The 57671-nt window shown below is 34.8% G+C and carries 60 protein-coding genes and 2 pseudogenes (1 of these 62 running past the window's edge); 40 read left to right on the forward strand and 22 right to left on the reverse strand.

From position 1 onward, the window contains the following. The 15 genes from BN358_RS08360 to rpmH all read right to left on the reverse strand — a co-directional run. The coding region (locus BN358_RS08360) for a 2Fe-2S iron-sulfur cluster-binding protein (RefSeq protein ID WP_040582239.1) at nt 1-248 on the reverse strand (248 nt) is incomplete at its 3' end. Between the two features lie 18 nt (nt 249-266). Next, nucleotides 267-2057, reverse strand: a complete 1791-nt coding sequence (gene nuoF / locus BN358_RS08365) for an NADH-quinone oxidoreductase subunit NuoF (RefSeq protein WP_019228784.1) — start codon at nt 2055-2057, stop codon at nt 267-269. A 16-nt stretch (nt 2058-2073) separates the two neighbouring features. Next, nucleotides 2074-2445 carry a ferredoxin gene (locus BN358_RS08370; RefSeq protein WP_019228785.1) on the reverse strand — a complete coding sequence of 124 codons (372 nt, stop codon included), beginning with the start codon at nt 2443-2445 and terminating at the stop codon, nt 2074-2076. Nucleotides 2446-2456: 11 nt separating this feature from the next. Then, entirely contained in the window at nt 2457-2945 is a 489-nt protein-coding gene (gene nuoE / locus BN358_RS08375) for an NADH-quinone oxidoreductase subunit NuoE (RefSeq protein WP_019228786.1), read from the reverse strand. A gap of 298 nt (nt 2946-3243) precedes the next feature. After that, nucleotides 3244-4089, reverse strand: coding sequence for a ParB/RepB/Spo0J family partition protein (locus BN358_RS08380; RefSeq protein ID WP_019228787.1), 846 nt, complete (start codon nt 4087-4089; stop codon nt 3244-3246). Nucleotides 4090-4098: 9 nt separating this feature from the next. Further along, complete coding sequence (locus BN358_RS08385) at nt 4099-4860, reverse strand: ParA family protein (RefSeq protein WP_019228788.1); 762 nt, start codon at nt 4858-4860, stop codon at nt 4099-4101. An 11-nt stretch (nt 4861-4871) separates the two neighbouring features. Further along, on the reverse strand, nt 4872-5660 hold the full coding sequence (gene noc, locus BN358_RS08390; protein ID WP_019228789.1) for a nucleoid occlusion protein: 789 nt from the start codon (nt 5658-5660) through the stop codon (nt 4872-4874). A 13-nt stretch (nt 5661-5673) separates the two neighbouring features. After that, nucleotides 5674-6387, reverse strand: coding sequence for a 16S rRNA (guanine(527)-N(7))-methyltransferase RsmG (gene rsmG / locus BN358_RS08395; protein ID WP_019228790.1), 714 nt, complete (start codon nt 6385-6387; stop codon nt 5674-5676). Next, a complete protein-coding gene (gene mnmG / locus BN358_RS08400) occupies nt 6380-8296 on the reverse strand; it encodes a tRNA uridine-5-carboxymethylaminomethyl(34) synthesis enzyme MnmG (protein ID WP_019228791.1) in 1917 nt (638 codons plus the stop codon). Before mnmG ends, rsmG begins: the two co-directional genes overlap by 8 nt. A 14-nt stretch (nt 8297-8310) precedes the next feature. Next, entirely contained in the window at nt 8311-9690 is a 1380-nt protein-coding gene (gene mnmE / locus BN358_RS08405) for a tRNA uridine-5-carboxymethylaminomethyl(34) synthesis GTPase MnmE (protein WP_019228792.1), read from the reverse strand. A 147-nt stretch (nt 9691-9837) separates the two neighbouring features. Continuing rightward, complete coding sequence (gene jag, locus BN358_RS08410) at nt 9838-10464, reverse strand: RNA-binding cell elongation regulator Jag/EloR (RefSeq protein ID WP_019228793.1); 627 nt, start codon at nt 10462-10464, stop codon at nt 9838-9840. Beyond that, a complete protein-coding gene (locus tag BN358_RS08415) occupies nt 10465-11247 on the reverse strand; it encodes a YidC/Oxa1 family membrane protein insertase (protein ID WP_019228794.1) in 783 nt (260 codons plus the stop codon). A 14-nt stretch (nt 11248-11261) separates the two neighbouring features. Beyond that, a complete protein-coding gene (gene yidD, locus BN358_RS22825; RefSeq protein ID WP_083851547.1) occupies nt 11262-11471 on the reverse strand; it encodes a membrane protein insertion efficiency factor YidD in 210 nt (69 codons plus the stop codon). Beyond that, on the reverse strand, nt 11464-11805 hold the full coding sequence (rnpA, locus tag BN358_RS08420) for a ribonuclease P protein component (RefSeq protein ID WP_019228795.1): 342 nt from the start codon (nt 11803-11805) through the stop codon (nt 11464-11466). The genes yidD and rnpA overlap by 8 nt, the downstream gene beginning before the upstream one ends. A 48-nt stretch (nt 11806-11853) precedes the next feature. Further along, nucleotides 11854-11988: a 50S ribosomal protein L34 gene (rpmH, locus tag BN358_RS08425; protein ID WP_019228796.1), complete on the reverse strand. Its 135-nt coding sequence runs from the start codon at nt 11986-11988 to the stop codon at nt 11854-11856. A 403-nt stretch (nt 11989-12391) separates the two neighbouring features. On the opposite strand from rpmH, the gene dnaA reads away from it, so the two are divergent. From dnaA to BN358_RS08480, 12 genes and pseudogenes are all read left to right on the forward strand, one after another. After that, nucleotides 12392-13729: a chromosomal replication initiator protein DnaA gene (dnaA, locus tag BN358_RS08430; RefSeq protein ID WP_019228797.1), complete on the forward strand. Its 1338-nt coding sequence runs from the start codon at nt 12392-12394 to the stop codon at nt 13727-13729. A 240-nt stretch (nt 13730-13969) separates the two neighbouring features. Further along, on the forward strand, nt 13970-15070 hold the full coding sequence (gene dnaN / locus BN358_RS08435) for a DNA polymerase III subunit beta (RefSeq protein ID WP_019228798.1): 1101 nt from the start codon (nt 13970-13972) through the stop codon (nt 15068-15070). Between the two features lie 89 nt (nt 15071-15159). Beyond that, nucleotides 15160-15378 carry an RNA-binding S4 domain-containing protein gene (locus BN358_RS08440; protein WP_019228799.1) on the forward strand — a complete coding sequence of 73 codons (219 nt, stop codon included), beginning with the start codon at nt 15160-15162 and terminating at the stop codon, nt 15376-15378. Beyond that, nucleotides 15375-16139 (forward strand): DNA replication/repair protein RecF, encoded by a 765-nt coding sequence (locus BN358_RS08445; protein ID WP_019228800.1) that lies wholly within the window; start codon nt 15375-15377, stop codon nt 16137-16139. The genes BN358_RS08440 and BN358_RS08445 overlap by 4 nt, the downstream gene beginning before the upstream one ends. 19 nt (nt 16140-16158) lie before the next feature. Continuing rightward, nucleotides 16159-16497 (forward strand): hypothetical protein, encoded by a 339-nt coding sequence (locus BN358_RS22300; RefSeq protein WP_019228801.1) that lies wholly within the window; start codon nt 16159-16161, stop codon nt 16495-16497. Between the two features lie 14 nt (nt 16498-16511). Beyond that, a pseudogene (gyrB, locus tag BN358_RS08450) lies at nt 16512-18421 on the forward strand (DNA topoisomerase (ATP-hydrolyzing) subunit B). A gap of 17 nt (nt 18422-18438) precedes the next feature. Further along, nucleotides 18439-20903 (forward strand): annotated as a pseudogene (gyrA, locus tag BN358_RS08455) (DNA gyrase subunit A). A 15-nt stretch (nt 20904-20918) separates the two neighbouring features. Next, nucleotides 20919-21233: an STAS domain-containing protein gene (locus BN358_RS08460; RefSeq protein ID WP_019228804.1), complete on the forward strand. Its 315-nt coding sequence runs from the start codon at nt 20919-20921 to the stop codon at nt 21231-21233. 3 nt (nt 21234-21236) lie between these two features. Further along, the gene (locus tag BN358_RS22305; RefSeq protein WP_019228805.1) at nt 21237-21599 is read left to right on the forward strand and encodes an ATP-binding protein; all 363 of its coding nucleotides are present in this window, start codon (nt 21237-21239) and stop codon (nt 21597-21599) included. 22 nt (nt 21600-21621) lie between these two features. Beyond that, nucleotides 21622-22383 carry a SigB/SigF/SigG family RNA polymerase sigma factor gene (locus BN358_RS08470; protein ID WP_019228806.1) on the forward strand — a complete coding sequence of 254 codons (762 nt, stop codon included), beginning with the start codon at nt 21622-21624 and terminating at the stop codon, nt 22381-22383. A 48-nt stretch (nt 22384-22431) separates the two neighbouring features. After that, nucleotides 22432-25302: a UPF0182 family protein gene (locus BN358_RS08475; RefSeq protein WP_019228807.1), complete on the forward strand. Its 2871-nt coding sequence runs from the start codon at nt 22432-22434 to the stop codon at nt 25300-25302. 20 nt (nt 25303-25322) lie between these two features. Continuing rightward, entirely contained in the window at nt 25323-25691 is a 369-nt protein-coding gene (locus tag BN358_RS08480; protein ID WP_019228808.1) for a VOC family protein, read from the forward strand. Nucleotides 25692-25878: 187 nt separating this feature from the next. On the opposite strand, the gene BN358_RS08485 is transcribed toward BN358_RS08480, so the two are convergent. Next, nucleotides 25879-27201 (reverse strand): APC family permease, encoded by a 1323-nt coding sequence (locus BN358_RS08485; protein ID WP_019228809.1) that lies wholly within the window; start codon nt 27199-27201, stop codon nt 25879-25881. Nucleotides 27202-27356: 155 nt separating this feature from the next. Between BN358_RS08485 and BN358_RS08490 the strand changes: the two genes are divergently transcribed. The 3 genes from BN358_RS08490 to BN358_RS08500 are packed head-to-tail and all read left to right on the forward strand — an operon-like array spanning nt 27357 to nt 28954. Then, nucleotides 27357-27740, forward strand: a complete 384-nt coding sequence (locus BN358_RS08490; protein ID WP_019228810.1) for a CidA/LrgA family protein — start codon at nt 27357-27359, stop codon at nt 27738-27740. Then, nucleotides 27733-28413 (forward strand): LrgB family protein, encoded by a 681-nt coding sequence (locus BN358_RS08495; protein WP_019228811.1) that lies wholly within the window; start codon nt 27733-27735, stop codon nt 28411-28413. Before BN358_RS08490 ends, BN358_RS08495 begins: the two co-directional genes overlap by 8 nt. Nucleotides 28414-28423: 10 nt before the next feature. Beyond that, nucleotides 28424-28954: a GNAT family N-acetyltransferase gene (locus tag BN358_RS08500; RefSeq protein ID WP_040582242.1), complete on the forward strand. Its 531-nt coding sequence runs from the start codon at nt 28424-28426 to the stop codon at nt 28952-28954. A gap of 89 nt (nt 28955-29043) precedes the next feature. On the opposite strand, the gene trxA is transcribed toward BN358_RS08500, so the two are convergent. The 4 genes from trxA to BN358_RS08520 form a co-directional block, all read right to left on the reverse strand. After that, the gene (gene trxA, locus BN358_RS08505) at nt 29044-29373 is read right to left on the reverse strand and encodes a thioredoxin (protein WP_019228813.1); all 330 of its coding nucleotides are present in this window, start codon (nt 29371-29373) and stop codon (nt 29044-29046) included. A gap of 1 nt (nt 29374) precedes the next feature. Further along, complete coding sequence (locus BN358_RS08510) at nt 29375-30226, reverse strand: NAD(P)/FAD-dependent oxidoreductase (RefSeq protein WP_019228814.1); 852 nt, start codon at nt 30224-30226, stop codon at nt 29375-29377. After that, nucleotides 30219-30674 carry a helix-turn-helix domain-containing protein gene (locus BN358_RS08515; RefSeq protein WP_019228815.1) on the reverse strand — a complete coding sequence of 152 codons (456 nt, stop codon included), beginning with the start codon at nt 30672-30674 and terminating at the stop codon, nt 30219-30221. The genes BN358_RS08510 and BN358_RS08515 overlap by 8 nt, the downstream gene beginning before the upstream one ends. Before the next feature lie 66 nt (nt 30675-30740). After that, on the reverse strand, nt 30741-31466 hold the full coding sequence (locus BN358_RS08520; RefSeq protein ID WP_019228816.1) for a cytochrome c biogenesis CcdA family protein: 726 nt from the start codon (nt 31464-31466) through the stop codon (nt 30741-30743). A 162-nt stretch (nt 31467-31628) separates the two neighbouring features. Here BN358_RS08520 and BN358_RS08525 point away from each other — a divergent pair, with 162 nt between their 5' ends. Next, nucleotides 31629-32543, forward strand: a complete 915-nt coding sequence (locus tag BN358_RS08525; protein WP_019228817.1) for a DUF2156 domain-containing protein — start codon at nt 31629-31631, stop codon at nt 32541-32543. Nucleotides 32544-32582: 39 nt separating this feature from the next. On the opposite strand, the gene BN358_RS08530 is transcribed toward BN358_RS08525, so the two are convergent. Further along, nucleotides 32583-33392 (reverse strand): ZIP family metal transporter, encoded by an 810-nt coding sequence (locus tag BN358_RS08530; RefSeq protein WP_019228818.1) that lies wholly within the window; start codon nt 33390-33392, stop codon nt 32583-32585. Between the two features lie 299 nt (nt 33393-33691). Between BN358_RS08530 and BN358_RS08535 the strand changes: the two genes are divergently transcribed. The 24 genes from BN358_RS08535 to BN358_RS08650 all read left to right on the forward strand — a co-directional run bounded on the left by BN358_RS08535 (nt 33692) and on the right by BN358_RS08650 (nt 57520). Continuing rightward, nucleotides 33692-34459 (forward strand): IclR family transcriptional regulator, encoded by a 768-nt coding sequence (locus BN358_RS08535; RefSeq protein ID WP_019228819.1) that lies wholly within the window; start codon nt 33692-33694, stop codon nt 34457-34459. A gap of 112 nt (nt 34460-34571) precedes the next feature. Continuing rightward, nucleotides 34572-35633, forward strand: a complete 1062-nt coding sequence (buk, locus tag BN358_RS08540; RefSeq protein WP_019228820.1) for a butyrate kinase — start codon at nt 34572-34574, stop codon at nt 35631-35633. Between the two features lie 10 nt (nt 35634-35643). Beyond that, complete coding sequence (locus BN358_RS08545; protein WP_019228821.1) at nt 35644-36540, forward strand: bifunctional enoyl-CoA hydratase/phosphate acetyltransferase; 897 nt, start codon at nt 35644-35646, stop codon at nt 36538-36540. Between the two features lie 22 nt (nt 36541-36562). Next, nucleotides 36563-37837, forward strand: a complete 1275-nt coding sequence (locus tag BN358_RS08550) for an MFS transporter (RefSeq protein WP_019228822.1) — start codon at nt 36563-36565, stop codon at nt 37835-37837. Between the two features lie 32 nt (nt 37838-37869). After that, nucleotides 37870-39291 carry a Na+/H+ antiporter NhaC gene (nhaC, locus tag BN358_RS08555; protein WP_019228823.1) on the forward strand — a complete coding sequence of 474 codons (1422 nt, stop codon included), beginning with the start codon at nt 37870-37872 and terminating at the stop codon, nt 39289-39291. Between the two features lie 28 nt (nt 39292-39319). Then, nucleotides 39320-40498 carry a PLP-dependent aminotransferase family protein gene (locus BN358_RS08560; RefSeq protein WP_019228824.1) on the forward strand — a complete coding sequence of 393 codons (1179 nt, stop codon included), beginning with the start codon at nt 39320-39322 and terminating at the stop codon, nt 40496-40498. A gap of 17 nt (nt 40499-40515) precedes the next feature. Beyond that, nucleotides 40516-41664: a M20 family metallopeptidase gene (locus tag BN358_RS08565; RefSeq protein WP_019228825.1), complete on the forward strand. Its 1149-nt coding sequence runs from the start codon at nt 40516-40518 to the stop codon at nt 41662-41664. A 39-nt stretch (nt 41665-41703) separates the two neighbouring features. Further along, nucleotides 41704-41910: a 4Fe-4S binding protein gene (locus BN358_RS08570; RefSeq protein ID WP_019228826.1), complete on the forward strand. Its 207-nt coding sequence runs from the start codon at nt 41704-41706 to the stop codon at nt 41908-41910. Nucleotides 41911-41930: 20 nt separating this feature from the next. Beyond that, complete coding sequence (locus BN358_RS08575) at nt 41931-42989, forward strand: ferredoxin/flavodoxin oxidoreductase subunit alpha (RefSeq protein ID WP_019228827.1); 1059 nt, start codon at nt 41931-41933, stop codon at nt 42987-42989. A gap of 1 nt (nt 42990) precedes the next feature. Then, nucleotides 42991-43734, forward strand: a complete 744-nt coding sequence (locus tag BN358_RS08580; RefSeq protein ID WP_019228828.1) for a thiamine pyrophosphate-dependent enzyme — start codon at nt 42991-42993, stop codon at nt 43732-43734. Between the two features lies 1 nt (nt 43735). After that, nucleotides 43736-44269, forward strand: a complete 534-nt coding sequence (locus tag BN358_RS08585; RefSeq protein WP_019228829.1) for a 2-oxoacid:acceptor oxidoreductase family protein — start codon at nt 43736-43738, stop codon at nt 44267-44269. Nucleotides 44270-44873: 604 nt separating this feature from the next. After that, complete coding sequence (locus tag BN358_RS08590; RefSeq protein WP_019228830.1) at nt 44874-45092, forward strand: hypothetical protein; 219 nt, start codon at nt 44874-44876, stop codon at nt 45090-45092. A gap of 747 nt (nt 45093-45839) precedes the next feature. Continuing rightward, nucleotides 45840-46787 carry an ATP phosphoribosyltransferase regulatory subunit gene (locus BN358_RS08595; RefSeq protein ID WP_019228831.1) on the forward strand — a complete coding sequence of 316 codons (948 nt, stop codon included), beginning with the start codon at nt 45840-45842 and terminating at the stop codon, nt 46785-46787. After that, a complete protein-coding gene (hisG, locus tag BN358_RS08600; RefSeq protein WP_019228832.1) occupies nt 46787-47428 on the forward strand; it encodes an ATP phosphoribosyltransferase in 642 nt (213 codons plus the stop codon). Before BN358_RS08595 ends, hisG begins: the two co-directional genes overlap by 1 nt. Then, the gene (gene hisD / locus BN358_RS08605; protein ID WP_019228833.1) at nt 47412-48695 is read left to right on the forward strand and encodes a histidinol dehydrogenase; all 1284 of its coding nucleotides are present in this window, start codon (nt 47412-47414) and stop codon (nt 48693-48695) included. The genes hisG and hisD overlap by 17 nt, the downstream gene beginning before the upstream one ends. 65 nt (nt 48696-48760) lie before the next feature. Next, on the forward strand, nt 48761-49798 hold the full coding sequence (hisC, locus tag BN358_RS08610; protein ID WP_019228834.1) for a histidinol-phosphate transaminase: 1038 nt from the start codon (nt 48761-48763) through the stop codon (nt 49796-49798). Next, on the forward strand, nt 49795-50373 hold the full coding sequence (hisB, locus tag BN358_RS08615; protein ID WP_019228835.1) for an imidazoleglycerol-phosphate dehydratase HisB: 579 nt from the start codon (nt 49795-49797) through the stop codon (nt 50371-50373). Before hisC ends, hisB begins: the two co-directional genes overlap by 4 nt. Continuing rightward, on the forward strand, nt 50373-50978 hold the full coding sequence (gene hisH, locus BN358_RS08620) for an imidazole glycerol phosphate synthase subunit HisH (RefSeq protein ID WP_019228836.1): 606 nt from the start codon (nt 50373-50375) through the stop codon (nt 50976-50978). Before hisB ends, hisH begins: the two co-directional genes overlap by 1 nt. 32 nt (nt 50979-51010) lie before the next feature. After that, entirely contained in the window at nt 51011-51727 is a 717-nt protein-coding gene (gene hisA, locus BN358_RS08625) for a 1-(5-phosphoribosyl)-5-[(5-phosphoribosylamino)methylideneamino]imidazole-4-carboxamide isomerase (RefSeq protein ID WP_019228837.1), read from the forward strand. A gap of 190 nt (nt 51728-51917) precedes the next feature. Continuing rightward, nucleotides 51918-52676 carry an imidazole glycerol phosphate synthase subunit HisF gene (gene hisF / locus BN358_RS08630; protein ID WP_019228838.1) on the forward strand — a complete coding sequence of 253 codons (759 nt, stop codon included), beginning with the start codon at nt 51918-51920 and terminating at the stop codon, nt 52674-52676. Nucleotides 52677-53068: 392 nt separating this feature from the next. Next, nucleotides 53069-53686 carry a bifunctional phosphoribosyl-AMP cyclohydrolase/phosphoribosyl-ATP diphosphatase HisIE gene (gene hisIE / locus BN358_RS08635; protein WP_019228839.1) on the forward strand — a complete coding sequence of 206 codons (618 nt, stop codon included), beginning with the start codon at nt 53069-53071 and terminating at the stop codon, nt 53684-53686. A 230-nt stretch (nt 53687-53916) separates the two neighbouring features. Beyond that, nucleotides 53917-55182 carry a S1C family serine protease gene (locus BN358_RS08640; RefSeq protein WP_019228840.1) on the forward strand — a complete coding sequence of 422 codons (1266 nt, stop codon included), beginning with the start codon at nt 53917-53919 and terminating at the stop codon, nt 55180-55182. 171 nt (nt 55183-55353) lie between these two features. Then, a complete protein-coding gene (locus tag BN358_RS08645) occupies nt 55354-56844 on the forward strand; it encodes a HAMP domain-containing sensor histidine kinase (protein ID WP_019228841.1) in 1491 nt (496 codons plus the stop codon). A gap of 1 nt (nt 56845) precedes the next feature. Continuing rightward, on the forward strand, nt 56846-57520 hold the full coding sequence (locus tag BN358_RS08650) for a response regulator transcription factor (protein ID WP_019228842.1): 675 nt from the start codon (nt 56846-56848) through the stop codon (nt 57518-57520). A 36-nt stretch (nt 57521-57556) separates the two neighbouring features. Here BN358_RS08650 and BN358_RS08655 read toward each other — a convergent pair whose 3' ends face one another. Further along, on the reverse strand, nt 57557-57671 hold the 3' portion of the coding sequence (locus tag BN358_RS08655; RefSeq protein WP_019228843.1) for a 3-oxoacid CoA-transferase subunit B. It continues 539 nt past the right edge of the window; 115 of the gene's 654 nt are visible here — the last part of the coding sequence; its start codon lies off the right edge, out of view; the stop codon is at nt 57557-57559.

The following is a 57671-nucleotide window of genomic DNA, read 5'->3' on the forward strand; positions in this document are numbered from 1 at the left end:
GGAGTGTTTGTTCTTACATTCATTCCATCCTGAACCTGAAGTACACAGGATGCAGGAAGATTACGCATTGGTACACCCTTAATGTCAACTTCTACAACGCATACCCTGCAGGCAGCTATTTCATTGATATCCTTTAAAAAACAAAGTGTTGGTATATCAATTCCCGCTTCTCTTGCAGCCATCAATACCGTATAATCTTTTGGGACATTTACCGTTATTCCATTTATAGTTACATTTACTTTATCCAATTATAACACCTGCCTTCCTTACTTTTTAATGATAGCATGGAATGTACAAGCATCCATACAAGCGCCGCATTTAATACACTTATCCTGATTGATAACATGAATTTCCTTCACTTTTCCTTCAATTGCACCAACAGGGCATATTCTCGCACACTTTGTACATCCCTTGCAATCCATAGTGATAATATATCTTAAGAGTGATTGGCAAACTCCAGCAGGACATCTTTTCTCCAAAACGTGAGCTTCATATTCATCTCTAAAATATCTCAACGTTGACAAAACAGGGTTAGGAGCTGTTTGTCCCAAACCGCACAATGATGTTTCCTTTATATTTACAGCTAGCTTTTCAAGCTTATCCAGGTCCTCCATAGTGCCTTTGCCTTCTGTTATCTTATCTAGAATTTCTAGCATTCTCTTTGTTCCCTCACGGTATGGTGTACATTTTCCGCAGGATTCATCAACTGTAAAATCAAGGAAAAATCTTGCTATGTCAACCATGCAGTTGTCTTCATCCATAACAATCATTCCGCCTGAGCCCATCATTGAGCCTACAGCTGTAAGATTGTCATAGTCTATAGGAATATCCAGGTGATCTTTAGTCAAACATCCTCCTGATGGTCCTCCTGTCTGAACAGCCTTGAACTCTTTGTTGTTCGGACATCCGCCGCCTATATCGTAAATAACCTCTCTCAAAGATGTTCCCATAGGAACTTCAACGAGACCTGTGTTATTAATTTTTCCGCCAAGTGCAAATACTTTTGTTCCGGGGGATTTTGCAGTACCGAAGCTCTTGAACCAGTCCGGACCGTTTAATATAATTTGAGGAACATTGGCCAATGTTTCAACGTTGTTTATGATTGTAGGCTTACCCCATAATCCCTTGTTTGCCGGGAATGGAGGCTTGTTCCTTGACATTCCTCTCTTGCCTTCTATTGACTGCATAAGGGCTGTTTCTTCACCGCATACGAATGCTCCTGCGCCAAGTCTTATTTCAACATCAAAATCAAAACCCGTGTTAAAAAGATTCTTTCCTATAAGGCCTACTTCTTTGGCTTGTTTTATTGCAATTTCCAATCTGTGAACAGCTATTGGGTATTCTGCTCTAACATAAATAAAACCCTTTGTAGCTCCAATTGCATATCCTGCAATAGCCATTGCTTCCAAAACAGCATGTGGGTCTCCTTCAAGAACGCTTCTGTCCATGAATGCACCCGGATCTCCTTCGTCAGCATTACAGATTACATACTTCTGGTCAGCTTGGTTTGGAGCAGCAAAACTCCATTTCATTCCTGTAGAGAAACCAGCTCCCCCTCTACCTTTTAAACCGGAATCCTTTACAAGCTGTATTACCTCTGTGGGAGTCATTTCTGTCAAAACTTTTCCTAATGCCATGTAGCCGTCTCTTGCAATATACTCACTTATATCTTCAGGATTTATAACTCCGCAGTTTCTTAAAGCAACTCTTTTTTGTTTTTTATAAAATTCTACTTCACTGAGAGGCTTGATTTTTTCTTCTCTTGCACTTTCATCAAACAGATATTTTCTAACAATTCTTCCCTTCAACAGATGTTCTTCGCAAATTTCGTCAACTCTTTCTACAGTCATTCTTGCATAGAACGATCCTTCAGGATATATTATAACTACAGGTCCTTCTTCGCACAGACCGAAACATCCGGTAGCAACAACCTGTACTTCTTCATCCAACTTTAATTCTTTAATTTTTTCTTCAAATCTTTGCTTAATCAAAGCAGAATTTGAAGAACTGCACCCAGTTCCGCCACATACCAAAACATGAGATCTGAAAATCTTCATCGCTTCTCCTCCACTTCTACTGTTTTTCAGCTGAACCTATTGTATACTCAACAACAACATTGTTGTTTGCCAAATGTTCCGACACAATTCTTTTTGCTTTTTCCGGATCAATATGAACATAGGTTACTTTTTCTTTATCAGCAGTATATACTTCTACAATAGGTTCCAAAGTGCACATTCCAATACATCCTGTCTGCACTACCTGCACATTGCCTAAATTTCTTTTAGCAACCTCTTCAACCAAAGTTGTAAGAACCGGTCTTGCACCTGCAGATATTCCACATGTTGCCATGCCCACAACAACTCTAATATCCTTATCTGTATTTCTCATTTCAATATTCTTAATTGACTCTTCTCTTAACTTTTTCAATTCTTCCAAAGATTTCATAAGCGTCCCCCTTAATCTTTATACTTGGCCAAAATTTCTGGAATTTTTTTAGGTTCCAACTTACCGTATACATCACCGTCTATCATCATAACAGGAGCAAGACCACAGCAACCTAGACATCTTGTAGCCTCAAGTGTAAACTCGTTATCTTCAGTTGTGCCGCCAACACTTATGTTTAACTCTTTAGATAACTTGTCCAAAACCAGCTGTGAACCCTTAACATAACATGCTGTTCCAAGGCATACTCCTATTTTATGTTTTCCCTTTGGCGTGATTGAAAATTGTGTGTAAAAAGTAGCAACTCCATAAACTTCAGCTAGCGGAACATCTACCTCATGAGCAATAAATTTCTGCACTTCAATTGGAAGATAGCCGAAAATTTCCTGAGCCTTGTGCAGAGTCTGCATCAATATGCCCTGTGATTGTCTGATTGAGTCAATGTACTCTTTAAGCTCAATAAACTGCCTTTCATTAGCTCTAACATCAAGTCCTTTAATCAAAATAATAACCTCCCTAGTTTATTTTGAACAGATATTTGTTCCCATTATATATTTTTGTTAATATAATGTCAATCAAATGAACCAATTAAATATTTTAGAAAATTTAATACTGGTTGTATTTACTTTTATTAATTCTGTAAACGTTTTTTACATTATTATATTTATCCATTTTTTTTATAGTTGTCAAAAAGTAAAGATTTTTTATTGTTTAGTATATTGAAGTTTGTTCAAATATTAATAATCGCCAAAATTGTAAACGTTTGTCAATAAATGAAAAGAAAAATCACCTTTTAGCTGATTAATCTTCTATTTTCAACAAATCTAATATTCTGTTCAAATCTTCATTGTTAATATATTCTATTTCAATTTTGCCCTTATTCTTGTTTCTTTTAATATTTACTCTTGAAGAAAATCTATCTGTAAGCATTTCCTCAACATATGCCAGGTATTTGTCTTTTTCGGGCTGAACTCTTCTTTTTGGTTTCTTCGTGTCCCTTACAAGCTTTTCAACGTCCCTCACGCTTAAATTTTCTTTTATAATAAGGTTAGTCATGGCAATTTGTTTTTCAGGAGATAAGCTCAATATTGCTCTTCCATGTCCGGCAGAAATCTCATTGTTTACTATTTTTTCCTTAACATAGCTGTCAAGATTTGAAAGCCTCATTATATTTGTAACATAAACCCTCGATTTTCCTACAATATTTGAAACTTCTTCCTGTGTTATGCCGTATCTGTCCATAATAAAATCATAAGCATTGGCTTCATCTATGGGATTTAAATCTTCTCTTTGTATGTTTTCAATCAAGGCTATTTCAGAAGCATTTTTATTTTCAATGTCCCTGACAATACATGGCATTGATTTGATATTTGCATTCTTGCATGCTCTCCATCTTCTTTCGCCTGCGATAATTGTGTATATGTCATTGTCTTTTCTGACGATAATAGGCTGGATTACACCATATTTTTTTATGGACTCAGTCAGTTCCTCAAGTTTATCCTGCTCAAATACCTTACGAGGCTGATTTGGATTAGGACATATTAAATTTGTGTCTATTTCTTCGATTCTTTTTATATCTTCCTTTTCCAGTTCCTCCGGTATCAATGCTGACAAACCCTTGCCCAAGGCTTTTCTTTTAATAGCCATGTTATCCTCCTAGTTATTCTTGATGATTTCTTCGGAAAGTTTCAAATATGCTTCACTTCCCTTTGATTTTTCATCATAAAGCATGATGGGCTGCCCGAAGCTGGGTGCTTCAGCCAATCTTACGCTTCTTGGAATCACAGTCCTGTACACTTTATCTTTAAAATATTTCTTAACTTCTTCAACAACCTGCACTGAAAGATTTGTTCTTCCATCAAACATATTAAGAAGAACTCCTTCAATATCAAGTTTAGGATTTAAATTTTTTCTTACGAGCTTAACCGTATCAATGAGTTGTCCAACACCCTCCAATGAATAATATTCACACTGTATGGGTATTAGAACAGTATTTGAAGCAGTCAGCGCATTCAATGACAAAAGTCCCAATGAGGGGGGGCAGTCTATTATGATAAAATCATATTTATTGTCCAGCATACTCATCTTTTCTTTAAGAGTTTTCTCCCTGTACTTTGTGTTTGTAAGCTCTATTTCAGCTCCAGCCAGCTGTATGTTTGCAGGAACCAGCTCCAGATTTTCAATATTTGTTTTGCATATTATTTTGTTAATATCATAATCTTCAATCAATACATCATAAATTGTATACTCAAGTTCATTTTTATTAACACCGAACCCGCTGGTTGAATTGCCCTGGGGGTCTATGTCAATACTAAGAACTTTTTTGCCTTTCAGAGCCAGCGCAGCACACAGGTTAACATTTGTTGTTGTTTTTCCTACTCCGCCTTTTTGATTGAATATGCTTATGACTTTAGCCATACTTTCACCCTCTACATGCTTTTTTTAGGAATTTTCACCTTTATTTCAATGAACTCTTCCGATTCTTCCTGCTCAAATCTCGCTTCTATGCCTGTTTTAACTATTTCGTTATAAGCATTCTTTATTGTGTTGATATAAATTTTATAACTGATAAAATTTCTTACATAGCGCTTGTCCTTAATTTTCTTGAGGTTCACATCTTCTGCTATGGAACTTACAAGCTTTTCAGTTTCACTCACATTAAGGTCTTTCTTTATTATTTTTTCCACTATGCTTAAAAGCAGCTCTTCATCATCTAATTTCAAAAGAGCTCTTGCATGTCGTTCACTTAAACTTCCTTCTCTGATTTTTTGTTTTACTGATTCAGGAAGCTTTAATATACGCATTTTGTTTGCTATTGTAGATTGTGATTTACCAAGTTTTTCTGCCAGCTGTGTCTGATTTAGCTCAAAGTCTTCAATAAGTCTTTCGTAAGCCATGGCTTCTTCAATAAAGTCCAAATCTTCACGCTGCAAATTTTCAATAAGTGCCATTGCAGCTGATTCTTCTTCCTTTACTTCAATGATTACTGCAGGAATAGTTTCCCTGCCTAGAAGCTTTACGGCTTTGAATCGTCTTTCACCGGCAATAATCTCATAAATATCATCATAAATTTTTCTTACAGTTATGGGCTGTATAATGCCATAGTTTTTGATGGATTGGCTCAACTCTTCAAGAGCCCTGTCATCAAAAATTTTTCTTGGTTGATTTTTATTAGGAATTATTTTGTTAACATCTATATTTACTATACTGCTTATCAAAATTTTCTCCCCCTCATATTAATGGATCTTTACTTGGTTTTCCCGCTTTTCTCGGGTACTTGCTGTTTGTCTGTTCTATTTTTTCTATAATTACTATTTTTCTTAAAATTTCTGAACCGGGGAGATTAATTTCCTTAATTTCTTTAATTTTGCCCCCAAGCTTGTTTATAGCACTTTCAGAATCCGTTATTTCCTTGGAAATATTTTCGCTTTTATATGCTGCAAAATATCCGCCCACTTTTACAAACGGAAGGCAGTATTCGCCTAAAACATTGAGAGGCGCCACAGCTCTTGAAACACATATATCAAATTGTTCTCTGTACTTTGGATTTTGACCGAAGTCTTCTGCCCTGCCATGAATGAGTTCCACTCCGTCAAGATTCAATTCCTTCCTGACCATATCAAGAAAATCAATTCTTTTTCTCAGACTGTCCAAAAGAGTAACACTCAGTTTGTCATTGACAATTTTTAAAGGGTATCCAGGAAAGCCTCCTCCTGTACCTATGTCGATTAAACTTTTCTTTTCGCAGAAATTTCCTTCATCCAGAAGAACAATGCTGTCTAAAAAGTGCTTCACATATATTTCTTCATCATCTTCAATGGACGTAATGTTGATTTTTTGATTCCATTCTTTCAAAAGATCTCTGTACTTTGCGAACTTCTTTTCAATTTCTGAGCTGTAGGGCAATTTCAGTTGTCTGAAACCCTCTTCCATTGTTTTAATCAAGATTTTCTCCTTTGTCGTGAGATTTGGCTGCGTTTGTCATCATGTACACCAAAAGTACATTGATGTCGGATGGTGACACTCCTGATATTCTCGAAGCCTGACCTATAGAATCAGGTCTTATTCTGTTAAGTTTCTGCTTAGCTTCAAGCCTTAAATTTCCTATGCTGTCATAATCAATGCTGATTGGGATTCTTCTGTTTTCAAGCTTTTTAAACTGCTCTACCTGCTTAATCTGCTTTGAAATGTATCCATCATACTTTATGACTGTTTCAACATAATCCTTTGTTTCTTTGTTTAGCAGCGGTCTTTCTTCATCAAGAGCCGCAGTGTTGTCGTAGTCAAGCTCTGTCCTTCTCAATAAATCATATAAGCTCAAAGGCATTTTTAAAGATGCGCTTCCAAGGCTCTCCAATATTTCATTTACTTCTTTTTTCGGAGTAATTTTTATGTTTTTCAAGCGTTCAATTTCTTCTTCTATTTTTTGTTTCTTTGTTTTAAATCTCTCATATCTTTCTTCTGTAACAAGACCAACTTCATAGCCCTTTTCTGTAAGTCTTTCATCTGCATTGTCCTGTCTCAATATAAGCCTGTACTCAGCCCTTGATGTCATCATGCGGTATGGTTCATTTGTCCCCTTAGTCACAAGGTCGTCAATCAATACTCCGATGTATGCTTCTGAACGGTCAAGAACAAGGGGCTCTCTGTTTTTCAAACTCATGGCTGCATTTATTCCTGCTATCAGACCCTGAGCTGCTGCTTCTTCGTAACCTGAACTTCCATTCACCTGTCCAGCAAAAAATAAATTTTTAATGCTTATGAGTTCCAAACTTGTTTTAAGCTGAGTCGGGTCAATGCAGTCATATTCTATTGCATAAGCAGGTCTCATGATTTTAGCATTTTCTAATCCAATCATAGATTTGTACATTTGAATCTGCACTTCGTATGGAAGAGAAGATGACATTCCCTGAATGTACATTTCCTTTGTGTCGAGACCTTCAGGTTCAACAAACAGCTGGTGTCTGTCCTTATCTGAAAATTTAACAACCTTATCTTCAATGGAAGGGCAGTACCTGGGTCCAATGCTTTTTATAACTCCTTCATAAAGAGGAGATCTGTCCAGGTTTTTTCTTATTATTTCATGTGTTTCTTCTGTAGTGTATGTTATATAGCACGGTACTTGATCAATATTTATTTCATCAGTCATGAATGAAAAGGGAATTATCTCTTCATCCCCTGACTGCATTTCCATTTTTTCATAATCCAGAGAATCAGAGTGTATTCTAGCCGGTGTTCCAGTCTTGAATTTTCTAAGTTCTATTCCCAAATCCATCAATGATTCCGATAGCTCATTTGCGGGAGCCAAACCATTTGGTCCTGAAGAATAATTAAGTTCTCCTATATATACTCTTCCCTTAAGGTATGTTCCAGTTGTGATTATTACTGATTTAGCCCTGTAATATGCTCCTACTTTTGTATAGACATTGAATGTTTTGTCATCATTCACTGTGAGTCTTGTAACTTCAGCCTGAACAACTTCAAGATTTTTCTGATTTTCTATTACTCTTTTCATTTCAGAGTGATACTTGTTTTTGTCTGCCTGAGCCCTGAGGGAATGAACTGCCGGTCCCTTTGAACGGTTCAGCATCTTACATTGTATCATAGTTTTATCTATATTTAAAGCCATTTCTCCACCCAGAGCATCAATTTCCCTCACCAGGTGTCCTTTAGCAGTTCCGCCAATGTTTGGATTGCACGGCATCATGGCTATTGAATCAAGTGTCATGGTTATCATGATAGTACTTAGCCCGAGCCTTGAAGCTGCAAGCGCTGCTTCACATCCTGCATGCCCTGCTCCCACAACAGCCACATCTATTTCTTCTGCAAGAAAATCTCTTACTTTGTCTTCCATTTCGTTTCCTCTTCCTATTTTCCTATGCAAAATTCATTGAATATTTTGTCAACCAAATCGTCGCTTACGGACTTACCAACTATTAGACCTAAATTTTCCATTGTCTCCTTAAGGTCTATTTCTACAAAATCTATGGTCATGCCGTTGTTAATTGACTTTAACACTTCATCAAGGCTGTTTTTTGCATTTACCAGCAAATTCTTGTGCCTTGCGTTGTTTATAATAAGCTCGTTATCAAGATTTATTGCTCCCTCAAAAAACATGCTGCTTAATTTTTCAATTATTTCATCAAGACCCTGATTGTTCACCACAGATATGTTAATTGCATCTTTTTCTATGTCTTCATAATCAGTCAAATTAAGCTTGTTTTCCAAATCCGTTTTGTTCTTTATATAAATTGTTTTTTTATTCTGTATATACTGCAGTATTTTCTCATCTTCAGCTTCAAGTTCTCTTGAAGAATCAAAGAGCATCATAACAAGATCTGCTTCATCCACCTTGCTTAGAGCCTTTTCAACACCTATTTTTTCTACTTTGTCTTCTGTATCTCTAATGCCTGCAGTGTCTATAATTCTTAAAGGTATTCCCTTTATGTTCACATATTCTTCTATTGTATCTCTTGTGGTACCGGGGATTTCTGTAACAATAGCACGGTTTTCATTCAGGAGAAAATTCATGAGCGATGACTTGCCTACATTGGGTTTTCCCAATATAACCGTCTTGATTCCTTCTTTGAATATTTTCCCTGTATCAGCCGTAGATATTAATTTATCTATTTTATTTGAAATTTCTTCGCAAAATCTTTTTGCGTCTGAAATTGTGATTTCGTCTTCATCATATTCCGGAAAATCAATGTTTACTTCTATGTTAGCAAGTATGTCCATGACTTTTTCTATTATGTTGTTTATTTCTTTGGAAAGCCTGCCTTCAAGGTGATTCATGGATATGGCATGGCTTGAATCTGTCTTTGAATTGATAATATCTATGACGGCTTCAGCCTGGGTCAGGTCTATTCTACCGTTAAGAAATGCTCTCTTTGTGAATTCGCCTCTTTCTGCAGGACGAGATCCCATAAGAAGGACTGTCTCAAGTATTTTTTTTGCAGAAATAACTCCTCCATGGCAGTTTATCTCCACTACATCTTCTCTTGTGTAGGTATTCGGACCCTTCATGTAAGAAAGCAGTACTTCATCTATAATTTTGCCCTGATTGTCTATCACATGGCCGTAATGAAGGTATCTTGGCTTTAAATTATTGCCTTCGCCCGTTTTTCTACCTTTTTTGACAAAAATTTTTTCAGCTATACTAAGTGCATCATCACCGCTTATTCTTATTATATTGATACCAGCATTGCCTGGAAATGTTGCTATTGCAGCTATCGTATCACTGTTCATCCTATCACCGTTTCTTTCTTTATAATTCACATATATTTTACATTATTTTTTCACAAATGTACATAAATATTTAATGCTGCATGTGGTATTATCATGTAATTCCTAGTATATAAAATATAACCCGGTTGTCCGGGTTATATGATATGCTTATTTTAAGTCTATTACAACTTTTCTGAAAGGCTCATCACCTTCAGAATAAGTGATTATGTCCTTTTCGTCCTGTAAAGTAGAATGAATTATTCTTCTTTCATAAGGATTCATTGGTTCGAGTCTGACCTTGTGCTTGTAGTACCTGCACTTGTCTGCCATTTTTGCTGCAAGTTTCTTTAATGTCTCTTCTCTTTTGGCTCTGTAATCTTCAACATTGAAAATAACTCTTACATAATTTTCTCTGCCTTTATTCACTATCAAATTAAGAAGAAATTGAATTTCGTCTAAATTTTTACCTCTTTTGCCTATGATTATGCCTTTATCGTCTTCTCCGATTTTAACTATGTCAACTTTTAAAACGTTGTCGGAAAAATCCACCTGGTAATCAGCTTCTATCTCCATTTTTTTAAGCAAGACGTCAAAGAATTTTTTTGTTCTTTCTTCCGGACCATTTGTAACGGTTACTTTGACCTTTGCATCCTTGCTTCCTATCAAGCCGAAAAAACCTTTTGAAGGCTCATTGATAACTTCAATCTGCACTTCTTCTTTCTCAGCATGCAGTTCTTCCAAGGCAGCAGCAATAGCTTCTTCAACTGTAGATCTTTCAATAGTTACATTTTTCATCTATTTTAATTCCTCCTTCGGATTTTTGGACGAATTCATAATAACATATTGTTGTATCAACTGAAATACATTTGAAACAACCCAGTATAATCCTAATCCTGCAGGGAACTGTACACCAAAAACAAATATCATGACAGGCATCATCATATTCATTGATTTTTGTGTAGCCATAGCCTGTTCATTTCCTGCTGGCTGAGTTGACATTGTCATTTTACTTGTCAGATATGTTGTAAATGCTGATATTGCAGCAAATATAGGAACAGCTGCTCCAATGAACGGAAGTGTCATTCCACCCATTGACAATCCATTTACAATTCCGCCGTCAAAAATAAAATTTTCAGTGTATCTCAAGTCATTGATCCAAAAAAATGCTTTATTTATTAAATCATATGCTTCCAGATTCTTAAAAACATATACTTCAGGTGATCTGATAACATAAAAAAACGCAATTAATATAGGGAATTGAATCAACATAGGCAGACACCCTGCAAAAGGACTGTATTCAGCTTCTTTGTACAATTCCATTTGTTTTCTTTGAAGCGTCTGAGGATCTTTTCCGTACTTTTCCTGCAATTCCTGTATTTTTGGATTTAATTCCTGCATTTTTTTCATAGATTTAGTCTGCTTTAACGTCAACGGCATTACTATCAACTTAAATATTATGGTTGACAAAATTATTGAAATTGCATAAGCAGAAAGATATTGGGTATCAAAAACAGATACCATGTCGTATAACAATTTAACAAGCATACCCATTGGCTTTGCTAAAAAATCTAAATTCATGTTTATCCTCCGTATTATTTCAAAGGATCATACCCACCGGGATGAAATGGATGACATCTGAGAATTCGTTTTATTCCTAAGTATGAGCCTTTTATAAAACCGTATTTTTGTAACGCTTCAACAAAATATTGCGAACATGTGGGGTAAAATCTGCAGTGTCTTACTCCCGAGTTCGAAGAAAATTTCTGATATATTCGTATAATAAAAATTAACAGCTTACTTATTTAGATCACCCTTTAACATTTTCTTTTTCTTCATCAGTTTAAAAAATGATTTTTCCAGACTCTTGTAATCTGAATCAGCAGCATTAACCCTGGCCATTAAAACAAAATCATAGCCTTCTTTTAAATTACACTCGTTTAACCTTACTATTTCTTTCAGTCTTCTTCTTATGATGTTCCTTTTTACTGCCAATTTAATTTTTTTTGCAGCAGTAAAACCAAACCTGTTATAACCTAAATTGTTTTTTTTTACAAACAAAACAATATTGTAATCAGATATGGAATCCTTACAATTATAGACAGATTTGTATTCTTTGTTGTTTTTTATGATTATCATTGTTTTTACCTATGTTTGAAAATGGAATAAAAGGCCACATACGCGGCCTTATGCTGACAATTTCTTTCTACCTTTTGCCCTTCTTCTCTTCAAAACATTTCTTCCGGATTTTGTGCTCATTCTTTTAATAAATCCATGTTCGCTGCTTCTTTGTCTTCTTTTTGGCTGATAAGTTCTTTTCATCAGAAAAACACCTCCTTGTACTACAGATATCTATATAAATATCTTAAATTTTCATGTTTTTAAATTATAATATTTTTAAATTTCGATGTCAACAATTAAAAATATTATAGCTATTGTAATATACTACATTTTTTTAAAGAATGCAATTATTTTTTAAAATAAATAAAATTAAATTGAAATTGTGGATAAAAAATGATAGTATGATATGTATCTGTGGATAACTTTTTATTTATGTTTAATCTATGGACAAACTGTTATTAATTTTTAAAAAATGTTGAATAATCAATTTTATAAATTGTTAACATTTTTAGTTAACAATTGTTTACAACATAAAATTTAACATATATTTTCATTTATTATAAACAACATGTTAATTTTTTTTATCAACAACCGGAGGAATTATATGAACTTTGAAGAATTATGGAACGAAGTCCTGGAAATTGTAAAAGAAGATACAAATCAAGTGAGTTTTAACACTTGGTTCAAGCCTCTTAAAATAGTTGCTTATAAAAACAATACAATTTATTTGGAAACAGCAGATGATTTTTTAAAAAACACATTAAAGAAAAGACATTACAACTTTCTTAAAAATGCATTCACGTATGTATTAAAGAAGGATACGGAACTTGTTTTCACGGTTCCCGGCGAAAATATCGACAAAGAAGATTCAAAACGAACTGCTTCAAACAGCACATCCGAAGAAACTGACGCAATAAACGTAGACAGAAAATTAAATCCCAAGTACCGTTTTGACAACTTCATAATAGGAAATTCCAACAGATTTGCCCATGCCGCTTCCCTGGCTGTTGCAGAAGCTCCATCCACTGCATACAACCCTTTATTTTTATACGGCGGAGTTGGTCTTGGAAAAACTCACTTGATGCACGCCATTGGACACTACATTCTGGACAACAACCCGGACGCCTATGTTCTTTATGTAACTTCAGAAAAATTTACAAACGACCTTATTAATTCTATCAAGGACGGCAAAAATGAGGAGTTTAGAAACACATACAGAAAAGCTGATGTACTTCTGGTGGATGACATTCAGTTTATTGCCGGTAAAGAAAGTACTCAAGAAGAATTTTTCCACACTTTCAACGCTCTTCATGAAGCAAACAAACAGATCATAGTATCAAGCGATAATCCTCCAAGCGAAATTCCAACATTGGAAGACAGACTTCGCTCCCGTTTCGAGTGGGGACTAATTGCAGACATACAGCCGCCGGATTATGAAACAAGAATTGCAATATTGAGAAAAAAGGCTGAAGCTGAAAATTACAACGTTCCTGACGAGGTAATCACATACATTGCACAGCACATTCAATCAAATATAAGAAAACTTGAAGGAGCTCTCATACGTATTTATGCCTATGCTTCCCTCACTAATAAAAAGGAAGTTTCACTTGAGCTTGCCCAGGAGGCCTTGAAGCATTTGATCTCCAGCAACAAGAAAATCACTCTTGTTGATATAAAGGAAGTTGTTGCAAATTACTACAACATATCAATGGACGACCTCATTTCAAAAAAGAAAACGAAAAACATTGCATATCCAAGGCAAATTGCTATGTATATAGCCAGAAAATTAACGGATTATTCTCTGCCTAAGCTTGGAGATGAATTCGGAGGAAGAGATCACTCAACTGTGCTTCATGCATGCAACAAGGTTGAAGAAGACATGGAAAATTCTCAGGAAATTAAAAAAAATGTAGATGATTTAATTTCCATGCTGAATAATTAACTACTCTGTTGATAAACTGTTAGGGGTTGTTCATAACATTATTTTTTATTTTTACGCTTTTGGATAAAAAATTAATCTGTCAACAGCCATAAATTTTTTAAAGATTTAAAATTCAGTGCTTCAACAACTTTTCAACAAATTAACAGTGCCTACTAATATTACTAATAATTATTTTATATATTTCTATTAAATGTTTTTTCAGTTTCAATTGTTAACAAACCAATTATAAAGGAGTAAAAGATGAAAATTAGAATTAACCAAAATGAACTAAATAAATCAATTAATATTGTACAAAAAGCAGTTTCTTCCAGAACACCTCTTCCTATATTGTCAGGCATACTCATAGAAGCAAAAAACAACATGCTCATTATGACTGCCACAGACCTGGACCTTGGAATAAAAACTTACTCTCCCTGTGACATAGAGGAAGAAGGATCAATAGTTGTGCAATCAAGACTTATTGGAGATTTTGTAAGAAAACTGCCGTCTAATTCCTATGTGAACATAGAAACAATGGAAAACAACAACATGGAAATAAAATGTCTAAATTCAGAAATTAACATACTTGGAAATTCTGCAGCAGAATATCCTGACAACACATTTGACAATGAAGGAAATTCATTCTCAATAAAATCTGAATCTTTGAAAAATCTTATAAAGTACACTTATTTTGCAGCTGCACAGGAAAATATTAAACCTATTTTCACAGGTTGCCTCATTGAAATTAAAAATAATCTTTGTACATTTGTTGCTCTTGACGGATACAGAATGGCAGTAAAAAAAGAAAAAATAGATTTCAGCGGTGAAGTTTCAGTTGTTGTTCCTTCAAAAACAATGCTTGAAATTTTGAGAATAATAGAGGAAAACAAGACAAACACAGACATAGTTATTTCTGAAAGCCATATTTCTTTCAAAGTAGACAACACTATAATAATATCAAACCTGCTTGATGGTAAATTCATTGATTATGAAGGAATAATAAAAGATAATTATGTGACAACAGTTAATGTAAGCACAACTGAAATAAGAGAATCTGTTGAAAGAGCTTCACTTCTTGCTAAAGATGACAAAAACAACCTCATAATTCTTGACATAAAAGAAAACAACATGCAGATAAATTCTGCATCCGAATACGGCAATGTAGAAGAAAATGTGACTGTTGAAAAAGAAGGAGAAGACATAAAAATAGGTTTCAACTCAAAATATCTCCTTGATTTTCTCAAGGTTATAGAAAATGAAAAAATTAAATTGAATTTAATTGGGAAAAATAACCCTTGCTTTATAAATGAAGAAAACAAGGAAGATTATATTTACATGGTACTGCCTGTTAGAATATCATAATATTTTAAGGTCATTATAGAAATATAATATAAAATAAATATTATTATGGTCATTTACAAAAATAAATTATTTTAAAAATGAGGTGCAAAATGGAAAATATTTATATTAGCACAGAATATATAAAACTTGACCAGCTTTTGAAATTTGTCAATGCAGTAGAAGGCGGCGGTATGGCAAAAAATGTAATTCTTGACGGACTTGTAAAAGTTAACGGCGAAGTTGAACTTCAAAGAGGAAAGAAGTTGAGAGAAGGGGACATCGTTGAATTTAACGGTGAAGAGTATATCATTTCAACAGAGGAAAAATGATAATAAATAAGTTAAAAATAAAGAATTACAGAAATTTCAAGGATGCAGAAATTGAACTTAACAACTCTCTGAACATTTTCATAGGAGACAATGGCCAGGGAAAGACAAATCTCATGGAGTCTATTTACCTTTCTTCAATAGGAAGGACGTTCAGATTAAACAGTGAAAATGAATTGATCAATTTCAGTGAAAATAAAAGTTCTGTAGAAATTTCTCTTATAAAAAATAACTATAACATGAAAATTGACCTTCTTTTGGAGAAAAACAAAAGGAAGACAGTCCACATAAACGGAGTAAAGCTGGATAAAACTTCGGAAATGATAGGAATATTGAACAATGTTATTTTTACTCCTGACGATATGAGAATTATAAAGGGAAGTCCTGTTGAAAGAAGAAAATTCATAAATATTGACATTTCTCAAATTAAGCCTAAATATAAGTATTTGCTTAATAAATACAAAAAAGTTCTGACTGAAAGAAATATTATTTTAAAAAATTACTATACAAATCCACAAAATAAGGATATTATAAATATTTGGAATGATTACCTGGTTAATACAGGTTCAGACATAATATTTTTAAGAAATGAATATATTGAAAAGTTAAAACATTATGCAGCGGATATTTATGCAGATATCTCCGGTAAAAAAGAAAAATTTGAAATGAGCTACTGCTGCAACATAGGCAGATCTGAATACTTGGACAATGAAATCATAAAAAAGTCATTTCATGAAAAAATAAACAACAACAATAAAAAATGAAATAATGAGGGGAACAACTTTGTATGGACCTCACAAAGATGACATAATAATTAAAATTGACGGAAATGAATGCAAGTATTTTGGTTCTCAGGGTCAGCAGCGTTCAGCAATTCTTTCAATAAAGCTTGCTGAAATAGAAATTATAAAAGAAGAAACAGGAGAATATCCGATTTTGTTGTTGGATGATGTGTTGTCAGAGCTTGACAACAAAAGAAAAGGGTATCTCATGAACTACATAAAAGGGATACAGACTGTCATTACAACAACAGATGACCATGATTTAAAAGAGTTGACCAAATTTTACAACAAGAAAATTTTTTATATAAACGAAGGAAAAATTGGCAATATTACAAATTAGAGGAGTTTAAATAAATGGCAGATAAAAATTACAATCATTATGGTGCAGATCAGATTCAAGTGCTGGAAGGGTTGGAGCCTGTAAGGAAAAGACCGGGAATGTATATTGGATCTACTGGAGAAAGAGGACTTCATCAGCTGGTTTATGAAGTAGTTGACAACAGCATAGATGAAGCACTGGCTGGATTTTGCGATACAATTCATGTCACCATAAATACAGACAATTCAGTTGTTGTAGTTGACAACGGAAGAGGAATTCCAATAGAGAAAAACAAAAAAACTGGAAAATCAACATTGGAAACTGTTCTTACTGTGCTGCATGCGGGAGGTAAATTCGACAACGACGCATACAAGGTATCAGGAGGACTTCACGGTGTTGGTGTTTCATGCGTTAATGCATTGTCTGATTACCTCATAGCCGAAGTCAACTGGGACGGAAAAAGATACAGGCAAAATTTTGAAAGAGGAATTGCAAAATCAGAGGTTGAATACGTGTGTGACACTGACAGTACAGGAACAACCATAACTTTTTTGCCAGATTCCACAATTTTTGAAACTATTGAATTCAATTATACCATATTGAAGCACCGCATGCGTGAGCTTGCATTTTTGAACAAGGGAATAAAAATTTCGTTAGAAGACAAAAGAGACGGAGTCAAGGATTTTTTCCACTATGAAGGAGGAATCAAGGAATTTGTCCATTACCTGAACAATAAAAAAGAACCTCTCCATGAAGACATAATCTACACGGAAGGCAAAAAGGAAAAGGTGATGGTTGAGCTTTCACTTCAATACACAGATTCATACAATGAAAATATATTTTCTTTCGTTAACAACATAAACACTATTGAAGGAGGAAGCCACCTTGTTGGTTTCAAGACTGCCCTCACACGTGTTATAAATGATTATGCAAAAAAATACAGCTTGTTGAAAGAAAATGATGTTGCAATAACAGGGGAAGACATCAGAGAAGGCATAACTGCCATACTTTCAATAAAAATTCCAAATCCTCAGTTTGAAGGACAGACAAAGACAAAGCTTGGAAACAGCGAAGTTAGAGGAATAGTAGACAATATTTCGGGAGAGGCTTTAAGCATCTACTGTGAAGAAAATCCTAAGACTGCTAAGGCTATTGTGAAAAATCATTGAGATCTGCAAGAGCAAGAGATGCTGCAAGAAAAGCAAGAGACCTTGTAAGAAGAAAAGGAGCTCTTGAAGGAATGGCACTTCCTGGAAAACTTGCAGACTGCTCAGAAAAAGATCCTAAGCTTTGCGAAATATGCATAGTTGAGGGTAATTCAGCAGGGGGCAGCGCCAAGGAAGGAAGAGACAGAAGGATTCAGGCCATACTTCCTTTGAGAGGAAAAATTCTGAATGTTGAAAAATCAAGAATTGACAGAATATTAAGTTCTGAAGAAATTAAAAATATGATAACTGCATTTGGATGCGGAATAGGTGAAGATTTTGATATATCTAAATTAAGATATCACAAAATAATAATCATGACAGATGCCGATGTTGACGGTGCTCACATTCGTACCCTCTTGCTGACATTTTTCTACAGGTACATGAAGGAATTGATTACGCAAGGCCACGTCTATGCAGCCCAGCCTCCTTTGTACAGAGTTAAAAAAGGAAAATTTGAGCAATATGTCTACAGCGATTCAGAACTGAACAAAGTTCTTGAGGAAATAGGAAGAGACAACAAGTATGAAATACAAAGATACAAAGGTCTTGGAGAAATGGATCCTGAACAGCTTTGGGAAACAACTATGAATCCTGCCCAAAGAATTCTTTTGAGGGTAAATGAAGATGATGCCATGGAAGCTGATGAAACATTCAATATTCTCATGGGAGACAAAGTTGCCCCAAGAAGAGAATTTATAGAAGAAAATGCCAGATATGTTAAGAATTTAGATATATAGGCTGTTGGAGGATACAAATGAGTGAAATTGAAAATAACAGTAAAATTATAGAGACGAATATTACCCAGGAAATGAGAAAGTCTTATCTGGACTATGCAATGACAGTTATAGTGTCAAGAGCACTGCCGGATGTCAGAGACGGTCTCAAACCTGTTCACAGAAGAATTCTTTATTCAGCTAATGAACTTGGACTTACTCCTGACAAACCGCACAAGAAAAGTGCACGTATTGTTGGAGATGTTCTCGGTAAGTACCATCCTCACGGAGATACTGCAGTATACGATGCAATGGTAAGACTTGCACAAAGTTTTTCCATGCGTTACCCGCTCATAGACGGACATGGAAACTTTGGTTCTGTTGATGGAGATGGAGCTGCAGCAATGCGTTACACAGAAGCAAGAATGTCAAAGATGGCAATGGAGCTTTTGAGGGATTTCAACAAAGACACAGTTGACTTCAGACCTAACTTTGATGAAACATTGAAAGAACCTGTTGTATTGCCAAGCCGTTTTCCAAACCTTCTTGTAAACGGTTCATCAGGAATAGCTGTTGGTATGGCTAGTTCAATACCTCCTCATAACCTTGGGGAAGTAATAAATGGAATCATAGCATATATTGATGATCCTGAAATAGATGTACTGGGACTCATGAAGTACATCAAGGGCCCTGATTTCCCAACAGGAGCAATAATTGAAGGCAAGGAAAACATAAAAGAAGCATACCTTACAGGAAGAGGTATGGTAAAGGTTAAATCAAAGGTTGAAATAGAAGAAGCAAAAAACAACAAAAGCCGTATAATTGTATCAGAAATTCCATATGTGGTAAACAAGGCAAGATTGATAGAAAAAATTGCTGAACTTGTAAAGGATAAAAGAATTGACGGTATTTCTGACTTAAGAGATGAAAGCGACAGGACAGGAATGAGAATAGTGATTGAAATCAAAAGAGATTTCAATCCAAACATTGTTCTTAACAATTTGTATAAACATACACAGCTTCAGGATAATTTCAGCATCATAATGATTGCACTTGTAAACAATGAACCTAAGGTTTTAAACCTTAAGGAAATGATTCATTACTATGTCCTTCATCAAAGAGAAATAATTGTAAGAAGAACAAAGTACGATCTGGAAAAAGCTGAAGCAAGAGCACACATTGTTGAAGGTTTAATTAAGGCCATAGACAACATTGATGAAGTTATAAGAATAATAAGATCTTCATATGACGATGCAGAACAAAGACTTATGGCTGCGTTCACATTGTCTGATATTCAGGCAAGAGCAATTGTAGACATGAGATTAAGACGTCTGCAAGGTTTGGAAAGAGAAAAATTAAGTCAAGAATATGAAGAATTGATGCTGATGATAACAAAGTTCAAAGAAATACTTGCCAACATGCACCTGGTTGATAACATAGTAAAAGAGGAACTTCTTGAAATCAAAAACAATTACAACGATGAAAGAAGAACAGAAATCATTGCCGACGAAGGAGAAATAAATTTTGAAGATTTGATTGAAGAAGAAAATGTAGCCATTACATTGACTAACTTCGGTTATATAAAAAGACTGCCGGAAGATACGTACAAAGCACAAAACAGGGGAGGCAAGGGAGTTACAGCCTTGACAACCAGAGAAGAAGACTTCGTGAAGGATTTGTTCATAACTTCAACGCACGATTACTTGCTTTTCCTTACAAATAAAGGAAAAATGTATAGAATAAAGGCTTATGAAGTACCGGAAGCAAGGCGTCAGGCAAAGGGAACAGCTGCCATCAACCTCATTCACATAGACACAGATGAGCAGATAAGAGCAATAATTCCAATAAGAAGCTTTGATAATGAAAATGAATTTTTGATTCTTGCAAACAAAAAAAGGTAATCATCAAGAAGACAAAGCTCAAGGAATTTGATACATCAAGGAAGACGGGTCTTGTTGCAATTAAAATAGCAGATGATGATGAACTCATAAGTGTAAACAAGACTGATGGTACAAAGGACATATTTGTAGTTACTAAAAATGGAAAAGGTATAAGATTCAGTGAAAATGATGTAAGAGAAACAGGTAGAAACACAATGGGTGTTAAAGCCATAACTACATCAGAAGATGATGAGCTTGTATCAATGAGCATCATCAAAGAAAGCGATGAAAACAAATATATACTCACTGTTACCGAAAATGGATATGCTAAAATTACCCTGTCTCAGGAATTCAGATGCCAGAACAGGGGCGGTAAGGGTATGAGAGCACACAGTATCAATGAAAAAACCGGTTTAATAGTTGGTTCATTGATTGTTGAAAAAGAAGATGACTTGATGATTCTAAGCACAAACGGTTCTATAATAAGAATGCATTCATCAGGAATTTCAATAATGGGCAGAGATGCTCAAGGAGTTATTGCAATGAGACTCAACGGAGAAGATAAAGTTGCTTCAATTGCAAAAATATTCTCTGAGGATGACATTGTAGAAGAAGATGAAGAATAAATCGGAGGGTATATTATGTCTTTAGAAATACAATACAGCATAACTTCAGAAAATAATTTGGAAGTGAAACCCATAGGAGAAGTAGACATATATACTTCTCCTGACCTTAAAAATAAAGTGTTTGAGCTTATTGAAAACAAAAAGCTCAACATGGTAATTAACGGTGAGAAATTAGAGTACATTGACAGCACAGGTCTTGGTATTCTCATGAGCATTTACAAGAAAATGCAGGAAAACAGTTTAAATATAAAAATATTGAACTTGAAGCCGAATATTTACAAGCTGTTTGACATAACAGGCTTAAGCAAAGTATTCGATATTCAGGGGTGAAAAATGGACAAGATTAACTTAAATATCCCAAAAAAATCTGAATATATGAGCACTATAAGACTTACGACATCTGCATTGTCAAATTTGAACGGTTTCAACATTGACGATATTGAAGATTTGAAGGTTATTATTTCAGAAGTATGCACATTTTTCATAAGCAACATTGAAGAAAACAATAAACCTTTAAGCATTGAATACCAGGTTGATGAGGAAAGGCTGATTGTTGAAGTTTCAGACCTGAACGATGGTAAAATAGATGAAAAAAACAAGGCAAACAGTGAAATGTGCATTATGATCATTGAAAGCCTTGCTGATAATTACAATTTTGATCTAGAAAATAAAAAATTATATTTGAAAAGAATTTAATTTGCGAATAGGCGAAGATAATATGAGCGAAATTAGTCAAAATTCCAAAAGCATAAAAAATCATGATTTATTTGTTTTATACCATGAAACACACGATGTTGAAGTCAGAAATCAAATTTTTGATAAATACAGGTACATGGCAGAAATAATATCAAGAAAATACAGCAACAAGGGAATAGAACATGATGATATTTATCAAATAGCATGCATGGGCTTGATTTATGCCATTGAAAGATTTGACATTTCAAAGGGATTTGAATTTACAAGCTTTGCAACTCCCACAATTCTTGGTGAAATAAAAAAATATTTCAGGGACAAGGGATGGGCAATTAAGGTACCAAGGAAAATTCAAGAAGTATCAAAGAAAGTCAATGATTACAACAACCTTTTGGCAAGCCAGTTAAACCGTGCTCCTACAATCAAAGAAATCGCCGAATATATTAACAGCTCTGAAGAAGAGGTGCTTGAAGCATTTGAAGCCGGAAAGATGTTTAATTCACAGTCTCTGGATGAAAAATTTGATTCAAACAACGATGACAATGATATATCGCTGATGGATGTAGTGGGTTCTGATGATAAGTACTTTGTTAAAATTGAAAACGAAGATTTTATCAAGAAATCCATGGAAAAATTAAATGATCTTGAAAGAAAAATAATAATAAGAAGATTTTATTCTAACAAAACTCAAAGTGAAATTGCAAAAGAATTAAATATATCTCAAATGACTGTTTCCAGAATAGAAAAAAAATCTTTGGAAAAATTAAGAATAGAGTTCAATAAATAGTATTTATTATTGTAAAATGGAAATAAATTAATTTTTCAAGGAGGAAAAATGAAACAAAAAGGAAGATTTTTCATTATTGGAATTGGTATTATTTTATTTTTTGCAGTCAATTCCTTCGGCAGTGCCATAAAATTTTCCACAGATTTTTTGTGGTTTAATGAAGTTGGATATACAGAAACATTTTTAACAAAAATAAAAGCACAAATAACCATAGGTGTTCCAATTTTCGTATTGCTATGGTTTCTTTTGAACATATACATAAATAAGCTTAAAAAGAAATATGACCAGGAGTCTGATGTTGTGGATACACAATCCAACAAAAAGGCTAGATTGTGGATAAGATTGATTTCTGCTGTCATAAGCTTCATTATAACTGCAAACATTGTATCTACAATGTGGTTTGAAATTCTGCAGTTTATAAACGGCGGTACATTTGGATATGCTGATCCTATTTTCAACAACGACATAGGCTTTTACATATTCAAGCTGCCCCTCATAAATACACTTGTTGATTTCATAATAAACATATTGTTCATGCTCATAGTTGTAACTGTGTTGTTTTACGGTTATCTGGCTATAAAGGACAGTATAAAAAATGTTTCAGAACAGTTTGAAAACATAACTCAATTTCCAAACCAGCTTGATTTAAGTTCCATAATGAACAAAAAATTTGCAGTTAAAATAATAAATCAGCTTGCCTTAATAGGAGTGTTTGTTTTCATATTCCTTGGATTAAGATTTATTTTAAAAAGCTACGATTTGCTTTATTCACAGCTTGGAAAAGTTTTTGGAGCAGGATATACTGATGTCCACGTAACATTGAATTTGTACAGAATATTGGCTGCAGGATGCCTGGTTTCAGCAATAACATTTTTTATTGGAGCAAAAAGAAGAAATCTAAAGTTTGCTCTTGCAGCACCGGCAGCTTTAATTGCTATATCTGTTGCAGGAACAGCTCTGGCAATAGGAGTGGAAAATTTTATTGTTGAACCTGACCAGCTTTCTAAAGAGAGAGAATTTATGGAATACAGCATAGAAAGCACTCAGAAAGCATATGGCCTTGACAATGTAAAATCAATAGATTTTCCGGCAAACAATAATCTCACAATAGAAAATATACAAAACAACCAGGAAGTTATTGAAAATATAAGAATAAACGACCAGGAGCCACTTATTCAGGTTTACAACCAGCTGCAGGGTATAAGGCCATACTATGTTTTCAATGATGTGGATGTGGACAGATATGTAGTAGACGGAAAGTATACTCAAGTATTCCTTTCAGCAAGGGAGCTTGACCAGAGCAAACTTAATGAACAGGCAAAGACTTGGCTGAATCAATATTTGAAATATACACATGGATATGGGGTGACACTTTCTCCCGTAAACAAGGTAACTGCTCAGGGACAGCCTGAGATGGTTGTAAAAAACATACCTCCTACTACAAATACGGATTTTAACATAAAGAGACCTGAAATTTATTTCGGTGAAAAAACAGATGATTACATAATTGTCAATACAGATGAAAAGGAATTTGACTACCCGTCAGGTTCTGACAACATGGAAGCCATTTATGAAGGTACTGCCGGTATAAAGCTTAACTTTATGAACAGACTGTTGTTCAGTCTGAGAGAAGCAAGTTACAGACTTTTAATTTCAAACAACATAGATTCTGACAGCAGAATTATTATGTACAGAAACATAATAGAGAGAGTTTCTGAAATTGCTCCTTTTATATATTATGATCCCGATGCATATATTGTTGTGAATCAGGATGACGGAAAGCTGTATTGGATAATTGAAGGATTTACAGCAAGCAACAGGTTCCCATACTCACAGCCAACTGATTTGTTTGCTGAAGGATGGAATACCAACTACATAAGAAACTCAGTTAAAGTTGTTGTAGATGCTTATGATGGTTCAACTGATTTTTACGTAACTGATGAAAGCGACCCTATAATAAACACTTACGAAAAAATATTTACGGATTTGTTCAAGCCAATAAGCGAAATGCCGGAAGGAATAAGAAGTCACGTAAGGTATTCACAGGTATATTTTGATGTCCAATCCGACATGTACAGACTTTATCACATTGAAAATCCTACGGTATTCTTCGGAAGAGAAGATTACTGGGACATTGCAAACGAAAAATACATGGATAACGGCGAAGAAACAGTTGGTTCAAGCTATCTCATGTTCAAACTTCCTGATGAAGAAAATGTTGAGTTTTTACTTACAACACAGTACACTCCTCAAAACAAAGACAACATGATATCACTTCTTGCTGCCAGAAATGACGGAGAAAACTACGGAGAACTTGTGCTGTACGAGTTTCCCAAGACCAAGACTATTGCCGGACCTAACATGATTGAAACAAAAATAGATCAGGATACGGTAATATCTTCTCAGCTCACATTGTGGAGCCAGGTTGGTTCAACGGTTTTAAGAGGAAATACTCTTGTAGTTCCAATAGAAGATTCACTGTTTTATGTTGAACCTATTTATTTGAAATCCGACACTGAAAGCAACTTCCCTGAAATGAAGATGGTTGTTGTTTCATTTGGGGAAAAAATACTTATGGAACCAACGCTGGAAGAAGCAATTGAAAGACTGTTTGGAATTATTGAGGAAGAACCTAAAGCACCAGACAATCAATATGATGATACAAATGTAAATGATTTAATTGAACAGGCTAACAAAGTGTTTATTGAAGCCAGTGAAGCATCTAAAAACGGACAATGGGCACTGTATGGAGAGAAACTTCAAGAACTTGAAAGACTGTTGAATCAGCTTAACTTTGTAATTAATGGAACTGCAGGCAATAATACAAACAATGAAGGAACAGAAGGAACAGTTGAAATAAATTCAGAAAATTCAGATTCCGTTCAAACAGAAAACAATACAACTGAAGAAAATCAATAACAATAGATAGCGAGGAATATATGAAATTTAAATTTAACCATTTCAATTTCAATGTACTTGATTTGAACAAAAGCATTAAATTTTATGAGGAAGCATTGGGATTAAAGGAAGTCAGAAGAAAAGAAGCAAGTGATGGCAGTTTTATCCTTGTTTATATGGGAGACGGCATTTCTGATTTTACATTGGAGCTCACATGGATGAGAGACCGCGTTGAATCATATGACCTGGGAGATGAAGAATTTCACCTGGCAGTGACTGTAGATAACTATGAAGAGTCCTTCAAGAAACATGAAAAAATGGGATGCATAGAATATGTCAATGAATCAATGGGAATTTATTTCATAACAGATCCTGACGGATACTGGACAGAAATAGTTCCTGTAAGATAATATTAAACTGAAACCTAATTTGCAACAAATTGTAGGGGCGGACCTTGTGTCCGCCCGATGTTATTAATACAAAAAAAATCTACGGGAGGGCACGAGACCCTCCCCTACAGAGTTTAATAAATTTGTAATTAATAGGATAGGTATCTTGTTTTATTGCCAATTGTATGACAAGGATACCTTGTCTTTTTTATTGTATCTTATTGTAATAAAACAATGAAGCTATGATTACAGCTGAACAGAATGCTGCATAGTATATGAACAGGGGATTTTGCATTCCTCCGTATAGAATGAACAAAGAACCTGCAATTGCCAGGAGAGGAAAGAGGTAGCCTTTAACGCTGCTTTTTATTTCTCCGTTTATTTTTAATTTTATAACTGCTACATACATTAAAATAAAGCCAATATAGTTTATAACTATTGATATTTCTGAAACATCAGAGTTTGGAAGTATGTTGAACTTCTGGGTAATGTAATGTGCCAGCATCCAGAATATACAAATAAAATATGATAATATTCCCGAGTTTAATGGAATACTGTATTTTTCTGAGATCTTGACAAATTTTTCGCTGGATGGAAACATGTCTCTGATTGCCAGGGAATAAGGAAGTCTCATAATTCCAATAATCACACCATTGACTGTTCCCAGCACTGATATTACTACAAATGTCAATATCATTCTGGCTCCCAGAGAACCAAAAAGCCTTATGGCAGCTTCATTAACGTGTGAATCTCCCATTTTCATTACAGTATCTGCACCCATGAAAGCTGATATTCCAACAAAGTACAAAATGTATACACAAAGAATTATAATAGGTGAAATAATCAATGCAAGAGGAAGATTTCTTTTGCTGTTTTTTATTTCATGACCTATTGAAGTTGCAATAATCCATCCGTCGAATGAAAATGCAATGGGACCTACTGCTGCAATCCATCCAAGTCCTGCAGAGGAAGCTGAACTAAAATTGCTGCTTAGAACCGGCATCGGATCTCCTAAAAAAATACCTGCAGCTGCAATCAGTGCGAGAGGGATCAATTTTATTACAGTTGATGCATTTTGAATGTATCCTCCCAGTCTATAGGAAAATATGTTTATGAAGTACAATGATGTAATGACCAAAGTACCAATGAATACTTGAACTTCAAGGGTTGATTTATACCCAAAAAGCATTGTTATATAAATTCCGCATACCCAGGCTACAACGCATATTATGGTTGGATAATAAATAAATGTCTGAAACCATCCATAAGCGCAGGCTGTTTTTTTATTCCAGTACTTTTCTGAGTAATTAATTATGCCCCCTGCTTCATCTGTGCGTGATGCAAGCTCTGAAATGGACAGACTTCCGAAAATAATGCTGAAAGCAGCTATAATGAAGACTAAAATTCCAAGAAATATATTTCCTTGTGTGAAAATCAATACGTTGTCGCTCTTGAAAAATATTCCAGAACCTATTACTATTCCAACTATCATTGCAATGGTTGTTGTAAGACTATACTTTTGCTGATTCATGATGCCTCCCGATATATAATTAAACGAACTTAAATAGTTTATAACACGTACTTGTTAAAATCAATACATATTGTGCTTTTATTAGGTCTAATTCTAAAAAATATTTGGTTTTTCAATTAACATCAGTTATAATGTTAAAAAGATTAGGAGGCAATATGATTAAAAAAGTATTAAAAATAGCATTTCAAGTTCTCATAATATGTGCAATTTATTTTGCCGGAAATTTTATAAGCAGACTCATATCAGATTTCATTGTTATTCCGGGAAATATTATAGGCATGGTTATTTTGCTTATATTATTATCAACAAATGCAATGAAACTATCCCTTATAGAAGAAACAGGAAATTTTATGCTGAAATACATGGGATTTTTCTTTGTGCCGCTCATTGCAGGGCTAATGGAATCATACAAGCTAATTGCTGACAGCATTGTTCAAATACTGATAATATTGACGGTATCCTGTATCCTGGTAATGTTCGTTTCCAGCAAGGTAACTGATATTTTAATATCTAGTATGGAAGGAAGTACAAATGATTAAAGAAATACTGACATCTTTTTTTTACATAATTATTACTGTAATATTTTTTGCTGCCGGATTCAAAATTAACAAGAAGTATAAAATTACTGCATTAAATCCAATAATATTTGCAGCTCTTTCCATAGGAATATTTTTAAGCTTATTTAAAATACCATATGCGGAATACAGCAAGGGTGGTAAGATAATTTCAAATGCCCTGGGACCAATTGTAGTGGTTCTTGCAATACCACTTTACAAGAACAGATATGAACTTAGGAAAAACCTTATTCCCATTGCTGGTGGTGTTGTTGCTAGTATAATAACATCATTTGCTTCTGTAATAATTTTGTGCCGGTTGTTTAAAATAGAAAACACAATATTATTGTCGCTGTTGTCAAAGTCAATTACAAATCCAATGGCAGTGGAGTCTACAAAACTTCTGGGAGGCAATGAAGCAATTACAATTGCATCAGTTGTAATAACAGGAATTGTAGGGGCAGCTGTTGCTCCTGCTGTAATGAAGTTTGGAAAAATAAAAAGCAATGTGGCAAAAGGAATAGGCATTGGGTCATCTTCACATGCTCTGGGAACATCTAAAGCAGTTGAAATTAATGAGGAGACAGGTGCAGCCAGTGGACTTGCCATTGGTGTTACAGGACTTATGACAATCATTGGAATAATTATTTTTGCATGAAAAGGAGTTTATGATGGTTGAAAATTTGTTTTTATCAAAAATTGAAGAAAAAGATAAGGAATATTTATATTCATGGTTTAATGACAGTGAATTTTTAAAATTTTATGATTATTATCCTCCTGTTCCTCAGTCAAAAGATGAAGTCGACAAAAATATGAAGTATTATGAAAACAATGAAAGATCATTTATTTTTGCAATAAGGCTTAAAGAAAGCGGTCAAATAATAGGCGTTGCAGGATATGACGACATAATAAAGGAAAACAAGGTTGCAACTCTTTTCATAGGAATAGGAAGAAACGACTTAAGGGGAAAAGGGTATGGCAGGGAAGCTTTAGAGCTTCTGCTGGACTATGGCTTCAACAATGAGGGTTTTCACAGAATACAACTAAACGTTTTATCATTCAACGAAAGAGCCATAGCTTTGTATAAGAGAGCAGGCTTTGTAAAAGAAGGAATATACAGGGAATTTGTATTGAGAAATAATGAAAGATATGATTTATATCTTTACGGATTACTTAAAAATGAATGGTTAAACAGATAAAATAAAAGATTCTTCAACTTTGAAATTCAGAAATTTCAAGATGAAGAATCTTTTTATTCTTAATTATTAACTCTTAATTCTTAATTGCATTACGCTGTGTGCTTGTCGAGCATTTTCGTAAATGAAGAAAGAGGCTTAACACCTATTTCCTTTGCTTCAACTTTACCATCTTTGAAAAGTACAACAGTCGGGATGCTTTGAATTCCATAACGAATGGATAGTTCCTGGTTTTCATCAACATCAACCTTTGCTACGGTTACTTTCCCGTCATATTTGTCTGCTATTTGTTCTATTACAGGTGCAATCATTCTGCACGGTGCACACCATGTAGCCCAGAAATCCACCAGTACAAATTGTTCCTTTGCCAATAGCTCATCAAACTCGCTTGTGCTTTTTACATATGTTATTTTTTCTGTCATTTTAATTCTCCTTAATTTTATCTATTTGTAATGCTGCATGTTGTGCAGCTATTAAACCTTCGCTTACTGCCTTTGAAAGCTGCAGTGGCTTTCCTGTTATATCACCGGCAGCATAGACACCTTCAATGTTAGTTTCCATGTTTCTGTCAACAGCTATGAAGTTTCCGTCTGTTTTTAAACCGTCTATTAAAGCTGTTGGGGCAACTGCATCTCTCAGCATGAACACTGCATCTGTATCAATAACAACATCGCCTGCTTTCACGGATTTTACAACATCTTCGCCAATTACTTCTGTCAGTGTTCCGTTGATATATTTTATATTGCTGTTTAAATGCTCAGAGCGTTCTTTTTTTGAAACAAATGTTACGTTGACTCCTATGCTCTGCAGATAGTTTGCTTCTTCCAAAGCTTCTTTTGACTGATCCCACACTACTGCATTTTTATTTCTGTAAAGCATACCATCACAGGTTGCACAGTAGCTTACTCCAGATCCAAGCAGTCTTGATTCTCCTGGTATTTCTTTCATTTTTGAAATTCCCATTGACAAAATAATTTTTTTTGCTTCGGCTATATCGCCATTTATATTGACCATAAAACTTTCACCCATGGGAAGTATGTTTACTACCTTGCCATCTTCGATTTTTATGTTCATAGCTTCTGCATGTTCCTTGAATTTATCCATGAGCTCTTTACCGCTCACATTGTAAAAACCAAGGTGATTGTCAACTCTTTCTGCCTTTGACAAATAATTTTCCTTGTTTGAGAAAATACGAACTGTCTTTCCTCTAGTCATTGCATTGACTGCAGCAGAAAGTCCTGCTGGTCCTGCGCCGATTATGATAACATCAACCATTTTTAACCTCACTGTCCTTTATTGAATTTGTAACGGATAGCTCATCAGAATTAATATAATTACCGCACTCAGGGCAATAGTATCTGTGCTCAACTTTTCCGCCGCAATTTTTGTGAACCACTGTTTTATAGCATTTATTCAAATGTTTTTCTCCCCACATCATAAGGCTGTTAAAAACATCAACCAGATCAAATCCTTTATCTGTAAGTGTGTACTTGTACCTTGGAGGATGAGACTGATATAGTTCTCTTAAAATAAGCTCATCAGTTTCCATGGATTTAAGGCGTTCCGAAAGTAAATTTGTGGGTATTCCCTCAAGTCCGTCCTGAATCTCCTTATAAGTTTCACGTCCAATAAGCAGCTGATGAAGAATCAAAAGAGACCATTTGTCACCTATGATGTTCAGCGTCTGAGCTATGTTGCAGGGCAAATTGTATTGGATTTTCATTTTATCTCCTCGTTACTATAAATAATTATTAGCATTATTTATTATATAATTTATTATATAATGTATTTAAAATGCCAGGTATCTGCTGAGTGTAGAAAATGTTCCTGTAAAAGTCATTATACCAATTATTATAAGAATGATACCGCCGATTTTGATTGTATACTTAACTAATTTTCTTTTTTCCTTGAGGAAGTTCAAAGCTTCCGACGTAAACATACCAAGAATTATAAATGGTATTACAAAACCTAAGGAGTACACAAGTACAAGTATATTTCCAAAAATAGAGCTTCCTGTGCTGGATGCAAGAATTAACACTGAAGAAAGAGCAGGTCCCACACATGGTGTCCATGCAAAACTGAATGTAAATCCCATTACATATGCAACTATGGGATTCATTTTGCCTGTTTCAAGCTCCAGGTGAAATCTCTTTTCCATTTTAAGAAAATCAAGATGTATTATATCAAGCTGCACAAGTCCCATTATAATTATTATTGCTCCGCCAATGCGGCTGAACAACATTCTGTGCTGGTTGAAGAATGTGCCCAGAGCTGAAAATGAAAGACCAAGGAGAAAAAATACGCTTGATATTCCTGCTGTAAAAAATAATGTATTTACAAATACTTTTTTTCGCTGGTAATATATGATTCCATCTTCCCCTGTTATTTTTCCGTTACCTGCCAGATAACTTATGTACACCGGTATTAGCGGAAGTACGCAAGGAGAAAAAAATGACAATAAACCTTCCATAAACACAAGCAAAAAACTTACATTAGTAAAATCTAATCTTCCCAATGGAACCTCCTGGATTGTTTTACATAAACATATCATAGTAACTTCATATTGTCAAGTCACTTTAAAAAATAAACAAGCAATAGTTGAAAATTTTTTCAAATGTGGTAGTATAGTGTATGAAATAATTGAGTATTAAATGTGCATTAGCACATAGTTTAGGAGATGATTGACATTTTAAGTTTTAAATGCCTTGCATTAGATGACAAGGAAATAATCGAAAAATATGTTGATAAAAATCAGCTGGATTCGTATGAATATTTATTTTCATCGCTTTATATGTGGAGAAAGCTGAACAGTGTTAAATATGCCATAATAGACCATGCACTTGTAATAGAAAAAAATGAAGAAGGAAAAGGAACATTTTACGCTCAACCCTATGGTTATAAAAAAGAAAATTTAATCAGTATAGTTGATGAACTCCTTGAAAGAAATGCTGATTTTACAGACAGGGATTATCTGTTCGGGGATGTGGATGAAAATTTCCTGGAAGATTTAAACAAATACACTGATTTCAAAATTGAAGCAGTTGAGGATGTGGATGATTTCGAATATGTGTATAGTACTCAGGATTTAATAGAGCTTAAGGGCAAGAAGTACCATGGCAAAAAAAATCATGTTAACAGTTTTGAAAAATCATATAGTTATGAAATAAAAAAAATCGACAACCAGCAAGTTATAAATGACTGCATGAACCTTCTTCACAAGTGGCATGAGGAAGTTGCTGTTACAGTAGACAAGGAAATGCTTATGGAAATAGACGCAATAAAGGATTTGTTCAGAGAGCTTCATTTTTTTGATCTGCAGTCAATAGCAATATACGTAGATGGGGAGCTTGCCGGTTTTGCTGTTGGGGAACTAGTCAATGAAAGATTGGCTGTAATACATGTTGAAAGAGGAGAGACAACTTTCAAAGGGGTTTATGCATTTTTAAACAAGAAATTTCTGAATGAAAGTTTTTCAGACACGATTTTTGTGAACAGACAGGAAGATACCGGAAACGAAGGACTTAGAAAAGCAAAGCAGTCATACCATCCTTCACACATGGTGAAGAAATACCTGGTAAAGGTAAGCAGATAAAAAATTAAAAGATGACAATGTCATCTTTTTTTTATCCTGTTACCCCAACGCAACATCAAGTACCATCATTATTAAAAATCCAAGCATTGTTCCTATAGTTCCTGCATGAGAATGTTCAACTGCCTGTGATTCAGGTATGAGTTCTTCTACAACAACATAAATCATGGCTCCTGCAGCAAATGCAAGCATCCATGGCATAATTCCGGCCACTTTGTATACAAGCAGTGCTCCTGCAACTCCGGCAATGGGTTCAACTATTCCCGAAAGGGCTCCATAAATAAAAGATTTATTCTTTGAAAATCCCTCATTTTGCAGAGGCAATGAAATTGCTGCTCCTTCAGGGAAATTTTGAATTCCCATTCCAATAGCAAGGGCAAAGGCGCTCATAAGTGCAGGCTGTGAGTTAATCTGTCCTGCAAGTCCGAATGACAAACCAACAGCCATTCCTTCAGGAATATTGTGTAGGGTTACAGCCAAGACAAGCATAGTTGTACGTTTAAATGAACTTTTCATTCCTTCAGGCTTATCCTGGTCAATGTGAAGGTGAGGAAGGATTTTATCAAGCAGGAATAAAAAAACTCCACCTATTACAAATCCACCTGCAGCAGGAATCCAGCCTGTACTGCCTTGTTCCCCAGCCATTTCTATGGCCGGTATTAAAAGTGACCACACAGAGGCTGCAATCATAACACCTGCAGCAAATCCCAAGAATGCATGCTGCACTTTTGGATTCACATCTTTTTTCATGAGATAAACCATTGATGCTCCGGCAGCTGTAGCCAGAAATGTGAAGGTTGTTCCCAAAAGAGCCAAAGTCAAGGGGCTAAAATTTAATATTTTTTCAATCATGTCACACCTCCTTTTCCTTAATTTAACTATAACAACGGTGTAATAATAAGTCAAGCTGTGATTTATACCCGCTTCATATTTTAATCATTGTTTGCAATTTGTGATTCAAATTGACGGTTCACTAAAATTAAACCATATTGTATGTTATTACAATAGATATTATGGATTAGCATAAGCTTAAAACTACAATTAGAAATTGAAATGTTAAAATTGCGTAATACTAAAACGATTGACATTTAAATTTAAAGTGATATAATACAAGTATATTTCGGAACGTTGTTCCAATATTGGAGGAAATTATGTCTGAAACAATAGTTTCTGTTGAACGTGCTATAGATGTTATACTTGCATTATACAATAATGGAAAAGAGATGGGTATAACTGAGCTGAGTAGGGAATTAGGATTGCATAAAAGTTCTGTTCATAGAATTTTAGTAACTTTGGAAAATAAGAACTTTGTTTATAAAAACCATGAAAATGATAGATATTGGTTAGGTAACAAGCTTTTCGCAATAGGTTTATTAGTAGGCGAAAAGGTATCTATAGTTGATATGATAAGACCATATGCAAAGGAACTATTTAATGAATATAAAGAAGTTGTTAATGTTTCAATCTTGGATAAAGATATTTCTAATGGATATAAGAGTATGATTATTTTGAAGGAATTTGATGAAAAAGCAATGCTTTCAGTACATCCTAATCTTGGCTCTTCCACAGTTGCATATGCATCCTCCGTAGGAAAGTGTTTGCTTGCATATGCAAAAAATATTGATTATGCAATAATTAAAAATCAAGCTATGATAAAGTTTACAGATCATACTATTACAGGTTATGATGAATTAATTGAAGTGTTAAAAAGAGTAAAAGAACAAGGATATGCAATTGATGATGAAGAGCAAGAAATAGGACTAACATGCATAGGGGCACCAATCTTGGACAAAGATGGTTTTGCTATAGCTGCAATAAGTATTTCCGGCCCGAGCTCAAGAATGAGAATGGGCGACTTTAATGAAAAAATACTGAAGGTTAAAAATATAGCTGATAAAATAAGTTTTTATATGAAATAAAAACTTGTAATTTATGAATATTTGGAACAATTGTTCCACAAAAATAGTTCGGAACATTGTTCCAAATATTATAACAAAAAGTCGGAACAGCGTTCCACAAATAGGAGGTATAATGAGAATTTTAGCAATCAATCCCGGAGGAACTTCAACAAAGATATCAGTGTTTGAGGATGAGCAAGAAGTGCTTAAAACTAATATAACTCACACACAAGAAGATCTCAAAGATTTTAAAAACGTATTTGAACAATTTAGCTACAGAAAGGATCTAATAGTCAAAACATTAAGTGATAATCAATTTCCAATCGAATTATTTAATTGTATTGTTGGCAGAGGCGGTTTAATGAAAGCTATAGAAGGCGGTACCTACGCTGTAAACGGTAAAATGATTGATGATTTAAAAAATGCTGTAAATGGCGAACATCCATCAAACTTAGGAGCTGTAATAGCAAAGGATATTGGAGATCAAATAGGAGTTCCTTCATATGTTGTGGATCCAGTTTCAGTAGATGAATTTGAAGATATATCTAGAATAACTGGAATTTCTGATATAGAAAAAGCAAGCTGGATGCATGCTTTAAATCAAAAGGCTGTTTGTAGAAAAACGGCTGAAAAAATGGGTGGTAAATATAGGGATTTTAATTTCATAGTTGCTCATTTAGGTTCAGGAATTTCTATAGCTGCTCACAAAAAAGGCAGGATGATAGATGGAAGTGGAGGAAGAACAGATGGACCATTTTCACCAGAAAGAAGTGGAGGATTACCAACATATCAATTGATTCAACTATGCTATTCAGGCAATTATACCTACAAGGAAATGGTTAACAAAGTAAGTAATATTGGTGGAATGTATGATTACCTTGGAACTAAGGATATCATAGAAATTGAAAACAGAGCAGCTAATGGAGATGAAAAAGCAAAATTAATACTGCATGCATTTATATATAAGGTGGCAAAAGAAATTGCAATGTATGGAGCGTCACTTTGCGGTAATGTTGATAAAATTATATTAACAGGTGGGATTTCTCATTCTAAATTAATAACGGAAGAAGTTATAAAAAGAATAACATACCTTGCACCAGTGGAAATCATACCAGGTGAAATGGAAATGAAAGCGTTAGCTTTAGGAGCTTACAGAGTTCTTACAAATATAGAAAAGGCTAAAATTTATAATTAGGGAGGTATTAATGTTAAAAAATTTTGATGATCTTTTAGCTAAGGCAAGGAACTGTGGAGTATCTAAGGTTTCTGTAGCTCAAGCAGAAGATCAGGAAGTTTTAAGAGCTGTCAAGCTTGCTGAAGATATGGGGTTAATCAATCCGATATTAGTAGGTGATAAGAATAAGATTGAAGAAAACGCAAAAGTTGTTGGATTACAAAAATATGAAATAGTCCATGTTGAAAATTCAGATGATGTTGCTTTAGAGGCAGTAAAGGTTGTAAGAAGCGGTGAGGCAAAAATACTGATGAAGGGTTTAGTTAACACATCAGTATATTTAAGAGCAGTATTAAATAAGGAACATGGATTAAGAAAAGGCAGATTGTTAAGTTTGTTGGCTGTGTATGAACTTCCTGGCTATCATAAGCTATTGTATTGCACAGACAGCGGAGTTAATGTAAATCCTTCCATTGAACAGAAAAAAGACATTTTGACAAACTCATTGTTGGTATTGAAGTCCATGGGACTTGAGATGCCAAAGGTTGCAGCTCTCACATCTAATGAAACTGTAGACTCCAAAATACCAGCAACTGTAGATGCTGCATTGTTGGTAGAAATGGTAAAAAACAATGAGATACCAAATTGTATAATAGAAGGTCCAATAGCTTTTGATGTTGCATTCGATTCTAATGCTGCAAAGCATAAAGGAATTGACAGTAAAGTTTCAGGTGATGTTGACTTATTAATGTTTCCTAATATTGAAACTGGAAACGTTTTAGGCAAGTCATGGCTACATTTTAATAATGCTAAGTGGGCAGGAATAATTCTTGGGGCGTCAAGTCCAGTGATTCTTGGCTCAAGGTCAGATACTGCAGATGTAAAAATAAATTCCATTGCATTGGCATGTTTGACTTCTAATCAATAAAATTAAAAATATGGAGGACTATATGGATAATAAATCAAAATCTAAATTAATGTTTTCAGTTCTAGTACTAGGCTCGTGTTGGTCAATAGTTTATTTAATTCCTTTTATTCAATATGTATTTTACGACCCATTTCAGGAAATGCTTGGTGCAACAAATGCACAGCTTGGACTCCTAATGTCAATTTATGGCTTTGGAAATCTTTACGGTTGTCCTTTAGGGGGATGGATTGCTGACAGGTTTAATTATAAAATACTATATATGGGTTCTGTATTATTGAACGGAGTATTTGGTCTTATTTTCGTCATGAAACCAACATATAGTGTTGCAGTTATTATGTGGATAGGCTTTGCAATAACTAGTCTGGTTATGAATTACCCCGCACATATAAAGATTATTAGAAATCTGGTTAGCGATGAAGACCAAGGTAAAATATTTGGTTTTAACGAAACAGCTGTTGGTATAGGCAACATTATATTTAATGGAGCTATGATGTTATTATTTAATTATTTCTTGCAAGGAGTTGCAGGAATTAAAGCTGCTATTATAGGATTAAGCATTCTATCCATACTTTTAACAATTCCTGCATACTTTGCTATTGACAATCCAAAGAAAAAGGATGTTAAAGAAGAAAGCAAAGAACCTGAAGTTAAGCTTGGAGTAAAGGAATATGTTGCAATTTTAAAAGATCCTTCAACTTGGTTGGTTGCCCTTTCAATATTCTCTATTTATTCATTCCTGGTAACGATGTCATACTTCACACCATACTTTACAGATGTATTAGGCGCGACAGTTACTTTCTCAGGTATTGTTGCAATTATAAGAACTTATGTAATGACATTAGTAGGAGCTCCTATTGGTGGATACTTAACTGATAAGGTTAAATCTGCTTCAAAGGTCCTGATTCTTGTAGAGATATTAGGAATTATAAGCTTATTTGTCATGTTAAATTTAAGCAATGAAACTCCAGTATTTGCTTTAATTGCGTTAACATTAATTATGGCATTGGCTGTCTATATGGGCAGAGGTTCTTATTATGCAGTTATTTCTGAGCTTAACATCAGAAAGGATAGAACTGCTTCAACAATTGGCATAGCAGCAGCTTTGGGATTTTCACCGGACTTGTTCCAGTTTCTGTTATTTGGTAATTGGTTGGATGCACATGGACAAACAGGATATACTTACATGTTTATTTACCAAATAATAGTATTAACAATAGGCTTAGGCACTGCATTTGCAGTTTTAAAGGTTAGGAAAAAAAATAAAGTTTCAAATGTAAATGCTATAGAATCAGTTTAGTACAATAATTTTACAATAAAGAAGGTGTTTCCATGAACGAGCAAAAACAACCAACGTTTAGATTTGCGTTTTTAGTTATGATTTTAATTGTTATAACTCTAATGGGGGGCTTAATATTTTTAAAGGTTGATCCGCATGTATTGTTAATTACAGATATAATCATAGCTTCTTTTGCAGCTATAAGAATGGGTTATAAATGGGATTATGTTGTAGAATGTATGGCAAATGGGGTTAATAAAGCAATGCAAACATTGTTCTTCTTCTTTCTCATTGGGATGGCAATAGGTGCTTGGATTTTAAGCGGAACAGTTCCTGCATTGATAAGTTATGGTTTTAATATTCTTAATCCGACATTTTTTCTGCCTACGAGTTTGATAATCTGCAGCATAACTGCTTTGGCTACAGGAAGTTCATGGAGCACTGCCGGCACAGTAGGTATTGCATTGATGGGAATAGGGGCTGGTCTTGGAATACCGGCTCCCATTACAGCAGGCATGATTGTTTCAGGAAGTTATTTTGGAGACAAAATGTCACCGCTGTCAGATACCACCAACCTTGCACCGGCAATAGCCGGAACAAACATATATTCACATATCAGTGCTATGTTGTATACAACTGTTCCATCATATGTCATAGCTTTAATCATATATACAGTACTTGGTTTAAAATATTCAGTAGCAACTTTGGATTATCAAAACATAAATTTTATTCAAAATGCTATAGAAGGAATGTTTAATATAAATATAATTGTGTTCATTCCTTTGATTGTTGTTTTAGCAGCAAGTTTATTAAAGTTTCCTGCAATACCTGGTATGATGTCAGGCATTATAGTTAGCATTCCAATATCAATGCTTATACAGGATGCAAGCTTAGCAGATGTTATTAATGCTTTGAATTACGGTTATGCGAGTGAAAGCGGAATAGAAATGGTTGATGCTTTATTAACCAAAGGCGGAATTCAATCAATGATGTGGACATTTTCACTGGCAGTAATAGCTCTGGCTCTTGGCGGTGTATTAAGCGGTACAGGTGTTTTTAATTCGATAGTATTAAAAATAATGGAATATATTAAAGAACCAAAATATTTGCCGGCTGCAACAATTTTAACATGTATAGCTGTTAACCTGACAATGGCTGAACAGTATGTTTCAATAGTAGTAACAGGAGAGCTTTATAAAGGTGCTTATGAAAAAGCTGGATTGCAGCCAAGGATGCTTTCTCGATGTTTAGAAGAAGGAGGAACTCTTACTTCAAGCTTAATTCCTTGGAATACATGTGGAGCAGTTATGTTTGCAGCATTAGGGGTTTCGGCAACACAGTATGCACCTTATGCGATTATCAACTGGCTAAATCCATTGTTAGGAATGATTTTGCCTATATTAGGTTACAGTTTATTAAAGAAGACTGACACAAAATTAATTAATAATGACCATGAATCAAAGCAAATACTTTGATTTAAAATAAATTTTATGGAGGATAGAAATGTTATTAGCAAAACGCATGAACGATTTAAAGCCATCCGATATTCGTGAAGTTGGAAAACTGATTGCTAAAAATCCAGGAACAATTTCATTTGCTGGTGGATTGCCGGATCCGGCTTTGTTTCCAAGTGAAGAAATCGCAAAAATTACTAACAAAATATTGACTGATAATTCTGGAGTTGCTCTTCAATATGGTTTTACATTAGGAAGAACTTCTTTAAGAGAAAAAGTGGCTGAATTAATGGCAAGAGAAGGGGTTAAGGTAACAGCAGATAATATAATGATTACTACAGGTTCACAGCAAGGGTTGACACTGACAACAATGGTTTTCTTGAACCCCGGAGATGTTGTTATAACAGAAAACCCAAGCTACTTGGGCGCATTGGCAGCCTTTGATCCTTATGAAATAAAATATGTTGGTGTTAACGGTGACAAAGATGGAATGTTTATGTATGAACTTGAAGAAAAAATAAAAAATACTCCAAATGTAAAAATGATATATGTCATTCCAAATTTCCAAAACCCAACAGGAAGAACATGGTCATTAGAGAAGAGAAAACAACTTATTGATATTGCAAACAAATATGATTTAATAATCATGGAAGATAATGCATATGGTGAAGTAAGATTTGAAGGTGAAAGAGTTCCTTCAATCAAGTCAGTTGATACTGAAGGAAGAGTAATTCATTTAGGGTCATTTTCTAAAGTTCTTTCTCCAGGTCTTAGAGTAGCATGGGTTTGTGTTGATGAAAAGCTTTTACCTAAATTTGAACTTGTTAAATACGGATGCGACTTGCAGTCAGCAGAGCTTGCTCAAATGCAAGTTGAAGAGTTTTTAGAAAACTATGATCTTGATGAGCATCTTGCAAAAATAAATAAGGTTTATAAAGCAAGAAGAGACTTAATGATTGGTGTTATTAACGAAGAATTTCCAAAGGAGGCAAAATACTACTACCCAGAGGGCGGGATGTTTGTATGGGTTGAACTTCCTCCACATATGAATACTAGAGAACTATTGAAAAAGGCAGTAGAAAGGAAAGTTGCATTTGTCCCTGGAGGATCTTTTTACCCACAAAATGATTGTGAAAGTTCATTGCGTTTGAACTTCTCAACAATGGAGGATGACAAAATAATTTCAGGTATGAAAATATTAGCTGAAATTATTAAGGAAAGTCTTTAAGTATTGGGGGAATCAATTTGAGCATAAATATTGAACATATAGTTGAAGCATACAGAGATAAAATCTTAGATTTATCTCTGTATATAAGAAACAATCCAGAAATAGGATTGAAGGAATTTTTAGCTTCAGAAAAGCTTGTTGAAATGTTAAAAAAGGAAGGCTTTGAAGTTAAATTTGACTTTAAAGAAATGCCTACTGCTTTTGTAGCCAGAAAAAAGAGCGGTGAAGGGCCGGTAATAGCATTGATGGCAGAGTACGATGCATTACCTGGAATAGGAAATGCTTGTGGTCATAATCTTATAGCTGCTATGAGTTTTGGCGCTGCTGTTGCCTTATCTAAGGCATTAGAGGAGTACCCAGGCGAAGTAATACTTATGGGAACTCCTGCTGAAGAGTTAGGAGAAGGCAAACCGTTTTTAATTAAACAGGGGGAATTTGACGATGTGGATGTTGCAATGATGATACATCCAAACAGCAAAACTTATTTAGATGTTCCGGTACTGGCAATAGGTGGCATTGACTTTCACTTTTACGGAAAGGCTGCACATGCGGCTGCTAATCCTTATATGGGTGTTAATGCATTAGATGCGGTAATTTTATTTTTCAACAATATTAATGCATTACGACAGCAATTGAGAGATGATGCAAGAGTACACGGCATAATAATTGAAGCAGGAAGTGCAGCTAACAGTATTCCTGACAAAAGTAAAGTCAGATTGGAAATGAGAGCTAAAGACCAAAAATATTTCCTTGAATTAATTGAAAAGGTAAAAAAATGTGCTGAAGCAGCAGCATTAGCAACAGGTTGCAGACTTGAATGGAATCATTTTGAGCCAAATTGCGACAGCCTTAAGGCTAATCAAAGTATGTTAGATATATATAAACAACATTTAGATGCATTTAACATAAAATTAGACCCATGCAATGAAACAGGTTCAACAGATATGGGAAATGTAAGTCAGGTGGTGCCGTCTATCCATCCTTGGTTAAAGATGATTGAAGGAGATGCAGGACTGCATACACAGGAATTCTTAGATGAAACTGCATCAGAATTTGCAAAGGAAAAAACAATTATTGGAGCAAAACTTTTGGCTTTAACAGGATTAGAAATACTTAAAAACTCCAATAGATTAATAGAAATAAAAAAAGAGTTTAATGAAAATTAAATAATTTTCGGAACATTGTTTCGAAAATGGGAGGTTAGAATGGAAAAAGTATTAACAAGACCAAACAGATGTAAACAGTGCGGATTATGTGTCGCAGCGTGTCCTACAAAATCAATTTCATTTTCAGATGATATAAATGCATCTGGCTGCAACTATACAATTATAAATTATGATAATTGCATCGGATGCGCAGCGTGTTACGTAGTTTGTCCTGACGGTGTTTATGAAGTATTAGGCGATAAATAAATTAATGGAGGAAGATAAAAATGGGTGATATGATAAAAGGAAATGAGGCTATTGCTGAAGCTGCTATAAGAGCAGGTGCAAGATTTTATGCAGGATATCCTATTACTCCTTCAACTGAAATAATGGAATACCTTTCATATAGATTAGATGAAGTTGGAGGATCATTTGTTCAAGCAGAGTCAGAAATAGCAGGTATTAATATGGTAATCGGTGCCGCTTCATGTGGAGTAAGAGCATTTACAGCTTCTTCAGGACCTGGAATAAGCTTAAAGCAAGAAGGTATGACAACATTGTCTGATGAAGAATTGCCTGCAGTTGTTATAAATATGGTTAGATATGGCAATGGAATTGGAACACTATTAACAGCACAATGTGACTATTTAAGAGAAACAAGAGGCGGAGGAAATGGAGATTATAGATGTATCGTTCTTTGCCCAAGCAGTATACAAGAAGCGGTTGAATTAGTAGGATTAGCATTTGATTTAGCTGAAAAATATAGAATGGTATCTGTCTTAATGTCAGAAGGAGCACTTGGGCAAATGATGGAACCATGTGAATTACCTGAGATGAAAGAACCAAAAAGATACAGCTGGGGATTTGATGGTAAGTATACTAATAAGCTTATTGGTATATTTGATAGAGACAGTATGAAAGAATCCGTTTTGTTAAATGAAAAATATAACAAGGTAAAAGAAAATGAACAAAGGTGGGAATCAGGATACATTGAAGATGCAGATTATGTGTTTGTATCATACGGTTTACCAGGAAGATCAACAATGGGAGCTGTAGAACAATTAAGAAATGAAGGACACAAAGTAGGATTTATAAGACCTATAACTGCATGGCCTTTCCCTGATAAAGCATTCAAAGAAGTTAATCCAAATGTTAATGGATTTATATCTATAGAAGCTAATGCTACAGGTCAAATGGTGGATGATGTTGCTTTAACTGTTAAAAGAGTTATGAAATCAGATATATCCGTTTATTGTAATCCACATGTTTATGGAATTCCTTCAATGAAGTCAATTAAAGAAGATTACCATAAAGTTGTTGCAGGCGAATTAAAGGAGGTATATTAAAATGGCTAAAGCAAGAAAATTTCCAGAATCAATTGATAGAGCAGCAAACGGGTTTTGCCCAGGTTGTGGTCACGGAGTAGCAATAAGACTTATTGCAGAATGCCTTGAAGAATTAGAACAAGATAAAAATCTTATATACGGAATTGGTGTAGGATGCTCAAGTTTGTTAGGTGGTATACTTGAAACTGACAGACGTCACTGCTCACACGGCAGAGCGGGTGCAGTATGTACAGGTGTAAAGAGAGTAAATCCTGACAATTTAGTTATTGCATATCAAGGAGACGGAGACGCATACAGTATTGGTCTTGCAGAAACTACTGCAGCTGCATACAGAAATGAAAATATAACAGTATTTATTATAAATAATACAAACTATGGTATGACAGGCGGACAAATGAGCCACACAACGATGCCTGGACAGGTAACTACTACATCACCTCACGGAAGAAATTGTGATATAACAGGATACCCTATGAAGTTCCCTGAAATAGTAGCATCTCAATTTAATGCTGCTTATGTGGCAAGAGGAGCTATAAATACGGTTCCTCAAATAAATAAGACAAGGACATATATTAAAAATGCCTTAGAGGCTCAAATGAATAAAGAAGGTTACTCAGTAGTTGAAATTCTTTCAACATGTCCTACTAACTGGGGAATGTCGCCTGTAGATGCTAAGAAGAGGTTAACAGATGAATTAATACCTTATTATCCATTAGGTGAGTTAAAAGCTAGGGAGGTAAAATAACATGAAAGAAATAATATTTTCAGGTGCAGGCGGCCAAGGTGTTCTGACATCCGGGTTGTTAATATCACAAATTGCAGTTTTCAAAAAATTTCATGCTACATGGATTCCGCAGTATGGATCAGCTATGAGAGGTGGTACTGCAAACTGTACAGTAAAGTTTGGTAAAGAGTATATTTATAATCCATCACAAGAAGAACCAGATATATTGTTGGCAATGAATACACCTTCATACAATAAATTTCTTCCCCTTGTTAAACCAGGAGGAACAGTAATAGTAAACAGCGATATGGTTGTAAAGGAAAAAACACGAGATGATGTCAATTTTATTGAAGTTCCATGTCTTTCAATGGCAAAGGAATTAAATCATCCACAAGGAGCTAATATTATAATGGCAGGCATTATAGTAAAAATCTCAGGCGATTTTACAGAAGAAGAAGGACTAAACGGAATGAATGACATGTTTAAGAAAAAAGAAAAAGAAAAATATGAAGAACTAAATACTAAATCATTTAAAACAGGATATAGCTTTATATAATATTTAATAATATAGATAAAAGAGGCTGTACGATAAGATTTAACTCTATTGTTCAGCTTCTTATTTACTCAGAATACAGGTAATATATTGAGTTTATTCTAACCATATTACAAGAATATGTTTTTGGGATATATGAGTAGGATAGAAGAAGAAGCAATTGATGTAAATAAAAAATTTTATAAATAGAGAAATATATACAATAATCCTGAAGTTGGTTTGCATGAATTCAATAGTTCTAAGAAGATAGTTGAAATGATAAAAGAAGATGGCTTTGAAGTAAAATAAGAAATGCCAACTGCATTTGTTAGTAAAAAAAGAATGGGAATGGTCCTAGAATTTCATTTTTGGCTTTGGACAAATATAAAGGGAAAATAATATTAGTAGGAACACAAGCAGAAGAACTGGGAGAATGGAAACCATAGCTAATTAGTAAGGGAATTTTTAATAATATTGATGTTGCAATGATGATACATCCTGATAGTACGATATACCTTAATCATGAGGTTCTTGCTATAGGAGGAGTTGATTTTACTTTTCATGGAAAGGAAGCACATGCTTCATAACAAAACTATTTAGGTATAAATCTTTAGATGCTACTGTTCTCATGAAAACAAATATTGGTGCTTTAAGACAACAATTAATAGATGATGTAAGAATTCATGGTATAATAATTGACGGAGGAACTGTTGTTAACAGCATTTCGCAAAGAAGCACATTAAGGATAGAGATGAGAGTAATTCCAATAGCAGAAACAATACAATCAGGTTCTACAGATATAGCCAATTTGAGTCAAGTGGTACCATCCATCCGTATCTTAAAATGACGGAAGGGACGTCTAGTTGTCAAACGGTTGAATTTTGAAAAGAATCAATATCTTTTTTCAATGGAAAGAACACTAATTGGAACAAAGCTTTAGCTTTTAGCTTTTTGACATACTTAAACATCATAAAAATCTTGAGGAAATAAAAAAGGAATTTGAAAAGAAATAATGGATAATTTGAATAAGTTAAATATATAAAAATACAACGTTTATGCAAATGCATTGCATTTTATTGTTATAAATCTTCAACTTATATTCAGGGATGTTTTTCATATTTTATATTTTATTAAGAAAAATGTAAAAGTATTATTGACATTTAATATTTATGGGAGTATAATCGGAATAATTATTAGAGGTGTGATATGAAAAATAAATTATTATGCACAACATTCGTACAATTGCATCATCATAGATACAGAGTTTGTAAGTGAATTTGAAAATTCACAGTTACAAGCTCTATTCGTCGTTTAGAATTTAGACTTGTATCTGTGGTAGATAAATGAGACGTAAGCCGCTTGATATAAGTCAAGCGGCTTTTTTATGCCCTAACCCCATTGTTGCGAGCGATAGCGAAGCAAGAATGGTTGGTAGGTCAAACGCAATGAGTTCCCAATTTATGCGACCGTAAGGAGCTGATAAATTGGTGAACGAAACTGCGATATGCCCTGCGATAACCAAAGTAAGTAAGTCGTGGTAGGTCAAAGCAAACAGCAATATAAAATAGGTTAACCCCAATCTCAAGGAGGATTTATGAATTTTTTAAATATTGAAGATGAAATGAAATTTTTTCAAAAAATGTATGTGCTTAGAAAAGATATTGAGAACTTTTTATTCGATGAAGGGTATATGAATATAGAACCCTCCATATTTGAAGGATATGATGATTTTATAGGAGTTAATTCAAGAATAGACAAAAAATCAACCGTGAAGCTTCTTGACAACAACAGTGAAATTTTAATTCTTACTCCTGACATTACAACAGGAATAGTAAATAAATTTATGCCAAGGTGGGAAATGAGTTCACTGCTTAAAATTTTCTACTACGGCAAGACATACAAGCACAACGGAGTAGGAATTAAGGAAAACAGAGAAATGGGAGTTGAAATAATCGGAGAAAGAAATCACTTCACCGATGAAAATATACTCAATACATCTGCAAGAATAATTGCCAAATACAGCAGCAATTACTTGTTTGAAATAGGAAACAGCAAATTTTTAAAAGGAATAATGCAGTCCTGTTCCTTTAAAAAAGAAGATTATGAAAATATACTGGATATTTTGTATCTTAAAAACAGACAAGAGCTGAAAGATTATTTATCAAAGCTTCCTTACAGGGAACCCATGAGCACGCTTTTGAACATATTTGACCTTGAAGGAACATTTGATGAAATATCAGAAGAACTGAAAGGGCTTTACATGAACGACCTTATGAAGCAGGGGCTTGATGAACTTAAGAAAATTGACAATTACATGAAAAACATCACAGACAAAATAACATACGACCTTTCCATGGTTTCTGAACTTTCCTACTACGACGGAACAATATTCAGGGGATACATAGAAGGTTCAAACAAGGCTATCATCAAGGGCGGAAGATATGATTCATTCACAGAGCAGTACGGATACAAAATTCCTGCCATGGGTTTTACTGTCGAACTGGATGAACTTATAAAAGTTCTTTACAAGGAGGAGCAGTAATGAGTTTAACAATAGCAATACCAAAGGGAAGGCTGGGAAGCCAGGCCATAGACATGTTAAAGGCTGCAGGAATAGGAGAATCCATCGATGAAAAATCAAGAAAACTTGTTTTCGATGATGAACAAAGAAACTTGCGCTTTATGCTTCTTAAGAATTCAGATATTATAACATATGTTGAAAACGGAGTTGCAGACATTGGAATTTCAGGAAAAGACATGATAATGGAAAACAGCGCTGACATTTACGAGCTTTACAAAATGAATATAGGAAAATGCAAGATATCAGTAGCCGGAATAAAAGGAAAGAAAATTTTCAAAGACGACACCATAATAAAAGTTGCAACAAAGTTTCCTGAAACCGCAAAAAAATATTTCAACAGCAAGGGACAAAAAATAAAAATAATAAAACTTAACGGTTCTATAGAGCTTGCTCCCATACTTGGGCTTTCAGATGTAATAGTGGACATAGTGGAAACAGGAAATACGCTTAAAGCCAACGGTCTTGAAGTCTTTGAAGACATGTACCCCATTACAGCAATGGTCATATCAAATAAAATAAGCTACAAGTTAAAGAGAAAAGAAATAAAGGAAATAATCGAACTCATTAGAAAAGAGGATGAAAAATATGGTGAAAATAATTAAAGAAGAAAACATATCCGATTTTATAGAAGATCTTCAGAAAAGAAATGCCCAGGACTACAACAACGTGTATGAAAAAGTAGACGAAATACTCGAAAATGTAAGAATAAACAAAGATGATGCTCTTAAAAAATACACGTTGGAATTTGATAAAGTAAATATTGAAAATCTTGAAGTATCCCCTGAAGAAATCGAAGAAGCTTTTTCAACAATTGACCCTGAGCTTCTTGAAACAATAAAAAAAGCCAAGGAAAATATATATACATACCACATGAACCAGAAGAGGAAAGGCTACCAGTTCAAGCCTGAAGGAAAAGATATTCTTTTAGGGCAGCTCATAAATCCCATAGAAAAAGCAGGCATATATGTGCCCGGAGGAAAAGCAGCATATCCTTCGACAGTGCTTATGAATGCAATTCCTGCAATAATAGCCGGTGTGGAGGAAATAATAATGATTACGCCTCCTCAAAAAGACGGAAAGATAAAAGATTCAATATTGGTTGCAGCTTCTCTTTCAGGAGTTGACAGAATATTCAAGGTTGGCGGAGCTCAGGGAATTGCGGCTCTTGCCTATGGAACACAGTCAATACCAAGAGTTTATAAAATAACAGGGCCAGGCAACATATTTGTAGCAGCAGCAAAAAGAAGGGTGTCCGGCTTCGTTGGAATAGACATGATAGCAGGTCCCAGTGAAATTCTTATTGTTGCTGATGACAAGGCAAATCCTGCTTACATTGCAGCAGACATGATTTCACAGGCCGAGCATGACGAAATGGCAGCTTCTGTATTGATAACATATTCTCTTTCTCTTGCAGAAAAAGTTTCAAAGGAACTTGACAGGCAGATAAAGGAACTGGATAGAAGCGAAATAATTGAGAAATCCATAAACAATCATGGAGCAATACTCATTGCCGACAGCATGAAGCAGTGCATTGATCTGGCAAATGAAATAGCCCCTGAGCACCTTGAACTTCTCACTTCAAACTGCTTTGAACTGTACAAGAGCATTAAAAATGCAGGAGCAATATTTTTGGGAGAATACACTCCTGAACCTGTGGGAGATTATTTTGCAGGTCCGAACCACACTCTTCCCACAAGCTCTACTGCCAAGTTTTCATCTGCTCTTTCAGTAGATGATTTTATAAAAAAGACATCTCTCATTTATTACAGCAGGGAAGCATTGAAAGAAAACAAAGATGACATAGTGCGCTTTGCAGAAAATGAAGGACTTACGGGACATGCAAATGCTGTAAAAATCAGAAAGCTTTAAAAGAAAAAATTATGAACATATGCGTAGTTTATGTATTAAAATAACAGGATTATGAAGGAGAAAATATGATCAAATTAAAACCAAGCGTAGAAAAACTTCAGGCATATTTTGTAAATGACATTCCTTACAGAGTGAAGCTTGATGCAAATGAAGGAAGCAACTACCTCCTGCAAGATGGATTCAAAATAGAAAATTTTCAGCCAAATCTTTATCCTGACAGCGACTCCAGGGTATTAAGGGAAAAGATGGCCGTGTATTACGGCTGCAGAGCAGAAAACATAATGGTGGGCAACGGATCAAGCGAAATGATAAACATGGTTATTAATGCCTTTTGTGACAAGGGTGAAAAAGTTATGAGCTTTGTTCCTTCATTCAGCATGTACCAGACTTATTGTGATCTTTGCGGGGCTGAGTACATTGGAATCCCTCCAGAAAAGGATTTTACACAGAATATTGACAGACTGATTAAGGAGGCAACAGAAAACAAACCTAAAATAGTAATACTATGCAACCCAAACAATCCCACAGGATTCATGTACACAAGGACCGAAGTTATAAAGCTTCTTGAAAATGTTAAAGCTTCTTTGATAATTTTAGATGAAGCATATGTGGATTTTTCAGAAAACTCAGTTGTAGATCTGGTTGACAATTATGAAAATTTAATAGTAATGCGCACTCTTTCCAAGGCATTCGGCCTGGCAGGCCTTAGGGTTGGTGCAATGATTGCAAAGGAAGAAATTATAAAATATGTTTGGAAGGTAAAGGTTCCATACAACATCAACATTTTGTCACAGTATGCTGCTGAACAGGCACTTGACAACATTGAAAGAGTTAAATTTTACATTGAAGGAGTCAAAAAAATGAGGCAGGAACTGAGTTCTTCTCTCAGGGAGCTTAATTTTACCGTGTATGAAAGCGGTGCAAATTTCATATTTGTGAAAGCTCCTGTGGAAAACTTATTTGAAAAACTCATGGACTGTGGAGTTCTTATCAGAAAATTCAACTGCGGGGGAGAAGTTTTCAACCGCATTACAATAGGAACAAAGGAAGAAAATGAAATACTTGTAGAAGAAATAAAAAGTATAATGGGAGGAAGACAATGAGAAAAAGCACTGTAAAAAGAAAGACGTATGAAACTGAAATAAATGTCGAGCTTGATGTTGATGGAAGCGGAAAGACTGACATTGATACAGGAATAGGATTTTTAAACCACATGCTCACGCTGCTTGGTTTTCATGGCGGATTTGATCTTAAGGTAAAATGTACAGGAGACCTGGATGTTGATTCCCATCACACAGCTGAAGACATAGGAATTGCCTTGGGAGAAGCCTTTAAAATTGCCCTGGGTGATAAAAAAGGAATTGAACGCTACGGTTTCATGTTCCTTCCCATGGATGAATCACTGGCAAGAGTTGCTGTTGATTTAAGCGGCAGACCCACCCTTGTATACAATGTAGGACTTGGAAGGGAAATGCTTGGGAATATGGCTGTGGAAGATTTCAAGGAATTTTTCAAAGGTTTTGTGAACAATTCTTTTTCTACTCTTCACATTGAAGTTCTTTACGGAGAAAATGACCACCATAAAATTGAAGCTGTGTTTAAGGGCTTTGGAAGGGCTCTCAAGACTGCAAGCCGCATCACTTCAGAAAATTGTATGTCCACAAAGGGGGCCTTGTAATGCATGTAATAATTGATTACGGAATGGGAAATCTTGCCTCTGTAGAAAGAGCATTTGAAAAACTTGGAGTAGACGTAAAAATAAGCAGCAAAACAGAAGACTTAAGAAATGCAAAATCCCTCATTCTTCCTGGAGTAGGAGCATTCAGGGATGCTATAAAGCTTCTTGATGAATCAGGTTTAAGCGCTGTAATAAAAGAAGAGGTTGCAAAAGGAAAATATCTCTTAGGAATATGCCTGGGAATGCAGCTTTTATATGAAAAGGGTTATGAATACGGTGAATATGATGGCCTGGGCCTTATTAAGGGTGACATCGAATACCTGGATGTCAATCTTAAAGTTCCACACATGGGATGGAACAATTTGAAATTCAACAAACAGGATCCTATTTTAAAATACATCAAGGAAGATGAGTATGTGTACTTTGTTCATTCCTATTATGCTGTTTCAGACAATCAAGAGCTTGTGGCCTATTCAGACTATGAAAAAAGGGTTCCTGCCATTGTGAGGAAAAACAATGTTTACGGAATTCAGTTCCATCCTGAAAAAAGCGGTGAAACAGGACAAAATATACTTAGAGCATATAAAGAAATCATAGAAAAATAAAAGGAGAGGACAGTGACTACTGTCAATAAAATATGATATTATTTCCGGCAATAGACATAAAAGACAACAAGTGTGTGAGGCTCACCCAGGGTAAATTTGAACTGATGAATGTGTATTCTGATGATCCGGTTGAAATGGCTAAAAAATGGGAGAGCTTAGGAGCAGAATATCTTCACGTTGTAGACCTTGACGGAGCCAAGGATGAAGGATTCAATAACAGAAAATCCATAGAAAAAATAGCAAAGTCAATTAAAATACCCATGCAGACAGGCGGAGGAATAAGAAACGGCGAAAGAATCAAAAACCTCATTGATATAGGTGTTGAAAGAGCAATAGTGGGAACCATGGCAATAGAAAATCAGGAATTGTTAACTGAACTTGCGTCTATTTACAAGGAGCATCTGGCAGTTTCAATTGATGCATTCAAGGGCAAGGTTGCCACAAGAGGATGGCAGGACGTAGGAAATGTGGACTCCATAGAAATATGCAAATTTCTTGAAAGTATAGGCATCAGTACTTTGGTTTACACTGACATTTCAAAAGACGGAATGCTGTCAGGGCCTAATTTCGAAATTTATGAAGAACTGTCCAGAAAGACAAAACTTAATATTATTGCTTCGGGAGGAGTCACATCAATTGATGACATAAAAAGACTGAACAGTATGAACACGTATGGAGCAATAATAGGAAAGGCTCTTTACGACAACAAGCTGGATTTCAAGGAAGCGTTAAAAGCAATTAAGAATTAAGAGTTAAGAGTTAAGAATGAGAACTAATTCAGACTATTGAAATCCCGATTATGTCATCCTGAACGTTAGTGAAGGATCTCATCTTTATAGAAGGTATGAGATTCTTCGGGCTGTGCCCTCAGAATGACGAGATCCAAAGTTAATTAGTCGTCAACATAAATTAATTCTTAAGCAAAAGAAGGAGGTAAATATGCTTGCACGTAGAATAATACCCTGCCTGGATGTTAGAAACGGAAGGGTGGTAAAGGGTAAAAATTTTAAAGACATACAGGATGTTGATGATCCGGCTAGACTAGGAAAGTATTACAGCGATTCCGGAGCCGACGAACTTGTTTTTTATGATATAACAGCTTCAAATGAAGAAAGAAAGACATCCCTTGAATTTGTAAAAAAGGTTGCTCATGAAATAAATATTCCTTTTTCTGTGGGGGGAGGAGTATCGACTATTGATGATTTTAAGTTCATCCTGAGAAGCGGTGCAGACAAAGTATCAGTAAATTCGTCTGCTGTAAGAAATCCAAATCTCATAAAGGAAGCAGCAGAGCGTTTTGGAAATCAGTGCGTTGTGTTGTCCATAGATGCCAAGAAAAACGAAGAAGGTTCATGGAGCGTGTATGTGAAGGGTGGAAGAGAAAAAACAACTCTTGACGCAGTTCAGTGGGCTGTGAAGGGCGTAGAGCTTGGAGCAGGAGAAATTGTTGTAAACAGCATCGATGAAGATGGTATGAAAAACGGTTATGACCTTGAGCTTTTGAAAAAAATCACTGATGCAGTCAATGTTCCTGTGATTGCTTCAGGAGGAGCCGGAAAGATGGAACATTTTCTACAAGCTGTAAAGTATGCAGATGCTGATGGAATTCTAGCTGCTTCGGTGTTTCATTTCGGAGAAATAAAAATAAGTGATTTGAAGAAATACTTGAAGGAAAATGGTGTTGAAGTAAGAGTATAGTTGAAATTTATATTTTTCTTCCTGCTGACATTTTGGGAATTGTAACATCAATCCGAAAAACAAAGGCATACATCCGCTGCGCTAAGTATGCCAAAACTGTTTTTCTTCTTTCGTACAATTCCACAAAATAGCGCTGAGTCAAAAAAATATAAATTTCAATAATTTTGAAGAAAGTTAATGAAATGAAATTAATATTTTTCTTCCTGCTGACATTTTGGGAATTGTAACGTCAATCCGAAAAACAAAGGCACACAACCGCTGCGCTAAGTATGCCAAAACTGTTTTTCTTCTTTCGTACAATTCCACAAAATAGCGCTGAGTCAAAAAAATATAAATTTCAATCATTAAAAAAGTCAATAGAATGAAATTAATTATTGAAAGAAGGATATGAAATGGAAAATTTATTAAATGAAGTTAAATTTGATGATAAGGGCCTTGTTGTTGCTGTTGCACAGGATTACATTACAAACGAAGTGCTGATGGTTGCATACATGAACAAGGAAGCTCTTGAAATAACTTTAAATGAAAAAAGAGCATGCTATTATTCAAGAAGCAGGCAAAGCCTCTGGAGAAAAGGAGAAACTTCAGGTCATTGGCAGAATTTAAAAGGCCTGTATTATGACTGCGATGCAGATGCAATTCTTATGAAAGTTGAACAAATTGGAAATGCATGTCATACAGGTGCTTACTCATGCTTTTTCAACAAGGTTTATGAGGACAATGTAACAGACCAGGCAATTTTAAACCGTCTTTACAACCAGATAATTGACAGAAGAAATAATCCAAAGGAAGGTTCCTACACAAATTACCTATTTGACAAGGGTCTTGACAAAATACTTAAGAAGGTAGGAGAAGAAACAAGCGAAGTTATAATAGGAGCCAAAAATAAAAGCAAGGATGAGCTTGTTTATGAAATGTGCGACTTGATTTATCACTCTATGGTGCTCATGGTAAGCGAAGGGGTAACCATGGACGACTTAAAGGTTGAATTGACCAAAAGACATAAATAATTCGGAAAAACAGTATGATTAAATGTGTAATTTAAATAGCACTCACGTGCTATTTTTGTTTTTTGAAATTAATATAATTTAAGTTTCAGTAAAGAAAATGATGATAATATATGAAGAAAGTGGAAGAATAAAATATCTTCATAAAAAATTTACATAATATTCACAGTTCTATCACATTCCACGGGTAACATAGCAATATAAAATATTTAAGTAATATAGGAGGAAATATTATGGACGATAATGAAAGAAACACATTCAATGAAAGTGAATTGAATGAAAACAATGAAAACAGAGAATTGAACAATAATGAAAAACAATATAATGACATTAATTTTGTAATGCCGTCATACGATGAACCAAAGTCTAAGAAAAAAAGTAAAAGAAAATCATTTTTCGGATATGTGGCTGTTGCATTGGTCGCTGCTCTTGTAGGAGGCCTTTCAGGCGGATATATTGCAACAAGTCAACTAAACATAGCACGCAGCAAGAACGGCGAAAAAACAGGAATTACAGCTCAGGATATAAACATAAATTTGTCTGATGACACATATTTTGCAGCAGCAGTTGCAGAAAAAACTCAAAAAACAGTAGTTGGCATAACAACAGATGTTGTGCAGCAATACAACACATTTTTTGGACCACAAACTCAAAAATCACAAAGCATGGGTTCCGGATTCATAGTTGATCCAAATGGATACATTGTTACAAATGCCCATGTAATTGGTGACGGTAAGTATGAAAACATAACAGTTTCATTGATTGATGGTTCAACTGAAGTGGGAGAAGTATTGTGGTATGACACTACTCTTGATCTGGCAATTGTAAAAATTAACAAAACAGGACTTCCTACAGTTGAACTGGGAGATTCAGACACCCTTTTGGTTGGCGAACCTGCAGTTGCAATAGGAAATCCTATGACACTGGACCTTGAAAGAACAGTTACACAGGGTATAATAAGCGGACTTAACAGATCAATAGCATTTGAAGACGGAACAGTTATTGAGCCATTGATTCAGACTGATGCTTCAATAAATTCAGGAAACAGCGGCGGCCCATTGTTTAATGCAAAAGGGCAAGTAATAGGTATAAACACAGCCAAAATGAGCACAGCTGAAGGATTGGGATTTTCAATTCCAATAAACATCGCTAAACCTATTATTGAACAAATAATAAATGACGGGTCATTTTCAACAGTATATGTGGGCATCACAGGCGTGGATGTAGAAACATATGAAAAAGCTCTGGGTGTTGATGTTGCAGCAGATTATGGAGTTGTAATCATAGAGACAATGGCTAATTCACCTGCTACAGTTTCAGGACTGGAACCTGGGGATGTTATTACAGCTATTGACGGTGACAAAATTGAAAGCATGTCTGATTTGAAAAGAAACTTGTATGAGTATAAAAATGACGACAATGTGGAAGTAACATTTATAAGAAACGGCAATGAACAAAAAGTAAATATGACACTTAAGACTAAACCGGCAGATTTATAAAAAAAACCAATTTTCATAGAATTTCTCCCCTAAAAAACAGGTTAATCCTGTTTTTTTATTGCTCAATTACAACAGTAAAATATTTGATGAAATTGCAAAAAACTTCACTTGTCTATCACATTTGTGCTATATTATTGTTAATATAAAAATACGAATATACTGGAGAAAATAATGAAAGTAAAATTCAGTTTAAAAAACAAACTGTTTCTGGTAATACTGTGCGTGCTGGTATTCAACGTGATTTTGTCAGCCATACTCGGCAACACAATGTTCGGCAAACTTTATACAAACGATAAGATTAAAAATTTGAAAAGCGGGATTGACAGCATAACTTCATTATATAAGTCGGGAGATAAAGAAAAGATAATCGATGAAATAATCAGTTACGAAATGCAGAACATGACCATATGTTTGTTCACTTTAGATACTGAAGACGGAACCGGCGAAATCGAATATTTTTCAAGGCAGAAATATTTTTCCACAAACCCCTTTGACAATGAAATTGTACGCTTGATTGAAAAACTTTACAGTGATGGTGCCTTTCAAAGCCTTGATAACAATAAATACTTCATTGAAAACAGCGAGGAGGAAAATGATAAAAGACCTGAAAATATTTCAATTTTGGCAAAAATGGAAGACAACAAATATATTCTGATGCAGACACCCAAGCAATTCATAAAGGACATTTCTGACTCAGCAATAAAATATACAACTTATTTTTCAATATTCACGCTTCTTGCAGGCGCTGCAATCATATATGTAATTGCAGATAAAACTACAAAGCCTATAAGGCAAATACAGCAGACTGCAGATAAAATTGCAAATTTGAATTTTTCTCAAAGGTGCGATGTGCTGTCAAATGATGAAATAGGACTTTTGTCATCGAGCATTAACAACATGGCAGATAGACTGCAGGAATATGTGACAAAGCTAAAGGATGACCTCATAAAACAAGAAAAGGCAGACAAGATGACAAAGCAGCTCATAGCCAATGTGTCTCATGACTTCAAGACTCCCCTTACGCTTATTATGAGTTACTCAGAAGCATTGCTTGACATGGATGATATAGATGAACAAACTAAATTAGATTATTTGAACATAATTATAAACGAAGGAAGAAAGATGTCCGAGTTTGTCCAGGAACTTCTTAAGCTCTCCCAGCTTGAAGGAGGGATAATCAAACTTGAAAAATCCAACTTCAGCATAAATGAAATAATTAAAGATGCTGTAAAGAAGAATTCAATAATTGCAGATGAAAAAAATCTGAATGTTGAACAAGACATATGTGATGACAGCATTGTTTTTGCAGATTATTTCAGAATAGAACAGGTTTTTCAAAACCTTTACGAAAATGCCATCAAGTACTGCAATGATGGAGGAACAGTGAAGGTTTCAACATTGGTTCATGAAAACAAGTGCAGGATAAAAGTATTTAATACAGGCAAGTACATTGAAGATGAAGACATAGAAAATATTTTCTTAAGTTTCTACAGAGCAGACAAATCCAGGAAAAACATGGGAAGCTATGGATTAGGTCTTGCAATAGTTAAAGCAGTTATGGATATGCACGGTGAAAAATACGGAGTAGGAAATGTAGATGACGGTGTTGAGTTCTGGTTTGAGCTTGAAAATGTTGAAATGAATTTTGAAATGGAGGATTAATATGGATATTAAAATATTGCTGGCCGAGGACGAGGATAACATAAGAAAACTTGTTGCAAGTTATCTTATTAAAGAAGGATTTCATGTTGCAGAGGCTGCTGACGGAGCGGAAGCTATTGCAAAGTTTGACACTGAAATGGATTTTTCACTTGTCATTCTTGATGTAATGATGCCAAAAAAGGACGGATATGAGGTTGCATCTCACATTAGAAACAATTCTGATATTCCCATATTGATGCTAACTGCAAGAGACACCGAGACCGATGAAATAACAGGCTTTAATTCCGGTGCAGATGAATACATTTCAAAACCTTTCAGCCCGAGAATTCTAATGGCAAGAGTAAAAAATCTTTTGAAAAGAACATCACAAAACAGCATGCAGGACATTGAAGCTGGAGGAATAATCGTTAAATACAGAGAAAGAATTGTACTAATTGATGGAGAAAGGGCTGTGCTCACGCCAAAGGAGTTTGATTTGCTATACTATCTGCTTCAGAACAAAAACATAGTTTTAAGCAGGTCACAGATACTATCAACAGTCTGGGACTGGGACTATTTCGGAGACGACAGGACTGTTGACACACATATAAAATGTTTGCGATCCAAAATAGGTGAGTGCGGCAAAAAAATAGTAACCGTAAGAAAAATAGGATATAAGTTCGAATGCGAACACTAAAAAACTGCCCGAAGGCAGTTTTTTTGTTATATTAAATTATGCAAAGTTGTATCTTTTAACGTCTGGAGATACTATAACTTTTGCTTCTGTTGCTGCAATAACATCTTCAACTGTAGCATCAGGTCCTAATTCTTCAAGAAGAAGTCCGTCT

The organism is Sedimentibacter sp. B4 (assembly GCF_000309315.1).
Lineage (GTDB): Bacteria > Bacillota > Clostridia > Tissierellales > Sedimentibacteraceae > Sedimentibacter > Sedimentibacter saalensis.

What these genes read in the sequence shown, in the direction of transcription:
- hisD (WP_019228833.1), top strand. Translation starts at nt 47,412, where the DNA reads ATGGTGAAAATAATTAAAGAAGAAAACATATCCGATTTTATAGAAGAT.
- BN358_RS08485 (WP_019228809.1), bottom strand. Translation starts at nt 27,201, where the DNA reads ATGAATCAGCAAAAGTATAGTCTTACAACAACCATTGCAATGATAGTT.
- nhaC (WP_019228823.1), top strand. Translation starts at nt 37,870, where the DNA reads ATGAACGAGCAAAAACAACCAACGTTTAGATTTGCGTTTTTAGTTATG.
- hisH (WP_019228836.1), top strand. Translation starts at nt 50,373, where the DNA reads ATGCATGTAATAATTGATTACGGAATGGGAAATCTTGCCTCTGTAGAA.
- BN358_RS08530 (WP_019228818.1), bottom strand. Translation starts at nt 33,392, where the DNA reads ATGATTGAAAAAATATTAAATTTTAGCCCCTTGACTTTGGCTCTTTTG.
- buk (WP_019228820.1), top strand. Translation starts at nt 34,572, where the DNA reads ATGAGAATTTTAGCAATCAATCCCGGAGGAACTTCAACAAAGATATCA.
- BN358_RS08440 (WP_019228799.1), top strand. Translation starts at nt 15,160, where the DNA reads ATGGAAAATATTTATATTAGCACAGAATATATAAAACTTGACCAGCTT.
- BN358_RS08480 (WP_019228808.1), top strand. Translation starts at nt 25,323, where the DNA reads ATGAAATTTAAATTTAACCATTTCAATTTCAATGTACTTGATTTGAAC.
- BN358_RS22305 (WP_019228805.1), top strand. Translation starts at nt 21,237, where the DNA reads ATGGACAAGATTAACTTAAATATCCCAAAAAAATCTGAATATATGAGC.
- BN358_RS08515 (WP_019228815.1), bottom strand. Translation starts at nt 30,674, where the DNA reads ATGAAAATCCAATACAATTTGCCCTGCAACATAGCTCAGACGCTGAAC.
- BN358_RS08560 (WP_019228824.1), top strand. Translation starts at nt 39,320, where the DNA reads ATGTTATTAGCAAAACGCATGAACGATTTAAAGCCATCCGATATTCGT.
- BN358_RS08460 (WP_019228804.1), top strand. Translation starts at nt 20,919, where the DNA reads ATGTCTTTAGAAATACAATACAGCATAACTTCAGAAAATAATTTGGAA.
- BN358_RS08495 (WP_019228811.1), top strand. Translation starts at nt 27,733, where the DNA reads ATGATTAAAGAAATACTGACATCTTTTTTTTACATAATTATTACTGTA.
- jag (WP_019228793.1), bottom strand. Translation starts at nt 10,464, where the DNA reads ATGAAAAATGTAACTATTGAAAGATCTACAGTTGAAGAAGCTATTGCT.
- BN358_RS08590 (WP_019228830.1), top strand. Translation starts at nt 44,874, where the DNA reads ATGAAAACAAATATTGGTGCTTTAAGACAACAATTAATAGATGATGTA.
- BN358_RS08585 (WP_019228829.1), top strand. Translation starts at nt 43,736, where the DNA reads ATGAAAGAAATAATATTTTCAGGTGCAGGCGGCCAAGGTGTTCTGACA.
- BN358_RS08645 (WP_019228841.1), top strand. Translation starts at nt 55,354, where the DNA reads ATGAAAGTAAAATTCAGTTTAAAAAACAAACTGTTTCTGGTAATACTG.
- BN358_RS08650 (WP_019228842.1), top strand. Translation starts at nt 56,846, where the DNA reads ATGGATATTAAAATATTGCTGGCCGAGGACGAGGATAACATAAGAAAA.
- BN358_RS08370 (WP_019228785.1), bottom strand. Translation starts at nt 2,445, where the DNA reads ATGAAATCTTTGGAAGAATTGAAAAAGTTAAGAGAAGAGTCAATTAAG.
- BN358_RS08380 (WP_019228787.1), bottom strand. Translation starts at nt 4,089, where the DNA reads ATGGCTATTAAAAGAAAAGCCTTGGGCAAGGGTTTGTCAGCATTGATA.
- dnaN (WP_019228798.1), top strand. Translation starts at nt 13,970, where the DNA reads ATGAAAATTAGAATTAACCAAAATGAACTAAATAAATCAATTAATATT.
- BN358_RS08490 (WP_019228810.1), top strand. Translation starts at nt 27,357, where the DNA reads ATGATTAAAAAAGTATTAAAAATAGCATTTCAAGTTCTCATAATATGT.
- BN358_RS08570 (WP_019228826.1), top strand. Translation starts at nt 41,704, where the DNA reads ATGGAAAAAGTATTAACAAGACCAAACAGATGTAAACAGTGCGGATTA.
- BN358_RS08640 (WP_019228840.1), top strand. Translation starts at nt 53,917, where the DNA reads ATGGACGATAATGAAAGAAACACATTCAATGAAAGTGAATTGAATGAA.
- nuoF (WP_019228784.1), bottom strand. Translation starts at nt 2,057, where the DNA reads ATGAAGATTTTCAGATCTCATGTTTTGGTATGTGGCGGAACTGGGTGC.
- rpmH (WP_019228796.1), bottom strand. Translation starts at nt 11,988, where the DNA reads ATGAAAAGAACTTATCAGCCAAAAAGAAGACAAAGAAGCAGCGAACAT.
- BN358_RS08525 (WP_019228817.1), top strand. Translation starts at nt 31,629, where the DNA reads ATGATTGACATTTTAAGTTTTAAATGCCTTGCATTAGATGACAAGGAA.
- mnmE (WP_019228792.1), bottom strand. Translation starts at nt 9,690, where the DNA reads ATGAACAGTGATACGATAGCTGCAATAGCAACATTTCCAGGCAATGCT.
- hisG (WP_019228832.1), top strand. Translation starts at nt 46,787, where the DNA reads ATGAGTTTAACAATAGCAATACCAAAGGGAAGGCTGGGAAGCCAGGCC.
- hisB (WP_019228835.1), top strand. Translation starts at nt 49,795, where the DNA reads ATGAGAAAAAGCACTGTAAAAAGAAAGACGTATGAAACTGAAATAAAT.
- hisF (WP_019228838.1), top strand. Translation starts at nt 51,918, where the DNA reads ATGCTTGCACGTAGAATAATACCCTGCCTGGATGTTAGAAACGGAAGG.
- BN358_RS08415 (WP_019228794.1), bottom strand. Translation starts at nt 11,247, where the DNA reads ATGAATTTAGATTTTTTAGCAAAGCCAATGGGTATGCTTGTTAAATTG.
- BN358_RS08445 (WP_019228800.1), top strand. Translation starts at nt 15,375, where the DNA reads ATGATAATAAATAAGTTAAAAATAAAGAATTACAGAAATTTCAAGGAT.
- hisC (WP_019228834.1), top strand. Translation starts at nt 48,761, where the DNA reads ATGATCAAATTAAAACCAAGCGTAGAAAAACTTCAGGCATATTTTGTA.
- mnmG (WP_019228791.1), bottom strand. Translation starts at nt 8,296, where the DNA reads ATGGAAGACAAAGTAAGAGATTTTCTTGCAGAAGAAATAGATGTGGCT.
- hisA (WP_019228837.1), top strand. Translation starts at nt 51,011, where the DNA reads ATGATATTATTTCCGGCAATAGACATAAAAGACAACAAGTGTGTGAGG.
- BN358_RS08595 (WP_019228831.1), top strand. Translation starts at nt 45,840, where the DNA reads ATGAATTTTTTAAATATTGAAGATGAAATGAAATTTTTTCAAAAAATG.
- BN358_RS08510 (WP_019228814.1), bottom strand. Translation starts at nt 30,226, where the DNA reads ATGGTTGATGTTATCATAATCGGCGCAGGACCAGCAGGACTTTCTGCT.
- BN358_RS08550 (WP_019228822.1), top strand. Translation starts at nt 36,563, where the DNA reads ATGGATAATAAATCAAAATCTAAATTAATGTTTTCAGTTCTAGTACTA.
- BN358_RS08385 (WP_019228788.1), bottom strand. Translation starts at nt 4,860, where the DNA reads ATGGCTAAAGTCATAAGCATATTCAATCAAAAAGGCGGAGTAGGAAAA.
- trxA (WP_019228813.1), bottom strand. Translation starts at nt 29,373, where the DNA reads ATGACAGAAAAAATAACATATGTAAAAAGCACAAGCGAGTTTGATGAG.
- BN358_RS08575 (WP_019228827.1), top strand. Translation starts at nt 41,931, where the DNA reads ATGGGTGATATGATAAAAGGAAATGAGGCTATTGCTGAAGCTGCTATA.
- BN358_RS08580 (WP_019228828.1), top strand. Translation starts at nt 42,991, where the DNA reads ATGGCTAAAGCAAGAAAATTTCCAGAATCAATTGATAGAGCAGCAAAC.
- BN358_RS08535 (WP_019228819.1), top strand. Translation starts at nt 33,692, where the DNA reads ATGTCTGAAACAATAGTTTCTGTTGAACGTGCTATAGATGTTATACTT.
- dnaA (WP_019228797.1), top strand. Translation starts at nt 12,392, where the DNA reads ATGAACTTTGAAGAATTATGGAACGAAGTCCTGGAAATTGTAAAAGAA.
- rnpA (WP_019228795.1), bottom strand. Translation starts at nt 11,805, where the DNA reads ATGATAATCATAAAAAACAACAAAGAATACAAATCTGTCTATAATTGT.
- BN358_RS08475 (WP_019228807.1), top strand. Translation starts at nt 22,432, where the DNA reads ATGAAACAAAAAGGAAGATTTTTCATTATTGGAATTGGTATTATTTTA.
- BN358_RS08500 (WP_040582242.1), top strand. Translation starts at nt 28,424, where the DNA reads ATGATGGTTGAAAATTTGTTTTTATCAAAAATTGAAGAAAAAGATAAG.
- hisIE (WP_019228839.1), top strand. Translation starts at nt 53,069, where the DNA reads ATGGAAAATTTATTAAATGAAGTTAAATTTGATGATAAGGGCCTTGTT.
- BN358_RS08470 (WP_019228806.1), top strand. Translation starts at nt 21,622, where the DNA reads ATGAGCGAAATTAGTCAAAATTCCAAAAGCATAAAAAATCATGATTTA.
- BN358_RS08545 (WP_019228821.1), top strand. Translation starts at nt 35,644, where the DNA reads ATGTTAAAAAATTTTGATGATCTTTTAGCTAAGGCAAGGAACTGTGGA.